General features: G+C 70.7%; 54 protein-coding genes and 1 riboswitch (1 of these 55 running past the window's edge). Of the genes, 34 read left to right on the top strand and 20 right to left on the bottom strand.

The genetic code is table 11. From position 1 onward, the window contains the following. The 11 genes from ACIRP2_RS33005 to gcvT all read right to left on the bottom strand — a co-directional run. Positions 1-365: DUF6507 family protein (locus tag ACIRP2_RS33005; protein WP_404256815.1), on the bottom strand; the 365-nt coding region annotated here is incomplete at its 3' end. A 92-nt stretch (positions 366-457) separates the two neighbouring features. Continuing rightward, entirely contained in the window at positions 458-769 is a 312-nt protein-coding gene (locus tag ACIRP2_RS33010; RefSeq protein WP_376222002.1) for a pore-forming ESAT-6 family protein, read from the bottom strand. Between the two features lie 21 nt (positions 770-790). Beyond that, positions 791-1,123: a hypothetical protein gene (locus tag ACIRP2_RS33015; protein WP_404256817.1), complete on the bottom strand. Its 333-nt coding sequence runs from the start codon at positions 1,121-1,123 to the stop codon at positions 791-793. Between the two features lie 48 nt (positions 1,124-1,171). Then, on the bottom strand, positions 1,172-1,651 hold the full coding sequence (locus ACIRP2_RS33020) for a helix-turn-helix domain-containing protein (protein WP_404256819.1): 480 nt from the start codon (positions 1,649-1,651) through the stop codon (positions 1,172-1,174). Between the two features lie 714 nt (positions 1,652-2,365). Next, the gene (locus ACIRP2_RS33025) at positions 2,366-2,593 is read right to left on the bottom strand and encodes an SUKH-3 domain-containing protein (RefSeq protein ID WP_404256821.1); all 228 of its coding nucleotides are present in this window, start codon (positions 2,591-2,593) and stop codon (positions 2,366-2,368) included. Positions 2,594-2,689: 96 nt separating this feature from the next. Then, entirely contained in the window at positions 2,690-2,926 is a 237-nt protein-coding gene (locus ACIRP2_RS33030; protein WP_404256823.1) for a hypothetical protein, read from the bottom strand. 173 nt (positions 2,927-3,099) lie between these two features. Further along, on the bottom strand, positions 3,100-3,636 hold the full coding sequence (locus ACIRP2_RS33035; protein ID WP_404256825.1) for a hypothetical protein: 537 nt from the start codon (positions 3,634-3,636) through the stop codon (positions 3,100-3,102). Positions 3,637-4,037: 401 nt separating this feature from the next. Next, the gene (locus tag ACIRP2_RS33040) at positions 4,038-5,420 is read right to left on the bottom strand and encodes an L-serine ammonia-lyase (protein WP_404256827.1); all 1,383 of its coding nucleotides are present in this window, start codon (positions 5,418-5,420) and stop codon (positions 4,038-4,040) included. Between the two features lie 183 nt (positions 5,421-5,603). Then, positions 5,604-6,863: a serine hydroxymethyltransferase gene (gene glyA / locus ACIRP2_RS33045; RefSeq protein ID WP_404256829.1), complete on the bottom strand. Its 1,260-nt coding sequence runs from the start codon at positions 6,861-6,863 to the stop codon at positions 5,604-5,606. Positions 6,864-6,883: 20 nt separating this feature from the next. Then, on the bottom strand, positions 6,884-7,261 hold the full coding sequence (gene gcvH, locus ACIRP2_RS33050) for a glycine cleavage system protein GcvH (protein ID WP_266748730.1): 378 nt from the start codon (positions 7,259-7,261) through the stop codon (positions 6,884-6,886). A 91-nt stretch (positions 7,262-7,352) separates the two neighbouring features. Further along, positions 7,353-8,468 carry a glycine cleavage system aminomethyltransferase GcvT gene (gene gcvT, locus ACIRP2_RS33055; RefSeq protein ID WP_404256832.1) on the bottom strand — a complete coding sequence of 372 codons (1,116 nt, stop codon included), beginning with the start codon at positions 8,466-8,468 and terminating at the stop codon, positions 7,353-7,355. A gap of 139 nt (positions 8,469-8,607) precedes the next feature. Then, a riboswitch (glycine riboswitch) is annotated at positions 8,608-8,705 on the bottom strand. A 160-nt stretch (positions 8,706-8,865) separates the two neighbouring features. Here gcvT and ACIRP2_RS33060 point away from each other — a divergent pair. The 11 genes from ACIRP2_RS33060 to ACIRP2_RS33110 all read left to right on the top strand — a co-directional run bounded on the left by ACIRP2_RS33060 (position 8,866) and on the right by ACIRP2_RS33110 (position 21,170). Beyond that, the gene (locus tag ACIRP2_RS33060) at positions 8,866-9,567 is read left to right on the top strand and encodes an AAA family ATPase (protein WP_404256834.1); all 702 of its coding nucleotides are present in this window, start codon (positions 8,866-8,868) and stop codon (positions 9,565-9,567) included. A gap of 36 nt (positions 9,568-9,603) precedes the next feature. Beyond that, positions 9,604-10,374: an enhanced serine sensitivity protein SseB gene (locus ACIRP2_RS33065; protein ID WP_404256836.1), complete on the top strand. Its 771-nt coding sequence runs from the start codon at positions 9,604-9,606 to the stop codon at positions 10,372-10,374. Positions 10,375-10,540: 166 nt separating this feature from the next. Beyond that, positions 10,541-11,323: an enhanced serine sensitivity protein SseB C-terminal domain-containing protein gene (locus ACIRP2_RS33070; RefSeq protein ID WP_404256838.1), complete on the top strand. Its 783-nt coding sequence runs from the start codon at positions 10,541-10,543 to the stop codon at positions 11,321-11,323. Positions 11,324-11,985: 662 nt separating this feature from the next. Beyond that, entirely contained in the window at positions 11,986-12,990 is a 1,005-nt protein-coding gene (locus tag ACIRP2_RS33075) for an ABC transporter permease (protein WP_404256840.1), read from the top strand. Between the two features lie 95 nt (positions 12,991-13,085). Further along, entirely contained in the window at positions 13,086-14,861 is a 1,776-nt protein-coding gene (locus ACIRP2_RS33080) for an ABC transporter substrate-binding protein (RefSeq protein WP_404256842.1), read from the top strand. Positions 14,862-15,005: 144 nt separating this feature from the next. Next, positions 15,006-16,007, top strand: a complete 1,002-nt coding sequence (locus ACIRP2_RS33085) for an ABC transporter permease (RefSeq protein WP_404257215.1) — start codon at positions 15,006-15,008, stop codon at positions 16,005-16,007. Next, entirely contained in the window at positions 16,004-17,104 is a 1,101-nt protein-coding gene (locus tag ACIRP2_RS33090) for an ABC transporter ATP-binding protein (RefSeq protein WP_404256844.1), read from the top strand. Before ACIRP2_RS33085 ends, ACIRP2_RS33090 begins: the two co-directional genes overlap by 4 nt. A gap of 35 nt (positions 17,105-17,139) precedes the next feature. Beyond that, the gene (locus tag ACIRP2_RS33095) at positions 17,140-18,390 is read left to right on the top strand and encodes an ABC transporter ATP-binding protein (RefSeq protein ID WP_404257217.1); all 1,251 of its coding nucleotides are present in this window, start codon (positions 17,140-17,142) and stop codon (positions 18,388-18,390) included. Positions 18,391-18,408: 18 nt separating this feature from the next. Beyond that, the gene (locus ACIRP2_RS33100) at positions 18,409-19,080 is read left to right on the top strand and encodes a trimeric intracellular cation channel family protein (protein WP_404256846.1); all 672 of its coding nucleotides are present in this window, start codon (positions 18,409-18,411) and stop codon (positions 19,078-19,080) included. A gap of 100 nt (positions 19,081-19,180) precedes the next feature. Further along, complete coding sequence (locus tag ACIRP2_RS33105; RefSeq protein ID WP_404256848.1) at positions 19,181-20,047, top strand: thioesterase family protein; 867 nt, start codon at positions 19,181-19,183, stop codon at positions 20,045-20,047. A gap of 127 nt (positions 20,048-20,174) precedes the next feature. Further along, positions 20,175-21,170, top strand: coding sequence for a helix-turn-helix transcriptional regulator (locus ACIRP2_RS33110; protein WP_404256850.1), 996 nt, complete (start codon positions 20,175-20,177; stop codon positions 21,168-21,170). Between the two features lie 85 nt (positions 21,171-21,255). On the opposite strand, the gene ACIRP2_RS33115 is transcribed toward ACIRP2_RS33110, so the two are convergent. The 3 genes from ACIRP2_RS33115 to ACIRP2_RS33125 form a co-directional block, all read right to left on the bottom strand. Further along, the gene (locus ACIRP2_RS33115) at positions 21,256-21,672 is read right to left on the bottom strand and encodes an SRPBCC domain-containing protein (RefSeq protein ID WP_404256852.1); all 417 of its coding nucleotides are present in this window, start codon (positions 21,670-21,672) and stop codon (positions 21,256-21,258) included. Then, positions 21,669-21,983, bottom strand: a complete 315-nt coding sequence (locus ACIRP2_RS33120) for an ArsR/SmtB family transcription factor (protein WP_404256854.1) — start codon at positions 21,981-21,983, stop codon at positions 21,669-21,671. The genes ACIRP2_RS33115 and ACIRP2_RS33120 overlap by 4 nt, the downstream gene beginning before the upstream one ends. Positions 21,984-22,110: 127 nt before the next feature. Beyond that, a complete protein-coding gene (locus tag ACIRP2_RS33125; RefSeq protein ID WP_404256856.1) occupies positions 22,111-22,737 on the bottom strand; it encodes a TetR family transcriptional regulator in 627 nt (208 codons plus the stop codon). 116 nt (positions 22,738-22,853) lie between these two features. Here ACIRP2_RS33125 and ACIRP2_RS33130 point away from each other — a divergent pair, with 116 nt between their 5' ends. The 3 genes from ACIRP2_RS33130 to ACIRP2_RS33140 all read left to right on the top strand — a co-directional run bounded on the left by ACIRP2_RS33130 (position 22,854) and on the right by ACIRP2_RS33140 (position 24,869). Beyond that, positions 22,854-23,015 (top strand): hypothetical protein, encoded by a 162-nt coding sequence (locus ACIRP2_RS33130; protein ID WP_404256858.1) that lies wholly within the window; start codon positions 22,854-22,856, stop codon positions 23,013-23,015. Between the two features lie 81 nt (positions 23,016-23,096). Then, positions 23,097-23,465, top strand: coding sequence for a DUF4190 domain-containing protein (locus ACIRP2_RS33135; protein WP_404256860.1), 369 nt, complete (start codon positions 23,097-23,099; stop codon positions 23,463-23,465). Positions 23,466-23,699: 234 nt separating this feature from the next. Beyond that, on the top strand, positions 23,700-24,869 hold the full coding sequence (locus tag ACIRP2_RS33140) for a cysteine desulfurase family protein (protein WP_404256862.1): 1,170 nt from the start codon (positions 23,700-23,702) through the stop codon (positions 24,867-24,869). Positions 24,870-24,899: 30 nt separating this feature from the next. On the opposite strand, the gene ACIRP2_RS33145 is transcribed toward ACIRP2_RS33140, so the two are convergent. Beyond that, positions 24,900-25,592, bottom strand: a complete 693-nt coding sequence (locus tag ACIRP2_RS33145) for an N-acetylmuramoyl-L-alanine amidase (RefSeq protein ID WP_404256864.1) — start codon at positions 25,590-25,592, stop codon at positions 24,900-24,902. Between the two features lie 61 nt (positions 25,593-25,653). Between ACIRP2_RS33145 and mnmA the strand changes: the two genes are divergently transcribed. Next, positions 25,654-26,781, top strand: a complete 1,128-nt coding sequence (mnmA, locus tag ACIRP2_RS33150) for a tRNA 2-thiouridine(34) synthase MnmA (RefSeq protein WP_404256866.1) — start codon at positions 25,654-25,656, stop codon at positions 26,779-26,781. 273 nt (positions 26,782-27,054) lie between these two features. Here mnmA and ACIRP2_RS33155 read toward each other — a convergent pair whose 3' ends face one another. Next, positions 27,055-27,855, bottom strand: a complete 801-nt coding sequence (locus ACIRP2_RS33155; protein ID WP_404256868.1) for an alpha/beta fold hydrolase — start codon at positions 27,853-27,855, stop codon at positions 27,055-27,057. A gap of 95 nt (positions 27,856-27,950) precedes the next feature. Then, entirely contained in the window at positions 27,951-28,286 is a 336-nt protein-coding gene (locus ACIRP2_RS33160; RefSeq protein WP_404256870.1) for a DUF427 domain-containing protein, read from the bottom strand. A gap of 128 nt (positions 28,287-28,414) precedes the next feature. Here ACIRP2_RS33160 and ACIRP2_RS33165 point away from each other — a divergent pair, with 128 nt between their 5' ends. From ACIRP2_RS33165 to ACIRP2_RS33245, 17 genes are all read left to right on the top strand, one after another. Beyond that, the gene (locus ACIRP2_RS33165) at positions 28,415-28,954 is read left to right on the top strand and encodes a TIGR00730 family Rossman fold protein (RefSeq protein ID WP_404256872.1); all 540 of its coding nucleotides are present in this window, start codon (positions 28,415-28,417) and stop codon (positions 28,952-28,954) included. A 27-nt stretch (positions 28,955-28,981) separates the two neighbouring features. After that, positions 28,982-29,671: an SDR family oxidoreductase gene (locus tag ACIRP2_RS33170; RefSeq protein WP_404256874.1), complete on the top strand. Its 690-nt coding sequence runs from the start codon at positions 28,982-28,984 to the stop codon at positions 29,669-29,671. A gap of 147 nt (positions 29,672-29,818) precedes the next feature. Beyond that, on the top strand, positions 29,819-30,844 hold the full coding sequence (locus ACIRP2_RS33175) for a methionine synthase (protein ID WP_404256876.1): 1,026 nt from the start codon (positions 29,819-29,821) through the stop codon (positions 30,842-30,844). A 30-nt stretch (positions 30,845-30,874) separates the two neighbouring features. Beyond that, positions 30,875-33,067, top strand: coding sequence for an NAD-dependent DNA ligase LigA (gene ligA, locus ACIRP2_RS33180; RefSeq protein ID WP_404256878.1), 2,193 nt, complete (start codon positions 30,875-30,877; stop codon positions 33,065-33,067). Between the two features lie 391 nt (positions 33,068-33,458). Next, positions 33,459-35,624, top strand: coding sequence for a putative bifunctional diguanylate cyclase/phosphodiesterase (locus ACIRP2_RS33185; protein WP_404256880.1), 2,166 nt, complete (start codon positions 33,459-33,461; stop codon positions 35,622-35,624). A 301-nt stretch (positions 35,625-35,925) separates the two neighbouring features. Continuing rightward, positions 35,926-36,222 carry an Asp-tRNA(Asn)/Glu-tRNA(Gln) amidotransferase subunit GatC gene (gene gatC / locus ACIRP2_RS33190; RefSeq protein WP_015036350.1) on the top strand — a complete coding sequence of 99 codons (297 nt, stop codon included), beginning with the start codon at positions 35,926-35,928 and terminating at the stop codon, positions 36,220-36,222. A 5-nt stretch (positions 36,223-36,227) separates the two neighbouring features. Continuing rightward, positions 36,228-37,730 carry an Asp-tRNA(Asn)/Glu-tRNA(Gln) amidotransferase subunit GatA gene (gatA, locus tag ACIRP2_RS33195; protein ID WP_404256882.1) on the top strand — a complete coding sequence of 501 codons (1,503 nt, stop codon included), beginning with the start codon at positions 36,228-36,230 and terminating at the stop codon, positions 37,728-37,730. Beyond that, positions 37,727-37,966 carry a hypothetical protein gene (locus ACIRP2_RS33200; protein WP_404256884.1) on the top strand — a complete coding sequence of 80 codons (240 nt, stop codon included), beginning with the start codon at positions 37,727-37,729 and terminating at the stop codon, positions 37,964-37,966. The genes gatA and ACIRP2_RS33200 overlap by 4 nt, the downstream gene beginning before the upstream one ends. A 15-nt stretch (positions 37,967-37,981) precedes the next feature. After that, positions 37,982-39,490 (top strand): Asp-tRNA(Asn)/Glu-tRNA(Gln) amidotransferase subunit GatB, encoded by a 1,509-nt coding sequence (gene gatB, locus ACIRP2_RS33205; protein WP_404256886.1) that lies wholly within the window; start codon positions 37,982-37,984, stop codon positions 39,488-39,490. A 101-nt stretch (positions 39,491-39,591) separates the two neighbouring features. Then, the gene (locus ACIRP2_RS33210) at positions 39,592-40,851 is read left to right on the top strand and encodes an SLC13 family permease (RefSeq protein WP_404257219.1); all 1,260 of its coding nucleotides are present in this window, start codon (positions 39,592-39,594) and stop codon (positions 40,849-40,851) included. A gap of 132 nt (positions 40,852-40,983) precedes the next feature. Next, complete coding sequence (locus tag ACIRP2_RS33215) at positions 40,984-43,110, top strand: phosphocholine-specific phospholipase C (RefSeq protein WP_404256888.1); 2,127 nt, start codon at positions 40,984-40,986, stop codon at positions 43,108-43,110. Positions 43,111-43,260: 150 nt separating this feature from the next. Then, on the top strand, positions 43,261-44,724 hold the full coding sequence (locus tag ACIRP2_RS33220; protein WP_404256890.1) for a hypothetical protein: 1,464 nt from the start codon (positions 43,261-43,263) through the stop codon (positions 44,722-44,724). A 309-nt stretch (positions 44,725-45,033) separates the two neighbouring features. Beyond that, positions 45,034-47,280 carry an MMPL family transporter gene (locus ACIRP2_RS33225; RefSeq protein ID WP_404256892.1) on the top strand — a complete coding sequence of 749 codons (2,247 nt, stop codon included), beginning with the start codon at positions 45,034-45,036 and terminating at the stop codon, positions 47,278-47,280. Continuing rightward, positions 47,280-47,834 carry a GNAT family N-acetyltransferase gene (locus ACIRP2_RS33230; protein WP_404256894.1) on the top strand — a complete coding sequence of 185 codons (555 nt, stop codon included), beginning with the start codon at positions 47,280-47,282 and terminating at the stop codon, positions 47,832-47,834. Before ACIRP2_RS33225 ends, ACIRP2_RS33230 begins: the two co-directional genes overlap by 1 nt. A gap of 87 nt (positions 47,835-47,921) precedes the next feature. Beyond that, positions 47,922-48,695, top strand: a complete 774-nt coding sequence (locus tag ACIRP2_RS33235; protein ID WP_404256896.1) for a hypothetical protein — start codon at positions 47,922-47,924, stop codon at positions 48,693-48,695. Positions 48,696-49,064: 369 nt separating this feature from the next. Beyond that, positions 49,065-49,250, top strand: a complete 186-nt coding sequence (locus ACIRP2_RS33240) for a hypothetical protein (RefSeq protein ID WP_404256898.1) — start codon at positions 49,065-49,067, stop codon at positions 49,248-49,250. A gap of 68 nt (positions 49,251-49,318) precedes the next feature. After that, entirely contained in the window at positions 49,319-52,477 is a 3,159-nt protein-coding gene (locus tag ACIRP2_RS33245) for an AAA family ATPase (RefSeq protein WP_404257221.1), read from the top strand. A 140-nt stretch (positions 52,478-52,617) separates the two neighbouring features. On the opposite strand, the gene ACIRP2_RS33250 is transcribed toward ACIRP2_RS33245, so the two are convergent. The 3 genes from ACIRP2_RS33250 to ACIRP2_RS33260 form a co-directional block, all read right to left on the bottom strand. Further along, positions 52,618-53,013, bottom strand: coding sequence for a DUF6191 domain-containing protein (locus tag ACIRP2_RS33250; RefSeq protein ID WP_404256900.1), 396 nt, complete (start codon positions 53,011-53,013; stop codon positions 52,618-52,620). A gap of 22 nt (positions 53,014-53,035) precedes the next feature. Continuing rightward, complete coding sequence (locus ACIRP2_RS33255) at positions 53,036-54,208, bottom strand: PQQ-dependent sugar dehydrogenase (RefSeq protein WP_404256902.1); 1,173 nt, start codon at positions 54,206-54,208, stop codon at positions 53,036-53,038. A 199-nt stretch (positions 54,209-54,407) separates the two neighbouring features. Further along, positions 54,408-55,400, bottom strand: coding sequence for an aldo/keto reductase (locus ACIRP2_RS33260; RefSeq protein ID WP_404256904.1), 993 nt, complete (start codon positions 55,398-55,400; stop codon positions 54,408-54,410). 111 nt (positions 55,401-55,511) lie between these two features. On the opposite strand from ACIRP2_RS33260, the gene ACIRP2_RS33265 reads away from it, so the two are divergent. Further along, complete coding sequence (locus ACIRP2_RS33265; RefSeq protein WP_404256906.1) at positions 55,512-56,462, top strand: 2-hydroxyacid dehydrogenase; 951 nt, start codon at positions 55,512-55,514, stop codon at positions 56,460-56,462. A gap of 410 nt (positions 56,463-56,872) precedes the next feature. Continuing rightward, positions 56,873-57,065, top strand: the start of a protein-coding gene (locus ACIRP2_RS33270) for a putative bifunctional diguanylate cyclase/phosphodiesterase (protein ID WP_404256908.1). The gene runs 2,642 nt beyond the window's last position; 193 of the gene's 2,835 nt are visible here — the first part of the coding sequence; it begins with the start codon at positions 56,873-56,875; its stop codon lies beyond the right edge, outside the window.

Genomic DNA, 57,065 nt, shown 5'->3' on the forward strand with positions numbered 1-57,065 from the left:
TGCACCCCGGGCTTCTTCGGGTCCAGGTCCACCGCGCCGAGCGCCTTGCGCTGTGCTTCGGCGGCCATGTCGAGATCACCGTTCAGATACGCGGTGGTCGCGTCGACCGCGCCCTGCAACGACTTGCCCGCCCGCGCCGCGACGAACTTCAGATCCGGGGTCGTGTGCTCCGCGAACTGCGACAGGGCCAGCGCGACCAGACCGCCCACGGCCTGCTCACCGTCCTTGCCACCACCACCGCCACCACCGCCGCCGCCCTCGGCGCTGATCGTGCCCGCACTCGACGCCGCCGACGACATGTGATCCCCGTACGACGTCGCATACGTCTGCAACTTCGACGCGACCTCACCCGTCGTCTTCAGCACACCCGAAATACCCTGCGGCTTCAGATCCCACCCAGTCACCAGTACACCCCCGTGAACCGCCTGCCGAACCCATCAAACCAACCGAAACGGCCTCAGCCGATGTTGTCGACCGCGGCCTTCGCGCGCGTGATCGTGTGCTGCGCCGTGCCGTCGTTCTTCTCCAGCGTCGTCTTCAACAGCTGGATGATGTTCTTGACTTCCTGCGACGAACGGTTCCACCGCAGTTCCTTGCCGTGGTACTCATCCGCCACACCATCCGCCGCGAAGTCCGCCATCGCGGCCTTCACCTGCGCGTCACGCGCCGCGATCACTTCCTCCAGACGCGCGATCACCACCTGGATGTTGCCCTGCGCATCAGCCGAGGCACCCGTGTCGTACGCACGACGGTCACCGTCACCAGCCATCAGAAACCCAACCCCCCGTGATCAACGGCCGCCGAAGCGCGCCGCATCGAAATTCGCCGCCGACATCTGCTGCCGCGCGTTGTCACCCTGCTCCTGATCACCCGAACCGAACGCCTGCTCCATCCCCGACTGACCACCGAGGAGAGCCGAGAGCGAACCGTTCAACGCGGCCGTGATCTCGTCCGAGCGGCTCTTGAACGAATCGAACGCCACACGCCCCGCACCGTGGAACTTCCCCTCCAACGGCGCCGCCGCCTGCACCAACTGACGAATCAACGTCCCCAGATCAGTACTCGACCCACGCGACTTCGACGACAGAGTCGTCAGAACCTGGGCCCCCATGTCGAACTTCATCCAGTCCCCCTGCCGAACCCGAGCAAACAAATGTGCCCCCCATCCCTATCAACTCCACTGTGCTGAAGCAATCGAGAACCTCATGGCTGTGGACAGGCTGTGACACAGCCGTTGAAGAACCGGCGCGGGCAAATGAGGGGCAATGAGGTCCGAACATGAAGCACTTGTCGCCGGTCGCGAAGGACGGGAGACCTGCCCGGCGCGACGGGGCTCGCGAGGATCTCCGGTCGGTCTTCGCGCCGGGCACGACCAGCGTGACAGCGGGGTACCGGTCCCGGCGGGCAACTGGCAGGCCGGCGCCTCGACCTCGGCGACCTGCAGCGCAGTGAAGGAGACCGGCCGACCGGACCGCTCGCGGTCGGCCAGGGCGGGCAGGCCGCCGGCGGAGAACCGGCCCCGCCAGGTGTGTGCCGTGTCCACATGCATCCGCGTCTGCGCGGCCATTCGGTCGTTGGAGCGCCCGCGGCCGGCGAGTGCACGATCGTCGCCCGCTGCCGGCTCTGGTGGGGCTTTGTGGCCGTAGGCCATCTTCTTCAGCCATGGCGCCAGGAGGCGGTCGGCATGACGGGCATCGCGGTGCAGACAGGCACATGGGCAGAATGCCTCGGTCTGCGACCCCGGTCCGTCGCGATCGCCTGAGCCACCCCACGAACCGCCGTGGGAATCTGTGCCGTCGGCCCGGGATGTTTACCGGCGAACGAACGGTCAATTCCGTCGCGGTTTTCCTGACTGGCTACTTCGTCGGTGTGTCTCATGCAGATCCCGAGGGTCCTGACCTCGCGTTGTACGGGGAGTGGCGGGAGTGGATCGAGGTGCGCTACGACGTTTTCAACCCTGCTTGGTCCTGGACTCGGATATTGCTGCACCACCATGTCAATGACCAGGGGGTTTTCGAGGTTCTTCCGTCCCTGTTCCGCCAGTTCCTGGCGGAGCGGGACGCACGCGGTGTTGAAGAACTCAAAACGCGTCATAGGAAACAGTTCAGCGATCGGTGGCCGACGCCCGAGCACACGCACACTGTGGACCCTTGCTGAGCGTGCCTGGAACAGGACGCTGTGCCCCACCCATGTCGACTTCCGGGTCGTCGATGTCGATTCGGGGAGGTGCCATCGAGGGGCAAGTTCTCCGGTCCAGGCTGGTTCCCCGCATCGCCGCGCGTCGCATGTGCTCGCGCATCAGGCGCGCGAGTGGCCGTGGGTGAACGTCGGCCCGGGGTCGCCCCGGACGATGCTCCGTCGCCGCTCAAGAGCGGTGAGCTGTCGGACGTGGCGTTGTCACGTCAGGACTGCTCAGGCAAAGAATGGCGTGCACCGCAGCGGGTACCGGAGTCAGGGCGAATCCTTGTCGCCGGGCGTCCTGTACTCGCACTTGAATGAGCTCGTCTGTGCGCTCTGCGATGTCGCGGCCCGGGGACCAGCCGTTTGTGATGAGCCATGCGCGTACTTCGGGAGCCAACTGGTCGCAGCTCATTATCCGTGCCGTTCCATGATCCGGCGCATCGCGAGTGCACAGGACCACTCCGGACCGCTTCGGACTGTCCGGAGCCGCCGGGGGTCGTTCGGGCGGCTACGGGCGGAGGTGCTTCTCCGCCTCGGCCTGTTCGATCAGTTCCGCGTAGGAGTCGTCCTCCCCGGGTTGCCCCGACACGTGGTGAAGGGACGCCGACCACGGAATCGGGCACGGCGGTGCGTGATCCGGTTCCGGGCACAGCAGCCTGACGATGCGTTCCTTGACCTCTTCGGCCTGCTCCTGGGTGGCGTAGATGCCGAGCCGCACTTCCCAGATGTTCGGGTTTTCAGACATCGCTCACGTCCCGGGTCGACAGAGAGAAAGAGGGAGGGGGAGGCGCAAAGGCGAAAGGCGCAGAGAAAAACAAAAAGGGGCGAAATCAATCGCCCTCTTGCTGAGGCTATCAGGTGCGCTCGGCGTCGCAGCAGTGGCACTCCTTCGCCGCGTGAGCCCAGGGCCGGGGCCGGTCAGCGACCCCGGCCCCGGCCCTGGGGGAACTGTCCGAGATGAACCGCGCGATGGACCACCGTGGCCAGCTCCCGCATGTCCTCGGTGAAGGCGTCCACGCGAATCCGGCGTCCACTGCGCAGCCGTATCTCGCACGTGGAGCCCATACCGCGAGCGTCGGCGAGCGCACGGCCGTCGCCACCGGAAGCGCTCACCAGCGCCACGTCCTCCCAGGGGATGACGGTGGCGTCGCCCGCCACGCGGTGGGTGAATCCCCGCTCATGGATGTCGAAGGACTGTTCCCGGGTACGGAACGCCTGCACCAGGCGCCAGATCCCCAGCCCCCACCCCACCAGGCCGACCCCGAGCAGCAGCCCCGCCAGCTTCGGCGCCCCGTGGACGGTATCCACCGACGCGATCGCCACCGGCAGCCCGACGGCTGTGCCCGCCGCTCCGATCACCAGCCAGATGCCCGCCTGCAGCAGGCGCTTCCCGCCGTCGGTGCGGTGCTCCCGTACGAAACCGCCCAGCTGTCTGGCTACTTCCGTGCGCCTCATCGGGCCCCCTCCCGGATCGTGGACATCTCCAACGGTGCCCGCTGACGGATGATCCACCCCACCCGCGGACCGCGAACCTCGTGCGGACCGGTTCGCGGGTCCGTCAGACTGCGCCGGAACCGTCATGCCGGGGTGTCAATCACCTTGTCCCAGACGTAAGTTGGGTGCCGCCGGTACGGCGGCTACGACTGTCGCGGCCACGACGCTGATCAAGCTCATGGCCGGACCGTGCCACACCCCGGCCCGGCACGCGCCCCTTCGCCGACAGAGTCCCGGACGGATTACGGGACAGGCCTCGGCCATGTAGGCGAACCGGCCCGGCCTCCCGGTGACACACGAGGTGGAAGGGAGGGCCCTGACAGCGCTGAAAGGGACGAAAGCGCCGGTCAGGGCCTATTGCCTCAGCACTCGATGATGTTCACCGCGAGACCGCCGCGCGCGGTCTCCTTGTACTTCACGCTCATGTCCGCGCCCGTCTCCTTCATGGTCTTGATGACCTTGTCCAGGGAGACCTTGTGGCTGCCGTCGCCGCGCAGCGCCATCTTCGCCGCCGTGACGGCCTTGACCGCGGCCATGCCGTTGCGCTCGATGCACGGGATCTGGACGAGACCGCCGACCGGGTCGCAGGTCAGGCCGAGATTGTGTTCCATGCCGATCTCGGCGGCGTTCTCGACCTGCTCGGGGGTGCCGCCGAGGACCTCGGCGAGGGCGCCCGCGGCCATGGAGCAGGCGGAGCCGACCTCGCCCTGGCAGCCGACCTCGGCACCGGAGATGGAGGCGTTCTCCTTGAAGAGCATGCCGATGGCTCCGGCGGCCAGGAGGAAGCGGACGACGCCGTCCTCCTTCTCCGCCTCGGTGGCGCCGCCCGCCGCGAAGTTCATGTAGTAGTGCAGCACGGCCGGGATGATGCCCGCGGCGCCGTTGGTGGGTGCGGTGACGACGCGTCCGCCCGCCGCGTTCTCCTCGTTGACCGCCATCGCGTAGAGGGTGATCCACTCCATCGCGTGGGTCTGCGGATCGCCCTCGGCACGCAGCTGACGTGCGGTGGTCGCGGCACGGCGGCGGACCTTGAGACCGCCGGGCAGGATGCCCTCGCGGGACATGCCGCGCGCGACGCAGGCCTGCATGACGTGCCAGATGTCCAGCAGACCCGAGCGGATCTCGTTCTCGGTGCGCCAGGCCTTCTCGTTCTCCAGCATCAGCGAGGAGATGGACAGACCGGTGTCCTTCGAGAGCCGCAGCAGTTCGTCGCCGGTGCGGAAGGGGTGCTTGAGGACGGTGTCGTCGAGAACGATCCGGTCCTCTCCCACCGCGTCCTCGTCCACGACGAAGCCGCCGCCGACGGAGTAGTACGTCTTCTCCAGGAGAAGGGCGCCCTCGTGGTCGAAGGCGAAGATCGTCATTCCGTTGGCGTGGTAGGGCAGGGCCTTGCGGCGGTGCAGGACCAGCTGCTCGTCGGCGTCGAAGTCGATCTCGTGCATGCCGAGCAGATTGATCCGGCCGGTGGTGCGGATCCGCTCCACCCGGTCGTCGGCGGACTCCACGTCGACCGTGCGGGGCGATTCGCCCTCCAGGCCGAGCAGGACGGCCTTGGGGGTGCCGTGGCCGTGACCGGTCGCGCCGAGGGAGCCGTACAGCTCGGCCCGTATCGAGACGGTGTGGGCGATCAGGCCCTCGTTCTTCAGCCGGCGCGCGAACATGCGGGCGGCGCGCATCGGGCCGACCGTATGGGAGCTGGACGGGCCGATGCCGATCGAGAACAGGTCGAAGACCGAGATGGCCACGGGTGACTCCTAAGGGGTTGGTAGACGCCGTTGTCTGCCGGGTGGTGCGGTACGGACCGGTCGGCCCGAAGAGCAGCGGGGACAAGGGATGGGGCACCGCGCTCACTGACCAGTGTGCGTGGTGCCCCGCCCGAAAGGTGACGAACTGTGTCCCGTATTACTCGGGACGAGCCGTGTTCCGGACTACTTCAGACCGGGGTACAGCGGGAACTTCTCGGCCAGCGCGACGACGCGGGCCTTCAGGCTGTCCGCGTCGTAGGACGGCTTGAGCGCGGAAGCGATGATCTCCGCGACCTCGGTGAAGTCCTCGGTCTGGAAACCGCGGGTGGCCAGGGCCGGTGTACCGATCCGCAGACCCGAGGTGACCATCGGCGGACGCGGGTCGTTCGGGATGGCGTTCCGGTTGACCGTGATGCCCAGCTCGTGCAGCCGGTCCTCGGCCTGCTGGCCGTCCAGCTCGGAGTTGCGCAGGTCGACGAGGACCAGGTGGACGTCCGTGCCGCCGGACAGCACGGAGACGCCGACCTCGGTGACGTCCGGCTGGACCAGCCGCTCGGCGAGGATGCGGGCGCCGTCCAGGGTGCGCTGCTGGCGCTCCTTGAACTCCTCGGTCGCCGCGACCTTGAACGAGACCGCCTTGGCCGCGATCACGTGCTCCAGCGGACCGCCCTGCTGGCCCGGGAAGACCGCCGAGTTGATCTTCTTGGCGAGCTCCTGCGTCGACAGGATGACGCCACCGCGCGGACCGCCGAGGGTCTTGTGCGTGGTGGTCGTGACGACGTGGGCGTGCGGCACCGGGTTGGGGTGCAGACCCGCGGCCACCAGGCCGGCGAAGTGCGCCATGTCGACCATCAGGTACGCGCCGACCTCGTCCGCGATGCGGCGGAAGGCGGCGAAGTCCAGCTGACGGGGGTACGCGGACCAGCCGGCGACGATCAGCTTCGGCTTGGACTCCTTGGCCAGACGCTCGACCTCGGCCATGTCCACGACACCGGTCTCGTCGACGTGGTACGGGACCACGTTGTAGAGCTTGCCGGAGAAGTTGATCTTCATGCCGTGCGTCAGGTGACCGCCGTGGGCCAGGTTCAGGCCCATGATCGTGTCGCCCGGCTTCAGCAGCGCGAACATCGCGGCGGCGTTGGCCTGCGCACCGGAGTGCGGCTGGACGTTAGCGGCCTCGGCGCCGAACAGCGCCTTGATGCGGTCGATGGCGATCTGCTCGACGACGTCGACGTGCTCACAGCCGCCGTAGTAGCGGCGGCCGGGGTAGCCCTCGGCGTACTTGTTGGTGAGGACGGAGCCCTGGGCCTCCATGACCGCGACCGGAGCGAAGTTCTCCGAGGCGATCATCTCGAGGGTGGACTGCTGACGGTGGAGCTCGGCGTCGACGGCGGCGGCGACGTCCGGGTCCAGCTCGTGGAGGGAGGAGTTGAGAAGCGACATCAGGTGGTCCCTTGGGGTCTTTAGTTGCCGGAGAACTCGGTGTACTCGTCGGCGGAGAGCAGGTCCTTCGGCTCCTCCGCCACACGTACCTTGAACAGCCAGCCGCCTTCGAACGGAGCGGAGTTCACCAGCGACGGGTCGTCCACGACGTCCTGGTTCGCGGCGGTGACCTCACCGGTCACCGGCGAGTACAGGTCGCTCACCGACTTGGTCGACTCCAGCTCGCCGCAGGTCTCGCCCGCGGTCACCGTGTCACCGACCTCGGGGAGCTGGGCGTAGACGACGTCGCCGAGGGCATTGGCGGCGAACTCCGTGATGCCGATCGTCGCCACACCGTCCTCGACGGCCGACAGCCACTCGTGCTCCTTGCTGTAACGCAGCTGCTGGGGGTTGCTCATGACCTGAATTCTCCTGTACGCGTGGGAGTGCTGATGAACGGTGGTCTTACGGTGTGAGACGGGAATGCGTCACTTCTGAGGTGCGCGGACGTCACTTCTGACGCTTGTAGAACGGCAGCGCCACGACTTCGTACGGCTCGTGGCTGCCCCGGATGTCCACCCCGACGCCCGTGGTGCCGGGCGTGGCGTGCGCGGCGTCCACGTACGCGATGGCGATCGGCTTGCCCAGGGTGGGCGACGGGGCGCCCGAGGTGACCTCGCCGATGATCTCGCCCCCGGCGACCACGGAGAAACCGGCGCGCGGCACCCGGCGGCCCTCGGCGACCAGCCCGACCAGCTTGCGGGGCGGGGCGGTCTCGGCGCGCTCGGCGGCGGCCTTCAGGGCCTCGCGGCCGACGAAGTCGCCCTCCTTCTCGAACTTCACGACCCGGCCGAGGCCGGCGTCGAAGGGGGTCAGCTCGGTGGTCAGCTCGTGCCCGTAGAGCGGCATGCCCGCCTCCAGGCGCAGCGTGTCGCGGCAGGAGAGCCCGCACGGGATCAGGCCGTGGGGGGCGCCGGCCTCGGTGAGGGCCTTCCACAGCTGCTCGGCGTGCTCGGGGGCGACGAACAGCTCGAAGCCGTCCTCGCCGGTGTAGCCGGTGCGGGCGATCAGCGCGGGCACACCGGCGACCGTGCCGGGCAGACCGGCGTAGTACTTCAGGCCGTCCAGGTCGGCGTCGGTGACCGAGGCCAGGATGGCGGGGGACTCCGGACCCTGGACGGCGAGCAGCGCGTACGCGTCGCGGTCGTCGCGCACCGCGGCCTCGAAGCCGTCCGCCCGCGCGGTCAGCGCGTCCAGCACGATCTGCGCGTTCCCGGCGTTGGCGACGACCATGTACTCGTCGTCACCGAGGCGGTAGACGATCAGGTCGTCCAGGATGCCGCCGTCCTCGGCGCAGATCATGGTGTAGCGGGCGCGGCCCACGGCGACGGTGCCGATGTTGCCGACCAGCGCGAAGTTCAGGAAGGCCGCGGCCTCGGGGCCGGTGACGGTGATCTCGCCCATGTGGGACAGGTCGAAGAGACCGGCCCCGGTACGCACCGCGTTGTGCTCGTCGCGCTCGCTGGCGTACCGCAGGGGCATGTCCCAGCCCGCGAAGTCGGTCATGGTCGCGCCCAGCGAACGGTGCAGGGCATCGAGGGCGGTGAGACGGGGGGCGGTGCTCATGGATGTGACTCCCGGGGCATGACGACGAGGACAATCCCTCCCCATCTGTCATCGGAACCTGAGAGGTTCGCCGAGAGCCCCTGAGGGGTTCGGCTTGCACCTTGGGTGGAGCCGCGAGCGGCCCGCTTTTCAGATCTGCCTCATCCACGCGGTACGGGGCCTGAGAGATTCAAGGGAGGAACTTGCTCCTTCGGCGCCCGGCACATGCAGTGACCGGAACTCTCCCGCGCGGATTCAAGCGGCCTTTATGCAGTTGGCCGGGTCATCATCGCACGCATTCCGCCGGAGTGGGGCCCCGGTCCCCCCTCGGAATCGACGGCGTGGACAGTTGTATCGCATTACCTTTTCTTTACACTTCAGGGGCATACGTGGGTGACCCGACAGCAGGGGGAGGGCGATGACGTTGCAGCGGTACGCGACAACCGAGGGAGTCGGGCACGATGCGATGCCCGCACAGCCGGGGGCCCCGGCCGGGGAGACGCTCGGCCCGCGCACGCCCGTCGTGCGGGACCTGCGGGCGCGGGCCGGGAGCGGCCCGCGCAGCCTGCTCTTCGCGGCGGGCGACGTGGTGGTGGTCTCCGGGCTGCCCGGCAGCGGCAAATCGACGCTCATCCGGCGGACGGTGACGACGGCCCGCGCCATCGACTCCCAGGACACCCGGGACCGCTGGGCCCGGCTGATGCCCCGCTCACTGCCTTACGTGCTCTACCGTCCGCTGGTCCGCGTCGCCCACTACCGGGGACTGTGGCGGGCGCTGCGCTCCGGCGAGTCCGTCGTCGTCCACGACTGCGGGACCCAGGCGTGGGTGCGCGGCTGGCTGGCCCGTGACGCCCGGCGCCGGGGCCGCGTCCTCCATCTCGTCCTGCTCGACGTCACACCGCAGACGGCGAAGGAGGGCCAGCGGGAGCGGGGGCGGGGTGTCTCCGGATACGCGTTCGCCCGGCATCGCAGGGCGGTGGGGAAGCTGCTGCGGGGCACCGAGACCGGCCTGCTGCCGCCCGGCTGCGCCTCGGCGGTGCTGCTGGATCGCGAGGCGGCGGGGGCGCTGGGCCGGATCACGTTCGCCACGACACCGAAGGGGCGGACCGTCGGACGTTAATCTTCTGCCGGAAGGCTCGGGCAAGAAGGGGAAGCAGTGGACATTCCGGCGCAGGTCCAGTCCCATCCGCAGGGCGGATGGCCGGCCAATGAGCTCGAAGAGGTACTGATGGCCTCGGTGGGCAGTCCGGAGGCGGGCGGACGGCTCGTCGAGGTGCTCGGGCGCAGCCAGGTCTGGGTGCCCCTGCCCAACGGCGGCGGACCCGACTCCCCGGACCTGGACCTGCCGACGCTGGAGATCGACGGCGCCGCGTACGTTCCCGTGTTCAGTTCCGAACAGCAGTTCCTCTCCTGCGTCGGCACGCACATGTCCTTCACCGTCGCGCCCGCCCGTGACTTCGCCCGCGGCCTGCCCCCGCAGCTCGGCATCGCGGTGAATCCGGGCGGCGCCGTCGGGATGCCGCTGCCGCCGCCCGCCGTGGCCGAGCTCTGCCGCGCCGGACGCACCCCGCTGGACGGGCCGGCCGGCGGCGGCCGGGTCCGGCTGTACGAACCGTCCTGGCAGGAGGAGCCCATCGACTTCCTCGCCGCGGCGGCCGGCGAATTCGAGGAGAGCGGCGTCGTGCTCACCGCGCGCCGGACGCTGGCCAGCATCGAGGGCGGCGAGCCCGTCCTCTTCATAGGGGTCGAGTTCTCCACCTGGGACGGCGCCGGACGCAACGCCCCGATGGACGCCCTCGGCCGTGCGCTGGGCCGCGTCGAGGTGCCCTGGCCGGTCAACCTGGTCCTGCTCGACGTGGCACAGGACCCGGTCGGCGACTGGATGCGGGAGAAGGTCCGGCCGTTCTACCAGCGCGAGACCCCGTAGCACGCCGACGGCTCCTGAGCCGATCGCCACGTCGGCCCATGGCGTCAAGTCGGTGTCAGGACCGACGCATAAGCTGGTTTGATGGCTGGAGCCTCGGCATCATGCCGCACCCGTGTGCCCCGGGAGCGGCGGGCCGACACAGTGGATCGAAGAGGGGCGGGACCAGGTGAGTGCGTCAGGCACCGCGGCGGCCGGGCAGGTCGAGCACATGCTGCGCCAAGTGACGCCGGGACGCTACGACGCGTACGAGGCGCTGCTGCAGGCCCTCGTGAACGGCCGGATCTGGATGCTCCTCTGGCACGGCCAGGCGGGCTCGCCCGACGCCCAGTACGGAAACATGGAGATCGACGGCCTCGGCTACGCCCCCTGCGTGACCTCCGCCCAGGAGCTCTCGGCCAGTGGCTGGAACCGGGCCCATGAACTGGTCGGCGGGCGCGACATCGCCCGTGCCCTCTTCCCCGACCGCTGGGGCATCTGGCTCAACCCGCACGCCCCGGGCGGCGGCGTCGGCATCCCCTGGCTGGATCTGCGCCGGATCGCCACCGGCCTCGACCGGATGCCCGCGGGCCCGCTCCGGCTCACCGAGCCCGCCATCGAGATCCCGCAGTTCTACGCCCTGCTCGCGCAGAACGCCCACCACACCCCCGCGATCCGCTCGCTGCGCCGCGCCTGGGTGCAGCCCGCGCTCGGCGTCCCCTATCTCGCCGTCGGCCTCGACCTCTACGACACGAGCCAGACCTCGGTCGACGCCGTGCGCGCGATGATGCAGCAGTCGATCGGCGCGGTCCCGGACGGATTGCCCGTCTCCACCGTCGCGATGTCCGACGAGTACGACCCGGTCGCGATGTGGCTGCGCGCCAACGCCCGTCCGTTCTACGACCGCGAGGCCCATGCCCCGGCGGCCCCGGTGCCGGGGTACGGCTACTCGCCGCCGCAGGGCGCGTACTGAGCGCGCGCCGTCGGAGCCGTGCGTACCGGTAGGGGTGCGCGGTCGGCCGTGATCGGTGTCCATGACCCTCCGGCTGTTCCCGGTGCCGGTGCTCGTCGGCGCACCGTGCGTTCCGGGCGTCCGTAGGCGCCCCGGCCGTTCCCGGTGTCCGCGGACGCGGACCGGGGTCCCGGGCGCTCGGAAGTTCCAGGCCCCTGTGGGTGCGCCCGAAGGCGCCGAGCGCCCGTGACGCGACCGCGTGAGCCCGGTGTGCCCGGAATGCAGGTGTACGTTCCTGATTCCCGGGACATACCCATAGAGGGCCAACTCCCGAAATGTGGGCGCGCGTTCGCGGCTTCCCGGTGCATCTCGCCCTCCATGTCCGGGATTTACGCGCTGCGGGCGTCTGGTGGTGAAAGTGTCACGAATCTGTGCGCGTGCCCCCCTTCCACCTCAACTGGCCTGTGTTCGAGGGGCGTTCACATCCGTCCGGATAACGGAACACCCCTGACCGCATCACGGTTAGGCATCCATTCGCCTGTCGCTATGGCTACCTGTCGCGACGGCAATGAAGACTCCCGCAGCAAGGGCGTCTTGCCGCCTCTGCGTACGACTGACTGATCGCGCCGCCACAGCGGCCAGTTCGGCCCGGCCACCGCCGGTTGAGAGGGGTCCTTGCCACGATGACGGCACCACTGCACGAGCCGACCACGGAAGCGGATCCGATCGCGACCGGCGGTCCCGCAGTCGACTCCGGGACGAAGAAGGTCGAGGGGCGCTCCCTCAAGCAGATCGCCTGGAACCGCCTCAAGCAGGACAAGGTCGCTCTGACGGGTGGCATCGTTGTCCTCGCCCTGGTCGTGGTGGCCGTCCTGGCGCCGCTGATCGTGGGCCTGCTCGGTCATCCGCCGAACGACTTCCACCAGGAGAAGCTCGACCCGCTGACCAACCTCCCCCAGGGGAGCCTCGGTGGCGTCAGCGGCGACTTCCTCTTCGGCGTCGAGCCGAACAAGGGGCGCGACATCTTCAGCCGGATCGTCTACGGCGCCCGGATCTCGCTCCTCGTGGCGTTCCTGGCGGCCCTGGTCGCGGTGGCCCTCGGCACGCTCTTCGGGATCGTCGCCGGCTACTTCGGCGGCTGGATCGACGCGGTGATCAGCCGGATCATGGACGTGCTGCTCTCCTTCCCGCAGCTCCTCTTCATCATCTCCCTCGTCTCCGTCCTCCCCGACGACCTGCTCGGCCTCACCGGCAGCGGGGTGCGCATCGCCGTACTCGTCGCCGTCATCGGCTTCTTCGGCTGGCCATACGTGGGACGCATCGTCCGGGGGCAGACGCTTTCGCTCCGCGAGCGCGAGTACGTGGAGGCGGCACGCAGTCTCGGCGGCGGACGCGGCCACATCCTCTTCCGCGAGCTGCTGCCGAACCTGGTGGCGCCCATCACCGTCTACGCGACGCTCATGATCCCCACCAACATCCTCACCGAAGCGGCCCTCAGCTTCCTCGGTGCCGGTGTGCGGCCGCCCACGGCCTCCTGGGGCGGAATGCTGCGGGACGCCCTGGAGACGTACGAGCACGACCCGATGTTCATGGTCTTTCCCGGCGTGACGATCTTCATCACCGTACTGGCCTTCAACCTCTTCGGGGACGGGCTGCGCGACGCCCTGGATCCCAAGGGGACCCGATAGCCCACGACTTGCCCCTGCCGCACTGTCAGGTGGCTCTTCCCATGGTTCTCCGGCAAGCAATGGCCTGGGACCGCGATCTCGGAGGTTGCGAGAAAATGTCCACAGTTACCTCGAAACGACGGCTCACCGCTGGTGCGGCCCTCGTGGTCGCGGCGCTGATGACCACCACGGCGTGCGGCGGTGGCGACGACGGCGGCAGCGGCGACAGCAAGGCGAAGGGCGCCGGCTTCAACGCGGCGTTCAACAAGGTCGCCAACGCGTCCACCAAGAAGGGTGGAACGCTGAAGATGGTCGGCAAGCAGGACCTCGACTCCGCCGACCCCCAGCGTGCCTACTACGGCATGGCGTGGGACTTCATGCGCTTCTACACCCGCCAGCTGGTCACGTACGACACCAAGCCCGGTGCCGCGTCCACCAAGCTGGTCGGAGACCTCGCCACCGGCCCCGGTGAGATCACGGACGGCGGCAAGACCTACACGTACAAGCTGCGTCCCGGCATCACCTGGGAGGACGGCTCCAAGCTGACCTCCAAGGACGTCAAGTACGGCATCGAGCGCATCTGGGCGACGGACACCATCACCGGTGGCCCGCAGTACCTGAAGCAGACGCTGGACCCCAAGGGCGAGTACAAGGGCCCCTACAAGGACTCGTCCCCGGACAAGCTCGGCCTGAAGGCGATCGAGACGCCCGACGACAGCACCATCGTCTTCAAGCTGCCCAAGCCCAACGGTGACTTCGAGCAGTTCCTCGCCATGCCGTCCGGCACGCCCGTGAAGGCGTCGAAGGACACCAAGGCGAAGTACACCCAGCGGCCGTTCTCCTCGGGCCCGTACAAGTTCGAGACGTACAAGCCGGGCAAGAGCATCGTCCTCGTGCGCAACGACAAGTGGGACAAGGCCTCGGACCCGATCCGTGCCGCGCTCCCGGACAAGGTCACCGTCACGATCTCCGCCAACCTGGAGGAGAACGACAAGAAGCTGATGGAGGGCGACTACGACGTCGACCTCAACGGCACCGGCATGACCCAGTCCGGCCGCGTCACCGCCGTCCAGGACCACAAGGACAGCGTCGACAACATGCAGACGTCCTTCGTCCGCTACGTCGCGCTCGTCCACACGGCGAAGCCGCTGGACGACGTCCACTGCCGCAAGGCCGTCTTTTACGCCACGGACTTCGCGGCCCTGCAGCAGACCCGCGGTGGCGAGATCGCCGGTGGCGCGATCGCCAACAGCACCCTGCCGGCCTCCATCAAGGGCCACAGCGACTACGACCCGTACGGTGTCCTCGCCCGCAAGGGCAAGCCGGACGAGGCCAAGGCCAAGGACGAGCTGAAGCAGTGCGGCCAGCCGAACGGCTTCTCCACCAAGCTCACCGCCCGTAACAACAACCCGGGCGAGGTCGACGTCGCCGAGGCGCTGCAGGCGCAGCTCGGCAAGGTCGGCATCAAGATCGAGGTCGACCCGATCGACGGCGCCGAGGCCTCCAGCATCACCGGCTCGCCGTCCGTCGTGAAGAAGCGCGGCTACGGCATGACGATGAGCGGCTGGGGCCCGGACTTCCCGTCCGGCCAGGGCTTCGGTCAGCCGCTGTGGGACAGCCGGTTCCTGTCGGAGACCGGTAACTACAACGAGTCGCAGATCAAGGACCCGCAGATCGACAAGCTCTTCGACAACGCGATCGCGGAGACCGACGCGGACAAGGCCGGCGAGATCTACAAGGAGCTCGACAAGCGGATCCTCGACCAGGCCGACTGGATGCCCTTCATCTACGAGAAGAACATCACCTGGCGCGGCAAGCGGCTGACCAACGCCTACATGTCCGACGCCTACAACGGCCGTTACGACTACGTCTCGCTCGGCGTCGTCAAGTAGCCGCTGTAGTCAACAGCATTCGCAGTCGACCCCGTTGACTGCTCCACCGCCGCCGAAACCCGCCAGTCCGAAGGGCAGGTGATGGCCGGGGCGGTGGCCAGGAGCCCCCACAAGGGGTTCCCGGCCACCGCCGGGCCGCGCACAGTGCTTGCTTATCTCATCCGGCGCCTGTTCGCCGTAGTCATCATGGTGCTCGTCGTACTGCTCGCGACCTTCACCATCTTCTTCATGCTGCCCAAGTGGGCGGGTCAGGACGTCGCAGTCCTCTTCGCCGGCAAGGCTTCCGGTGCCGAGCAGCTCGCGGGCATCCGGGTCAAACTGGGTCTCGACGACCCCCTTCTCGTCCAGTTCTGGGACTTCGTCAAGGGCATCCCGCTGGGGCGCGACTACGCCAACGGTGACGACGTCACCCACTGCGCCGCACCCTGCTTCGGATACTCCTTCCGCACCGAGGTACCGGTCTGGACCACCCTCAAGGACGCCCTGCCCGTCACCGGCGCGCTCGCCGCCGGCGCCTGCGTCCTGTGGCTCCTCGGCGGGGTCGCCACCGGTGTCGTGTCCGCGCTCAAGCGCGGCAGCATCTGGGACCGTGCCGCGATGACCACCGCCCTCGGCGGCGTCTCCCTGCCGATCTTCTTCACCGGTATGGTCGCGATGGGCCTGTTCGTGCACAACCTCGGCTGGGTGCACATCGCCGACAACCTCTCCACGGACGACGGCATCGGCACCTGGTTCCAGACACTGGTCCTGCCGTGGATCGTGCTCGCCTTCCTGAACGCCGCGATGTATGCCCGGCTCACCAGAGCCACCATGCTCGAAGTGCTCGGCGAGGACTACATCCGTACCGCCCGCGCCAAGGGTCTGGGCGAGGGCACCGTCATCACCCGGCACGCCCTGCGTTCGGCGATGACCCCGATCCTCACCGTCTTCGGCCTCGACATCGGCGTGCTCCTCGGTGGCGCCGTCCTCACCGAGTCCACGTTCAACCTGCCGGGGCTCGGGCTCGCGGCGGTCCAGGCCATCAGCAACAAGGACCTGCCGGTGATTCTCGGCGTCACCCTGTTCGCGGCTCTCGCGATCGCCGTCGCCAACCTCGTCGTCGACATTCTGTACGCCGTCATCGACCCGCGAGTGAGGCTGGGATGACCGAACTGCACAAGAGTGGTGCCGCGCTGGGCGAACCCGCCCCGGCCGGCTCGCCCGCTCCCACCGCCTTCCTCGAAGTGCGCGACCTCAAGGTGCACTTCCCGACCGACGACGGCCTGGTCAAGTCCGTCGACGGACTCAACTTCCAGCTGGAGAAGGGCAAGACCCTCGGCATCGTCGGCGAGTCCGGCTCCGGCAAGTCCGTCACGTCGCTGGGCATCATGGGCCTGCACACCGCGGGTCAGTACGGAAAGCGCAAGGCGCAGGTCTCCGGCGAGATCTGGCTGGACGGCAAGGAACTGCTGTCCGCGGACCCGGACGAGGTGCGCAAGCTGCGCGGCCGGGACATGGCGATGATCTTCCAGGACCCGCTCTCCGCGCTGCACCCGTACTACACGATCGGCAAGCAGATCGTGGAGGCGTACCGGGTCCACCACGACGTGGACAAGAAGACCGCCCGCAAGCGTGCGATCGAGATGCTCGACCGGGTCGGCATCCCGCAGCCCGACAAACGTGTCGACAGCTACCCGCACGAGTTCTCCGGCGGGATGCGCCAGCGCGCGATGATCGCCATGTCGCTGGTCAACAACCCCGAGCTGCTGATCGCCGACGAACCGACGACCGCGCTGGACGTGACCGTCCAGGCGCAGATCCTCGACCTGATCAGGGATCTGCAGAAGGAGTTCGGCTCCGCGGTCATCATCATCACCCACGACCTGGGCGTCGTGGCCGAGCTCGCCGACGACCTCCTGGTGATGTACGGCGGGCGCTGCGTGGAGCGCGGACCGGCCGAGAAGGTGTTCTACGAGCCCCGGCACCCCTACACCTGGGGTCTGCTGGGCTCGATGCCGCGCCTCGACCGCGACCAGACCGACCGGCTCATCCCGGTCAAGGGGTCCCCGCCGTCGCTCATCAACATCCCCTCGGGCTGCGCCTTCAACCCGCGCTGTCCGTACGCGGATGTGCCCAAGGACGACGTGACCCGCACCGTTCGGCCCGAGCTGCAGGAGGTCGGCAGCCGGCACTGGGCGGCCTGCCACATGTCGCAGGAGCAGCGGGAGCGTATCTGGACCGAAGAGATTGCGCCCAAGCTGTGAGCGAGGACAAGGCCGTGACGAGCGAGGACAAGGGCGTGGACGTTCCGGCGCAGAGGTCTGCCGGGAGCGGCGCGCCGGCCGAGGACGCCGCCTCCCGCGAGGTGCTGCTCAAGGTGACCGGGCTGCAGAAGCACTTCCCCCTCAAGAAGGGGATGCTGCAGCGCAACGCCGGTGCCGTGAAGGCCGTCGACGGGATCGACTTCGAGGTGCGCTCGGGCGAGACCCTGGGCGTGGTCGGGGAGTCCGGCTGCGGAAAGTCGACGATGGGCCGGCTGATCACCCGGCTGCTCGAACCCACCGCGGGGAAGATCGAGTTCGAGGGGAGGGACATCACGCACCTCGGCGTCGGTGCCATGCGCCCGATGCGCCGCGACATGCAGATGATCTTCCAGGACCCGTACTCCTCGCTGAACCCCCGGCACACGATCGGCACGATCGTGGGGGCCCCCTTCAAGCTGCAGGGCGTCACGCCCGAGGGCGGCGTCAAGAAGGAGGTGCAGCGGCTGCTGGAGGTCGTGGGCCTCAACCCCGAGCACTACAACCGCTATCCGCACGAGTTCTCCGGCGGCCAGCGCCAGCGCATCGGGATCGCCCGCGCGCTCGCGCTCAACCCCAAGCTGGTCGTGGCGGACGAGCCGGTGTCGGCGCTGGACGTCTCCATCCAGGCCCAGGTGGTGAACCTGCTCGACGACCTCCAGACCGAGCTGGGTCTCACGTACGTGATCATCGCCCATGACCTGTCGGTCGTCCGGCACGTCTCGGACCGGATCGCGGTGATGTACCTCGGCAAGATCGTGGAGCTGGCCGACCGCGAGTCGCTCTACAAGGCGCCGATGCACCCGTACACCAAGGCGCTGCTCTCGGCGGTTCCGATTCCGGACCCGAAGCGCCGTTCCGCCAAGAGCGAGCGCATCCTGCTGAAGGGCGACGTGCCGTCGCCGATCTCGCCGCCCAGCGGCTGTCGCTTCCACACCCGGTGCTGGAAGGCCACGGAGGTCTGCAAGACGCAGGAGCCGCCGTTGGTCGCGCTGAAGACCGGACATCAGGTGGCCTGCCACCACCCGGAGAACGCGCCCGACCAGGTGCCCGGCGAGACGGTGACGGCGGCGGCGCGCGAGGCCATCGAGATCGTCACGACGGGGCGGCCGGAGTCGGCCACGGCGGAGGAGCCGGAGTCCGCCGCGGTGCGGAAGTCCGAGGCCGAGGAGGCCGAGGAGGCCGAGGAAGCCGCCCCGGACGGCGGCACCGGATCGTCCGATACGTCGGAGGGCGGCCCGAAGGAGTAGTACCGGCACAATTGCCCGGTGCTCAATGAACTGTTCACACCCTCCGTCCAGCACGCGCTCGACATCGCCGGGATCTTCGTCTTCGCGATCTCCGGCGCACTGCTCGCCGTACGCAAGAACTTCGATGTCTTCGGCATCGCGGTGCTCGCCGAGGTGACCGCGCTGGGCGGAGGGCTGTTCCGTGACATCGTCATCGGTGCGGTCCCGCCCGCGGCCTTCACGGACCTCGGCTACTTCACCACCCCTCTCCTCGCCGCCGGCCTGGTGTTCTTCATGCATCCGCACGTCGAACGGATCCAGGTCGGCGTCAATGTCTTCGACGCGGCCGGCCTCGGGCTGTTCTGCGTCACGGGCACGGTCAAGGCGTACGCCTACGGTCTCGGCCTCACCGCGTCGGCGGCCCTGGGGCTGGCCACCGCGGTCGGCGGCGGTGTGCTGCGCGACGTGCTGGCCAACGAGGTGCCCTCGCTGCTGCGCTGGGACCGCGACCTGTACGCGGTGCCCGCGATCGTCGGCGCCACGATGATCGTGCTGTGCATCCGCTTCGGCGTGCTCAACGCCTTCACCAGCGGCACCGCGGTGATCCTGGCGTTCCTGCTGCGGCTGCTCGCGATGCGCTTCCACTGGCGGGCCCCGCGTGCCTACAACCGGCGGTCGGCGACGGCCGAGGAGGGCCCCGCGGCCACCTGACACGACTCTCGCGGGCCGGTCGACGACGCGTGTGCCGCCGACATCTTCCGGCCACAAAAAAGCTACCGCTCAGTAATAATATCGGTGTACGGTGCCTCGCATGGCACACGCAGCAGAGCAGGCCGCGCGGACCGCGCAGGCGACCATCGGCGACAGCGAGTTCGACCGCGACACCGCCGTCACCCTCCGAGAAGAAGGCGTCTACGACGCCGAGCTCTCCGCCGGATGGACGATCATCCACGCGGTCAACGGCGGCTACCTGCTCGCCATGCTCGGCCGCGCGCTGGGCGAGGCCCTGCCGCACCCGGACCCCTTCTCGGTCTCCGCGCACTACCTCACCGCCTCCGTCCCGGGCCCCGCGGTGATCCGCACCCAGACGGTCCGCACCGGCCGCACCCTCTCCACCGGCCAGGCCTCCCTCTTCCAGTACGCGCAGGACGGCACCGAGGTCGAGCGCATCCGGGTGATCGCCACCTACGGCGATCTGGGCGCGCTGTCCGACGAGGTGCGCACCTCGGCGAAGCCGCCGGCCATTCCGCCGCTGGAGCACTGCCTCGGCCCGGCCGACGGGCCGGCCCCGATCCCCGGCAGCTCCGCCATCACCGAGCGGCTCGACATCAAGCTCGACCCGGCGACGGTCGGCTGGGCCGTCGGCGCCCCCTCCGGCAAGGGTGAGATGCGCGGCTGGTTCGGTCTCGCGGACGGCCGCGACGCCGACCCGCTCTCGCTGCTGCTGACCGTCGACGCACTGCCCCCCACCTCGTTCGAGCTGGGCCTCAAGGGCTGGACGCCGACCGTCGAACTCACCGCCCACATCCGCTGCCGCCCCGCCCCCGGCCCGCTGCGCGTCTCCATCACCACCCGCAACCTGGCGGGCGGATACCTGGAGGAGGACGCGGACGTCTGGGACAGCGCGGACCGGCTGGTGGCCCAGTCCCGCCAACTGGCGCGGGCGCCCCGCGCGTAGGTCCTCTCGTCCGGACCGGCCCGGATCGGTGGGGTGCGGCGCCGGGCCTGCGAGCCCGGCGTGATCCGGGCGGCAGACCCTGGCCGTACGGGCGCGGGCGAGCGGAGCCGCGGGGGAAGCTGGTGGCGTGAAATCCGACCGGCTGCTCTCGATCCTCCTCCTGCTCCAGACCCGTGGCCGCGTGCCCGCCGGTGAGCTCGCCGAGCGCCTCGAAGTCTCCGTGCGCACCATCTACCGCGACATCGAGGCGCTCTCGATCGCCGGTGTCCCCGTCTACGCCGAGCGGGGGCGGCACGGCGGCATCGCGCTGCTGCCGGGGTTCCGTACGGACGTCACCGGGCTCACCGCCGACGAGGCGCGCGCCCTCTTCGTCCTCGCCGCGCAGGGCGCCCATGCCGCGCTCGGTCTCGACGCCGCGCTCGGATCCGCGCTGCGCAAGGTGATGGCCGCCCTGCCCGCACCTCACCGGCCCGCCGCCGAACTGACCAGCAGACGCATCCTGGTCGATCCGGTGCGCTGGATGAGCGGCCCGCGCCCGGTCGTGGACGTCGCAGAACTGCACGAAGCCGTGTTCGCCGACCGACGGCTGCGGCTGGACTACCGGCACAGCGGTACGCGGACCCCGCGCGTCTACACCGTGGATCCGTACGGCCTCGTCGTGAAGGCGGGTGTCTGGTACCTGGTCGCGGACCGCGACGGGGTGCCGCAGCTCTTCAGGGCGGACCGGGTGCGACGGGCCGCCCTCACCGACGACGCGGTCGTGCGTCGGTCCGGGGTGGAGCTCGCGGAACTGTGGGACACGCTGCGCAAGCAGGTCGAGGAGCGGCCCGGGGGCGTACGGCTGCGGGTGCGCGTGCACCGTTCCCGGCTCGATCTGTTCGTACGCCTGCACGCCGGGGCGCTGATCGGGGAGCCGCGGCCGGAGGGGGAAGGGGAGGAGGGGGAGTGGGCGCGGGCCGAGTTGGCCGTCGACTCGGTGGAGTGGGCCCGCTCCCTGCTCTCCTTCGGCCCGAACCTCGAAGTGCTCTCCCCGCCGGAGGCGCGGACCGTGCTCGCCCGTCACGCGGCGGCGGTCGTGGCGCTGTACGGAGAAACCGGTGGGGCTTCGGGGCCGACGCCATGACCGGGACGCCGATGCGGGTGGCGGTGAGGCGCGGCCCAGGGGTGATCGGTCGGCCGGTCGAGGTCCCCGTACGCAGGCCCGCCGTTCAGGGCCGGGCGACCTCGCCCAGGACGGTGTCGAGGCGGCCGAGCACATGGGGCCAGCCCTCGCCCATGCCGTCGTACGCCTGCCGGCCCATCGGGGAGTCCAGGTCGAAGCCCGCGTGAGTCAGGACGAGACGGGTGCCCCCGCCTTCCGGCCGCAGCTCCCAGGTGATGGTGGTGTCGAGTGTGCCCTCGGCGAACCGGTAGGCCAGCAGACGCTGCTCGTCCACCTCGGTCACCTCGCAGGGCCGGCTGCCGAAGCCGCCCATGTCGAGGGTGAATCGGTGCCCGACGACGGGCGCGACGTCGCCGGCGGCCCACCAACGGGCGTGGAGGGCGGGGTCGGTCAGGGCCTTCCACACCGCTGCCGGAGGGTGGGGCAGGAACTTCTCGCAGATGATCGTGTCGCTCCGGGTCATGTCTCGTTGTCCTCGTCCAGGAGATCGGACAGCGCCTCCAGGCGCTGCTTCCAGTAGTGCTCGAACGGATGCAGCCACTCGCTCACCTCGGCCAGCCGGGCCGGTTCGAGGTGGTGGAAGCGGTGTCGGCCACGCTGCTCCTCGCGTACCAGCCCGGCGGTACGGAGCACCGCCAGGTGCTCGGAGACCGCGGGCCTCCCGAGCTCGAACATCCCGGCCAGCTCGCCGGTGGAGCGGGGCCCCGCACGCAGGCTTTCGAGCAGTCTGCGACGCACCGGGCTGGCCAGCACGCTGAACACGTCGGTAGGCATGACGCCACTATGCGTCGGGAAAATCCGACGCGTCAAATATTTCCGACGCGTCCATGCGGGCTCGGCTCGTGACCTGCCGGGTGTCGCGGCGGGATCCTCGTCGGCGCGGGTGATGAGCCGAAGGACCTCAGGTCGCGTCGTCCAGCCAGTGCAGCCGGCCGAGCGTGACGAGTCTCAGCCGGCGGCGGGCCACCTCCGCCACCCGCTGCTCGCCGCCCGGCCCCGCGTCCAGCAGGGCCGAGGCCGTGAGCACCATGTGGTCGACGTACAGGCCGCCCAGCATCAGCAGGTCCTCGTCGCTCCAGCCCCGGGACTGCGGCTCCTCGGCGAGTGCCGCGGCCACCTCCTCGGCGAAGCCTCGCAGTTGGGCCGCTATGGCCTCGCGGACGGGGCCCACGCCGCCGTGCTGCTCGCGGGCGATGAAGCGGAAGTGGGCCGGCTGTTCACGTACATGACGTGTGATCAGCTCCACGCTGCGCTCCAGCCGCTCCTCGCTGTCGCCGGTCTCGGTGAGTGTCGCGCCGATCATCCCGTGCAGGCTGCCCAGGGTCTCCTCGACGAGTGCCACGCCGAGTCGGGCGGTGTCGTCGAAGTGCCGGTAGAAGGCGGTGGGCGTGAGTCCCGCGGCCCGGGTCACCTCGCGCAGCCCCAGGCTGCTGAGGCTCTGGTGCTCCAGGAGTCCGAGAGCGGCGTCCAGGAGTGCCTGGCGGGTCCTCAGCTTCTGGGTCCGGCGGATGCCGACGGTGTGACTCATGCCATTCAGTAAACAACTGTTCTCCGGAGCGGGAAAGGGGAGCGCGGTCTAGACTGAGCAGTCAGTGAACAGTCGTACTCTCAAATGCTCGTGGAGAGCCCGCAGAAAGGCTGAACATGGTCGTTCTCGTCGCCGCCCTGCTTCTGCTCGGAGTCGTACTCGGAGCGGTGGTCCAGATTCCGCTCCCGCTCACCTTCGCGCTCGCCGCCATGATCGGCTGCTGGCTGCTGATCTTCGCCGTACGGGAGTGGCGGGGCGCGCAGCGCGGATCCCGGTGACCGCCCGTCCGTATCGCCTCCGCACTCCCGTCCGGCTGCCGATCGCCGATCGTCCGATCACCGATTGAAGGAGCTCGCACCATGACACTCACCGCATCCGTCCGCCGCCCCGCCAAGAAGCCCGCCGACGGCACCGATACCGACACCGGCATCGGCGTCAGCACCGGCGCCGAGGTCGGTACCGGGACCCCGCCCGACGGGTGCACGGAGCGTGCCCGGGACGCCGACGGGCTGGCCGTCGCCTCCTTCGTGCTCGGTCTCGTCGGCCTGCTGGTGATGAACATCCTGCTCGGCCCGGCGGCCATCGTCATGGCGGCCGTCGCCCTCGCCCGTTCCACCTCCCGGCGGGGTCGTGCCTTCCTCGGGCTCGCCCTCGGCATCGCCGACCTCGTGGTGCTGGCGTTGCTGGTCACCGGCAACGGAACCGTCTCCTGGAACTTCGCCGGCTGACCGGGGCCGACCGGAACGGCCGACACGTACGGCGCGGACGCGCGGCCGCGACCGCGGCCCGCACCGGGCGACCAGCACCGACGGCCCGCACCGACGGCCTCCGTCGACGCCGTCCCTGACCGGATCGGGCTCCGGATCGGGGCGGGCGATCGAGTGCCCTGCCCGGTGCGCGGGCACCGGGCTGCGATGCGCCCGGCATACGCCCCACCGAGGGCTCGTAGAATCGAGCCCACCATGGCCTACCTCGACCACGCCGCGACCACGCCGATGCTTCCGGAGGCGATCGCGGCGATGACCGCCCAGCTCGCCGTCACCGGTAACGCGTCCTCACTGCACGCCGCCGGGCGCCGGGCCCGCCGTACCGTCGAGGAGTCGAGAGAGACCCTCGCCGACGCCCTCGGCGCACGCCCCAGCGAGGTGGTCTTCACCTCCGGCGGCACCGAGGCCGACAACCTCGCGGTGAAGGGCCTGTACTGGGCCCGCCGCGCCGCCGACCCCCGTCGCACCCGGGTGCTGGCCAGCCCGGTCGAGCACCACGCGGTGCTGGACGCCGTGGACTGGCTCGCCGAACACGAGGGCGCGAACGTCGAATACCTCCCCGTCGATCAGCATGGACGCGTCCACCCCGACGTACTGCGCGAGGCGATCCGCCGCAACCCCGACGACGTCGCGATGGTCACGGTGATGTGGGCCAACAACGAGATCGGCACCCTCATGCCGGTACGTGAACTGGCCTCCGTGGCCCGTGAGTTCGACGTGCCGATGCATGCCGACGCGGTCCAGGCGTTCGGGCAGCTGGAAGTCGACTTCGCCCGGTCCGGGCTGGCCGCGATGACGGTCAGCGCGCACAAGATCGGCGGACCGTTCGGCATCGGCGCGCTGCTGCTCGGCCGCGCGTACACCCCCGTACCCGTGCTCCACGGCGGTGGCCAGGAACGGCACGTCCGCTCCGGCACGCTCGACGTGCCCGCCATCGCCGCCTTCGCCCTCGCGGGGCGTCTGGCCGCCGACGGACGCGAGGACTTCGCCCGGGAGATCGGCGGCCTTCGCGACGATCTGGTCGCGGCCGTGCTGGCGGCCGTGCCGGACGCCGTCCTCGGCGGCGACCCGGCCCCGGGCGGTCGACTCCCCGCCAACGCCCACTTCAGCTTCCCCGGCTGCGAGGGCGACTCCCTGCTCCTGCTGCTGGACGCCCAGGGCATCGAATGCTCCACCGGCTCCGCGTGCACCGCCGGAATCGCGCAGCCGAGCCATGTCCTGCTGGCCACCGGCAGCGACCCGGACCTGGCCCGGGGCACCCTGCGCTTCTCGCTCGGCCACACGTCCACCAAGCAGGACGTCGACGAGGTGGCCCGCGCGATCGGACCGGCGGTGGAGCGGGCACGGACGGCGGGACTCAGCTGAGACCGGGCCCGTTCCCCGGCCGCACCCTCCTCAGGTGCCGGACGGTTTCGGACGTGCCGCCCGGACCAGCTTCAGATAGCGGTCCCAGTCCCAGTGCTTCCCCGGATCGGTGTGATCCGTGCCCGGCACTTCCACGTGCCCGATGATGTGCTCGCGGTCCACCGGCATCCCGTACCGCTCGCATATCGCCGCCGCCAGCCGCGCCGACGCCCCGTACATCGCCGCCGTGAAGTCCTGCGGACGGTCCACGAAGCCCTCGTGCTCGATGCCGACGCTGCGTTCGTTGTACGACCTGTTCCCCGCGTGGAACGCCACATCGAGCTCACGGATCATCTGCGTCACATGGCCGTCCTTGCGCACCAGGTAGTGCGCCGCCGCCCCGTGCCCCGGGTCCTGGAAGGCCCTCACCGCGCCCCGGTAGCCGCCCTGGGTGACATGGACGACTATCCGGTCGACCGGATAGTCCGCGGGACGGTCGGCCCGCCGCCAGTTCGCCGGGGACGCCGATATCCATTCGGCCCGCGCGTAGTCCACCTCGCCGGGCGTCCGGGGCTTGTCCACTCCGGGCAGCCGCCACCAGGCGTGCTCCAGCTTCTCCCGCGCCAGCGCAGCCGTGCCCACGGCCGTGACGGCGGCGCCGATCAGCAGCCCGCGCCGGCTGACGCCGTGCCGCGCCCCCGCCCGCCCGGACCGGTCGGCGCCCGATGTCCCCTTGGTCCCCATGTGATCCACAACGCATATCCGCGAGCGTTCGGTTCCCGGAGCCCCGTACTCTGGTGGAGCTATGACTGAGACTTCCCAGCGCCCCCTCCGTGTGCTCGCCGCCATGTCCGGCGGTGTCGACTCCGCCGTCGCCGCGGCCCGCGCCGCAGAGGCGGGTCACGACGTGACCGGTGTGCACCTCGCCCTCTCCGCGAACCCGCAGTCCTTCCGTACCGGGGCGCGCGGCTGTTGCACGATCGAGGACTCCCGCGACGCGCGCCGCGCCGCGGATGTCATCGGTATCCCGTTCTACGTCTGGGACCTGGCGGAACGCTTCCGCGAGGACGTCGTGGACGACTTCATCGCCGAGTACGAGGCGGGGCGCACCCCCAACCCGTGTCTGCGCTGCAACGAGAAGATCAAGTTCGCCGCGCTGCTCGACAAGGCCCTCGCTCTGGGCTTCGACGCCGTGTGCACCGGCCACTACGCCACGGTCGTACTGCGCGAGGACGGCGGCCGCGAACTGCACCGTGCCTCCGACATGGCCAAGGACCAGTCGTACGTCCTCGGTGTCCTGGACGAGAAGCAGCTCGCCCACGCGATGTTCCCGCTCGGCGACACCCTCACCACCAAGGACGAGATCCGCGCGGAGGCCGAACGCCGGGGCCTCGCCGTCGCCAAGAAGCCCGACAGCCACGACATCTGCTTCATCGCCGACGGCGACACCCAGGGCTTCCTGGCAAGCAGGCTCGGCACCGCCGAGGGCGACATCGTCGACGAGTCCGGTACGAAGGTCGGCACCCACGAGGGCGCCTTCGGCTTCACCATCGGCCAGCGCAAGGGGCTGCGCATCGGCCACCCCGCCCCGGACGGCAAGCCGCGCTACGTCCTGGACATCTCCCCGGTGAACAACACCGTGACGGTCGGCCCGGTCGAGTCCCTCGACGTCACCGCGCTCACCGCCATCAGGCCCCGCTGGTGCGGCGACGCCCCGGTCGGCCCCGGCACCTACACCGCCCAGCTCCGCGCCCACGGTGGCGAGACCGAGGTCACGGCCGAACTCGTCGACGGCACCCTGAACGTCACCTTCACCGAGCCGGTACGCGGCGTGGCCCCCGGCCAGGCGGTCGTGCTCTACGACGGCACCCGCGTGGTCGGCTCGGCGACGATCGCGACGACGGTGCGGCGGGAGACCGCGGCGGCCGGCTGACGGGCCCCGCCCCGGCCCCGGCCGACCGCCGGGACCGGGACCGCCGGCGGATCAGCGCGGGATCCTGGTCCATTTCTCGTCCTGCGCGCCGTTGCAGGCCCACTGGATCTCTTGATCCCCTGTTGGTTCCCACCGGCTGACGCTACTGCCCGCGCAGCGTGGCCGAGCAGCGACGATCCGTGTCCCCGGCCGACGGCCCGCAGGAACGGGGACGCCCCGCGCGGTCACGTCCGACCCCTGTACGGGCGTGGCCGAGCGGGGTGGATTGTGGGCTCAGGACGCCTGGCGCGCGTACATGTCGCGGGTGAAGAACTCGGTCAGGACGGGGGCGATCGCCTGGGGCGCCAACTCGCGTGTCTGGCCCGTCAGGGTGCGGTGGCGGGCGCGCGGGAGGGCGTCCGCGAGGGCGCGGGACGACAGCAGCGCCCGGGTGGGGCTGAAGCCGCCGCACACCACCAGGGTGTGCGCCGTGACGGACGCGAACCGATCGGCCGGGATCGCGCCGTCGCCGAGCAGCGCGTCGTCGTACGCGAGTGTGTGCGCCATCGACATCAGGTCCCGCCACAGCGGCGCGCGCCGCATCCGGGCGATCATGTCGGCCGGGACGCCCGTCACGGACAGGAAGAGTTCCACGGCCCCGGCGCGGTCCCCGGCGGTCAGCAGCCGGTGCAGCCGGGCCGTGCAGCAGGCCTTGAACCGCTCTCCCGAGGCGCCGGGGGTGTAGGGCGGCTCGTACACCGCCAGCAGGTCGACGGGGAGCCCGGCGGCCTGTGCCTCCAGGGCCAGTGCCCCGCCGGCCCCCGTGCCGAACAGCGAGGCCCGACCGCCGGCCGCCGCGACGAGCGCGGCCAGGTCCTCGATCTCGCGCTCCACCCGGTACGGCCCGCTGTCGCCGCTGGAGCCGCGGCCGCGTCTGTCGTACGTGATGACGCCGAGGCGCGGCGCGAGGAGCCGTGCCAGGGGAGCCTCGGTCGCGGCTGTGCTCAGGGCCCCGCCGACCAGGATCACCGGTGGCCCTTCACCCCGGCGCCGATACGCGATCGAGGTGCCGTCGCGGGAGAGAGTCTTGTCCATGAGGGAGTGGACTGCGGCGCCCGCGAGAACTCATCGCTGTCGCCGAGGTTTTTTTGAGACTTCTCCCTCATCCGGGTCCGAAGCGTGGTCGACGGTCATTCTTCGACGATCTCGGTGTCGTAGAAGCAGAAGTGGTCCTTGATCGCGAAGACTTCGGGCTTCGGATCGGGGTAGGCCCAGACGAGATCGGCCGCGTCCGGCAGCGACCAGTAGGAGGCATCACCCTTGAACGGGCAGTGGGTGTGGGTGTCCGAGGACGTCAGCAGTTCCGTGCGGACGTCCTCGGGCGGCAGGTAGTAGCGGGCCGGACAACCCGTCTCGCGCAGTACGAGCGGGCGCCGGCTCTCGGCGAGCACCTGCCCGTCGCGCACCACACGTACATGCTCGGTGCCGGGTTCGACCGTGATGTGGTGTCCTGCTGTGGCAGTCATGCCGGCTTCAGCGGTGCCGCGCGCCGATTTCTTCCCCGGCGGCTTTCTTTCCCGGCGGTTTCCTTCCCCGAAGGCCTGTTCTCCCCCCGTCCGCCGGGACTGTCGGCGGCGGCCTTTACGGTTGCTGCATGAATATCTGTGTCTTCCTCTCCGCCGCCGACCTCGACGACCGCTACACCCAGCCCGCCCGCGAATTCGCCGAACTGCTCGGCCGGGGCGGACACACACTGGTCTGGGGCGGGTCGGAGAGCGGCCTGATGAAGGTCGTCGCCGACGGGGTCCAGGAAGCGGGCGGACGGCTGGTCGGGGTCTCGGTCGATTTCCTGGCCGCGAAGGCGCGCACCAACGCCGACGAGATGGTGATCGCGCGCGATCTCGCCGAGCGCAAGGCGCTGCTCCTGGAGAAGGCGGACGCAGTCGTGATCATGGTGGGCGGTACCGGGACGCTCGACGAGGCGACCGAGATCCTGGAGCTGAAGAAGCACGGCAAGCACGACAAGCCGGTCGTCCTGCTCAACACGGCGGGCTTCTACGACGGGCTCCGCCAGCAGTTCCAGCGGATGGAGGACGAGGGCTTCCTGCCCCTCCCGCTGACCGACCTGGTGTTCTTCGCGAAGGACGGCGTGGGCGCCCTGGCCTACCTGGAGGAGTGGTCCGGCCTGCGGTGACGCGATGACGGGTGAGATCATGGCGGGATGTCCACTCATGTCATCACCGGCGCCGGCTCAGGCATCGGCGCAGCCGTCACCCGTCGTCTGATGGAACGCGGCGACGAGACCGTGCTGTTGGCCCGCGACGCCGGCCGTGCGAAGGAGCTGGCCGCGCTCCACCCCGGCGCCCGTACGCTCGTGGGTGACCTCGCCAACCCGGACCGGCTCTCCTGGGCGTTCGCCCAGCAGGCGATGCCGGAGCGGGTCGACTCGCTGTTGCACGTCGCGGGCGTCGTCGAGCTCGGCGCGGTCGGTGACCTCACGACCAAGGCGTGGCACTTCCAGCTCAACACCAACCTGGTCGCACCCGCCGAGCTGACCAGGCTCTTCCTGCCACAGCTGCGCGTCGCCCAGGGGCATGTGCTCTTCGTGAACTCGGGTGCCGGCCTCGCCGCGCACGCCGAGTGGAGCGCGTACGCCGCGAGCAAGCACGGCCTGAAGGCGCTCGCCGACTCGCTGCGCCAGGAGGAGCACGCCAACGGCGTCCGGGTGACCTCCGTCTACCCGGGGCGCACCGCCGGCCCCATGCAGGCCAAGGTCCACCAGCAGGAGGGCAAGGAGTACGACGCCTCCCGCTGGATCGACCCGGAGTCGATCGCCACGACCGTCCTGATGGCCATCGACCTCCCGCGCGACGCGGAGGTCAACGACCTCACGGTGCGCCCCGGGCGCTGAGCCCTCGGCCCCGGCGGGGCCGTTTTGAGGGCGTCGCGCTGGATGCCGTCCCCGGGAGGCCCGCCAACTCGTGGGGGCCGGCTGCCCTCGCCCGGGACGGGGGCCGCCCCGCGACGGGCGCGTGCGCTCGGACCGTAGGCTTCCCACGTGAACGAGAAGAGCAAGTTCAGCGGGTGCCCGGCCACCGGAATCGGTTCCATGCCCGGGGGAGACGCACGGGAGGCGGCGAAGACCGTCACCGGGTCCTTCGGGGACGGCGAGGGCCTGCCGCATCTGGCGGAACTGCCGGCCCGCGGGCCCGGTGCGGACATGATCGGGCGGACCGTCGGGCTCCTCGTCGACCTGTACGGGCATGTCGAGCCCAGCGGCTGGCGGATCAGCGACCGGCCCGGACGCGACACCCGCCGGGCGAGGTCCTGGCTCGGCGAGGACCTCGACGCGCTGGAGGAGTTCACCCAGGGCTACGAGGGGCCGCTCAAGGTCCAGGCCGTCGGGCCCTGGACCCTGGCCGCCGCCCTGGAACGACGGGGCGGCGAGGCCGCGCTCGGGGATCCCGGGGCCTGCCGGGACCTGGCGGGATCACTGGCCGAGGGGCTCCGCGACCACCTCCGCGAGGTACGGCGCAGGGTGCCCGGCGCCGAGGTGATCCTCCAGCTCGACGAACCGTCACTGACCGCCGTACTGCGCGGACGGATCAGGACGGCGAGCGGGTACCGCACCCACCGGGCCGTCGACCGCCAGGTCGTGGAGGGCACCCTGCGCGATGTCCTGGCCGCCGGCGGGGACGGGGCGACGGTCGTACACACCTGCGCGCCCGAGGTGCCGTTCGGGCTCTTGCGCCGGGCGGGGGTCGACGGCATCTCCTTCGACTTCTCGTTGCTCACCGAGCGTGAGGAGGACGCGATCGGGGAAGCGGTCGAGGGCGGTACCCAGCTCTTCCTCGGGGTGGTGCCGGGCACCGACCCGGCCTCGGGCTCATTGTCCGACCCGGGAGGTAGCGTCATGGGTGTCAGGACGCTGTGGCGCAGGCTGGGGCTGAATCCGGGGACTCTGACGGAGTCCGTGGTGATCACCCCTTCGTGCGGGCTCGCGGGTGCCTCGCCCGCGTACGCGCGCGCCGCGCTCGCCCACTGCGTCCGGGCCGCGAGATCGCTCGCAGACAACCCTGAGTAACGGGGCAACGGGTAACGGGAGGACGAGCCGATGGCCGGCGAACAGCAGATGGCAGTGCCCGCACAGGCCCGGGAGCAGCACGCGCTCCTGGCCGAGCAGATCGAGGAGCACCGCTTCCGGTACTACGTGAACGACCAGCCGGTCGTGAGCGATGCCGAGTTCGACCGGCTGATGCGTGAGCTGGAGGCCCTGGAGGAGGCATATCCGCAGCTGCGCACGCCGGATTCGCCGACGCAGAAGGTCGCGGGGCCGTACCAGACGCAGTTCACCTCCGTCGAGCACCGCGAGCGGATGCTCTCACTGGACAACGCCTTCAGCGATGTCGAGTTGGCGTCCTGGGGCGAACGGATCGCCAAGGACGTCGGCACCACCGACTACCACTTCCTGTGCGAGCTGAAGGTCGACGGTCTCGCGGTCAACCTCACCTACGAGCACGGGCGGCTGACCCGGGCGGCGACCCGCGGCGACGGTCGCACCGGAGAGGACATCACCCCCAACGTCCGCACGATCGCCGAGATCCCGCACCGGCTGAAGGGCGAGCGTGTGCCGGAACTGGTCGAGATCCGCGGCGAGGTCTTCTTCCCGATGGAGGCCTTCGAGGAGCTCAACGCCCGGCTGGTCGAGGCCGAGGACAAGCCCTTCGCCAACCCGCGCAACGCGGCGGCCGGTTCGCTGCGCCAGAAGGACCCGAAGGTCACCGCCACCCGCCCGCTGCACATGGTGGTGCACGGCATCGGCGCCCGTGAGGGCTTCGACATCGACTGCCTCTCGCACGCCTACGAGCTGCTCCACGAGTGGGGTCTGCCCACCGCCAGGCACAACAAGGTGGTGGCCTCCCTGGACGAGGTACGGGAGTTCATCGCGCACTTCGGCGAGAACCGGCACTCCGTGGAGCACGAGATCGACGGCGTCGTCGTCAAGCTGGACGAGATCCCGCTCCAGGGCCGACTGGGCTCCACCTCGCGCGCGCCGCGCTGGGCGATCGCGTGGAAGTACCCGCCGGAGGAGGTCAACACCAAGCTGGTCAACATCCGGGTCGGCGTCGGACGCACCGGGAGGGTCACGCCGTACGCGCAGGTCGAGCCGGTCGAGGTGGCGGGTTCCGAGGTCGAGTTCGCCACCCTGCACAACCAGAACGTGGTGAAGGCGAAGGGTGTCCTCATCGGGGACACGGTGGTGCTCCGCAAGGCCGGCGACGTGATCCCGGAGATCCTCGGCCCGGTCGTCGATCTGCGCGACGGCACCGAGCGGGCGTTCGTGATGCCGACGCACTGCCCCGAGTGCGGCACGGAGCTGCGGCCCATGAAGGAGGCCGACATCGACGTCCGCTGCCCCAACGCGCGTTCCTGCCCCGCGCAGTTGCGCGAGCGCCTCGCCTATCTCGCGGGCCGTAAGAGCCTCGACATCGACCACTTCGGCTATGTCGCGGCAGCGGCCCTGACGAAGCCCTTGGAGCCCGCCGAGCCGCCGCTGCGCGACGAGGGCGATCTCTTCGGTCTGACCGTCGAGCAGTTGCTGCCGATCCGGGCCTATGTCCTGGACCAGGACAGCGGGTTGCCCAAACGCGACCCGAAGACCGGCGAGGAGAAGACCGCGTGGGTCTTCGCCAACCAGCAGGGGGAGCCGAAGAAGAACGCCCTCGCCATGCTCGACGCCGTGGCCGCGGCCAAGGAAGCCCCGCTGGCCCGGATTCTCACGGGCCTCTCCATCCGTCACGTGGGCCCGATCGCGGCCGAGGAACTGGCCCGTCAGTTCCGCTCCATCGATCGGATCGACGAGGCGTCCGAGCAAGAACTGGCCGAGGCGGACGGGGTCGGTCCCATCATCGCCGCCTCCGTGAAGCAGTGGTTCGCGGAGGACTGGCACCGGGAGATCCTGCGCAAGTGGCGTCAGGCCGGAGTCCGGATGGAGGACGAGGGGGCGGGGGAGGACGTGGGCCCGCGCCCGCTCGAAGGCCTCACCGTCGTCGTCACCGGCACGCTGTCCGGACACACCAGGGACGGCGCGAAAGACGCGCTCCAGAGCCGGGGGGCGAAGGTGACGGGATCGGTCTCGAAGAAGACCTCCTTCGTGGTCGTCGGTGACAACCCCGGTTCGAAGTACGACAAGGCGGTGCAACTGAAGGTGCCCGTGCTGGACGAGGGCGGCTTCGCCGTGCTGCTCGCGGAGGGGCCGGACGCGGCGCGCGCCGCGGCCGTGACTGTCGGGGAACCTGCGGAATAGGACAGATCCCTGACCGAAAACAGACGGAATATGGCGGGATCTTCGCGGAAGAATTAACACAAGGGAATAGATCCCCGTCGGAGAACCTCGCATCGGATCGATCGATGGGCGAACAGTGAACAAGGGTGCACAGAAGGGGTGTAGGGGGACGGACGGGACAGAGGTCGCCGCCGGTGGGCCGGGGTCACCCGATCGGCGCATAGCAGATGTTGACGGACGGTTGGTTCGCATTCGGGCAAGAGCTGTAGAGCGCTGCCCGTAGAAGCCTTCTGCGGCCTACTGTTGGGAGATGCACCTGCCGTGCCCGGCCCAGGGGTGGGAAATCGGGTCGTGGTGGCATGGAGCTGAACCATCGGGCGACATCGGCACCGCCGGCTGTGAGAGGGACGGAATGAAACCGACCGAGAGCGCCGCACCGGTGTCGCGGCTGCAAGGTTTCGTCGGCCTCACGCCCAAAGTGGGTGCTGTCGTCGTGGTGATCGCTGTTGTTCAGCTCGCGACCGGTTTCTATCGGACCGTGAGCGAAGGGCGCGCGCTTTTTCCCGACGGCAGGGTCGGGTGGTCCCTGGCCGTCCTCACCGGAATCGTCGTCGGTCATCTGGTCGCGCTCGGACGCGACCGATGGTGGGGCGGCACCGGTTCCGGGGCCGCCCTCACTCTCGCCGTGCTGCTCCTCTACGGCTGGGTGCCCGCCGGTCTGGTCAGCCTGGTCGTCGTGGTCCTCGTCGGCGCGGCCCGCAGGCACCGCTGGTGGCAGGGGCTGCTGCACGGCGCCGTGGACATCCTGGGGATAGGCGCGGCGGCCCTGGTGCTCGCCGCGTTCGGCGACGTCCAGACCGTCGAATCGCCCTGGCGGCCACTCGACTGGGGCATCGCCGCCGTCCCCGAGGTCCTCCTGGCCGCCTCCACCTATCTTCTGGTCACCCGGGTCCTGCTCTGGTACGTACGGGCGCCCCAGGGCGGCGGACTGCCCACCGTCGCCCGCACCGCGCTGCTGCGCCAGGGGCTCGTCGCGGTCGCACTCCTCGGCATCGCACCGCTGATCTGCGTGGTGGCGATGACCACGCCCGTGCTCCTGCCGCTCTTCGCGGTCCCCCTGATCGCCCTGGACTCCACCCTCTGGATAGCCCGCGCGCGGGCCGAGGAGCAGTTGCGCGACCCGCTGACCGGACTGCCCAACCGGCAGTGGCTGCTGGAGCGCACCTGGACGGCCCTGGAGGACGCCGAGTCGGTCGGCGCCAGATCCGCTCTCGTCCTGATCGACCTCGACCGGTTCCGTGCGGTCAACGACACCCTCGGGCATCTGGCGGGGGACCGGCTGCTGCTGCAGATAGCGGAACGTCTGCGACTCGCGCTCCCACGGGGAGCGGAGGCCGCGCGGCTCGGCGGTGACGAATTCGCGGTGCTCCTGCCGACCGCGGACTCCACCACCAGCGCCCAGCGGGTCGCCCGCCACCTCGTCGCCGAACTGTCCTCCCCGCTGGACCTCGACGGCCTCACGCTGGTGCTGGAGGCCAGCGCCGGGGTCGCGGTCCACCCGGACCACGCGCTGGACGCCGAAGGGCTGCTCAGACGGGCGGACGTGGCGATGTACCAGGCCAAGCGCGACCGCACGGGTGTCGAGGTGTACGAGTCGAAGCGGGACAGCAACACCCCGGACCGGCTCGGGCTGCTCGGTGATCTGCGGCGCGCGCTGGACGCCGGCGAGGTGGAGCTCCACTACCAGCCGAAGGTCCGCTTCGACGGACAGGTGGCCGGCCTCGAAGCGCTGGTCCGGTGGGTCCATCCGGAGCGCGGGCGGGTCCCTCCGGACGAGTTCATCGCCATCGCGGAGTCGTCCGGTCTGATGCCGCACCTGACGGAGTACGTCCTGGAGACGGCGCTGGCCCAGGTCGCCCGGTGGCGGGCGCAGGGACTGTTCGTCCCGGTCGCGGTCAACGTCTCCCCTCGCGACGTGCACACTCCCGGATTCGCGGGCGGTGTGGCGGCCCGGCTCGCGAGGCACGGCGTCCCGGCCGGGGCACTGCAGCTGGAAATAACGGAGCACGTGCTGCTGGAGGACCCGCAGCGCGCCGCCGACACCCTCGCCGGGCTGACCGGGCACGGCGTGAAGATGTCCCTCGACGACTTCGGTACGGGGTACTCCTCGCTGGTCCATCTGCGCCGGCTGCCGGTCAGCGAGCTGAAGATCGACCGGTCGTTCGTGGCCCGTCTGGCCGTGGACAACGAGGACGCGGAGATCGTCCGCTGCACCATCGACCTGGCCCACTCGCTCGGTCTGCTGGTCGTCGCGGAGGGGGTCGAGGACGACGAGACCTGGGAGCGGCTGCGGGACCTGCGGTGCGATGCGGTGCAGGGGTGGCTGGTCGCCGCGGCCATGCCGCCGCAGGAGACCACGGCCTGGCTGCGGGCGCGGGGCGAGCACGGCTGGCGTCGGCCGGCGGAGCTGGCCGCGGCTGCCGCGGCGGCCGCCGCCGCGGCAGCCGCGGGCGCGAAGCCCGAACTGGAGCAGCGGGCGTCCGGGCGGGCGGTCCAGTCGAGGCCCGCGGCGACGTGAGCGCGGGGCGCCGGCCCGGTACGGAACCACTCGCCGGGTGCGACGCGGCGACGTGAGCGCGGGGCACCGGTCCGCGTCGAACCCCACGTCGGCTGCGGCGCGGCGACCGTGCGAGCGCGGGGGGACGGGGTGCGCGATCCGGGGACGCGTGCCGAGGTGTCCGGCGGCCGTCGTGCCACCCGACCCGGGGCGGACCCGAATCCGGCGTCCGACCAGGGCGTTCGCCCGGGTGGCGGGAGCGGCCGCGGCCGACACCATAGGATTGGGCCAAAACCACACACCAACCCCTGAGGATCGCTGCATGCCTGGCATCACGCGCGAGGAGGTCGCCCACCTCGCCCGGCTGGCGCGTCTGGAGCTGAAGGGCGAAGAGCTCGATCACTTCGCCGGTCAGCTCGACGACATCATCGGCGCGGTCGCCCGCGTCTCCGAGGTCGCCGACCAAGACGTACCGCCGACCTCCCACCCGCTGCCGCTGACCAATGTCATGCGCGCGGACGAGGTCCGTCCGTCGCTCACCCCCGAGCAGGCGCTCTCCGGCGCCCCGGCCCAGGAGCAGCAGCGTTTCAAGGTGCCGCAGATCCTGGGGGAGGACTAACAGCCATGACGGACAACAGCACCATCATCAAGCTCACCGCGGCCGAGATCGCCGAGAAGATCGCGTCCGGCGAGCTCACGGCCGTCCAGGTCACCGAGGCCCATCTGGCCCGGATCGACGCGGTCGACGAGAAGGTCCACGCCTTCCTGCACATCGACCGCGAGGGCGCGCTCGCGCAGGCCCGTGCCGTCGACGCGAAGAGGGCCGCCGGCGAGAAGCTGGGCCCGCTGGCCGGTGTCCCGCTCGCGCTGAAGGACATCTTCACCACGGAGGGCATGCCGACCACCGTCGGTTCCAAGATCCTCGAAGGCTGGATCCCGCCGTACGACGCGACCCTCACCAAGAGGCTGAAGGACGCCGACGTCGTCATCCTCGGCAAGACCAACATGGACGAGTTCGCCATGGGGTCCTCCACCGAGAACAGTGCCTACGGCCCGACCGGCAACCCGTGGGACCTCACCCGCATCCCGGGCGGTTCCGGCGGCGGCTCCTCGGCCGCGCTCGCGTCGTACGAGGCCCCGCTCGCCATCGGCACGGACACCGGCGGTTCCATCCGTCAGCCCGCCGCCGTCACCGGCACCGTGGGCGTCAAGCCCACCTACGGCGGCGTCTCCCGCTACGGCATGGTGGCGTTCTCCAGCTCCCTGGACCAGGGCGGCCCCTGCGCCCGTACCGTCCTGGACGCGGCCCTGCTGCACGAGGTGATCGCCGGGCACGACCCGATGGACTCGACGTCCATCGACGCCCCGGTCCCGCCGGTCGTCGAGGCCGCCCGCAACGGCAGCGTCGAGGGCATGCGCGTCGGAGTCGTCAAGCAGTTCGCCGGTGAGGGCTACCAGGCAGGTGTCGTCCAGCGCTTCAACGAGTCGGTCGAACTGCTGAAGTCGCTCGGCGCCACGATCGTCGAGCTGGACTGTCCCTCCTTCGACCTCGCGCTGTCGGCGTACTATCTGATCGCGCCGTCCGAGTGCTCCTCCAACCTGGCCCGCTTCGACGCCATGCGTTACGGCCTGCGCGTCGGCGACGACGGCACGAGGTCCGCAGAGGACGTCACCGCGCTCACGCGTGAGGCCGGCTTCGGCGACGAGGTCAAGCGCCGCGTCATCCTCGGTACGTACGCGCTCAGCTCCGGCTACTACGACGCGTACTACGGCTCGGCGCAGAAGGTCCGCACCCTCATCACGCAGGACTTCGAGAGGGCCTTCGAGCAGGTCGACGTGATCGTCTCCCCGACGACGCCCACCACCGCCTTCCCGATCGGCGAGCGCGCCGACGACCCGATGGCGATGTATCTCGCGGACCTGTGCACCATTCCGACCAACCTCGCCGGGAACTCCGCCATGTCGCTGCCCTGCGGCCTGGCTCCGGAGGACGGCCTGCCGGTCGGACTGCAGATCATCGCCCCCGCCATGAAGGACGACCGTCTCTACAAGGTCGGAGCCGCGGTCGAGGCCGCCTTCGTGGAAAAGTGGGGACACCCGCTGCTGGAGGAGGCTCCGTCACTGTGAGCGCACTGACCAAGGCCAAGGGCTTCAAGAAGTCCAAGACCGGTACGTACCTGTCCATCGGCACCACCGCCTTCGGAGCGCTGGGCGTCATCAAGCAGGCCAGGAAGGCCCGCGTCGAGCACGACACGCTCCAACTGATCGACGCCGTTGTCTCCGCCGCCGCCATCGCCACCGGTCTCGCCCTGCTGCTGCGCGAACTCAAGCGCCTCGGCGATGACGACGTACTGCTGGGCTGAGAGGGAAGTTTCACCGTGACTGTCACCGACCTGGTGTCGTACGAGGACGCGCTCGCGTCCTACGACCCCGTCATGGGCCTGGAGGTCCATGTCGAGCTCGGCACCAAGACCAAGATGTTCTGCGGCTGCTCGACCGAGCTCAAGCAGGACGCCAACTCCCAGACCTGCCCGGTCTGCCTCGGCCTGCCCGGCGCGCTGCCGGTCGTCAACGAGATCGGCGTCGAGTCCGCCATCAAGATCGGTCTCGCGCTGAACTGCGAGATCGCCGAGTGGTGCCGCTTCGCCCGGAAGAACTACTTCTATCCGGACATGCCGAAGAACTTCCAGACCTCCCAGTACGACGAGCCGATCGCCTACGACGGCTATCTGGACGTCCAGCTGGAGGACGGGGAGATCTTCCGGGTGCAGATCGAGCGTGCCCACATGGAGGAGGACACCGGCAAGTCGACCCACGTCGGCGGTGCCACCGGCCGTATCCAGGGCGCGTCCCACTCCCTGCTCGACTACAACCGCGCGGGCATCCCGCTCATCGAGATCGTCACCAAGCCGATCGAGGGAGCGGGCGCACGAGCCCCCGAGGTCGCCAAGGCGTACGTCGCGGAGCTCCGCGAGCTCATCAAGGCGCTCGGCGTCTCCGAGGCCCGGATGGAAATGGGCCAGATGCGCTGCGACGTCAACCTGTCGCTGCGCCCCAACGGCACCGAGACGTTCGGCACGCGCTCCGAGACGAAGAACGTGAACTCGCTGCGTTCCGTCGAGCGCGCCGCCCGCTTCGAGATCCAGCGCCACGCCGCGGTGCTGAACTCGGGCGGCACGGTCGTGCAGGAGACCCGGCACTTCCACGAGGAGGACGGCTCCACCACGGCCGGCCGCATCAAGGACAACGCCGAGGACTACCGCTACTTCCCCGAGCCCGACCTGGTGCCGGTCGCCCCGGCCCGTGAGTGGGTCGAGGCGCTCCGCAAGGCACTCCCCGAGATGCCGCGGGTGCGCCGCAACCGGCTGAAGGAGGAGTGGGGCGTCTCCGAGCACGACATGCAGTCCATCCTCAACGCGGGCGCGGTCGACCTGATCGTCGCCACGACCGACGCGGGCGCCCCCTCGGACCAGGCCCGCAAGTGGTGGATGGGCGAGCTGGCCCGCAACGCCAACGAGACCGGCCGCGGCCTCGACGAGCTGCCGATCACCCCGGTGCAGGTCGCCAGGGTGGCCGAGCTCGTCACCTCGGGCGATCTCAACGACAAGCTGGCACGCCAGGTGATCGAGGGCGTCCTCGCGGGTGAGGGCGACCCGGACGCCGTCGTCGAGAAGCGCGGCCTGAAGGTCGTCTCCGACGAGGGCGCGCTGGGTACTGCCGTGGACGAGGCCATCGCCGCCAACGCGGCCATCGCGGACAAGATCCGCGGCGGCAAGGTCGCGGCCGCGGGCGCGCTCGTCGGCGCGGTCATGAAGGCCACCCGCGGCCAGGCCGACGCGGCCCGGGTGCGTGAGCTGATCCTGGAGAAGCTCGGCGTCGAGGGCTGATCCCGGCCCCCGCGCGGGCGGTTTCCGCACGTCCTGAAGGGGCGGTGCATCCGTGGGACGGGTGCACCGCCCCTTCACCCGTCCAGAGAGTCCCCGGTCCGCTGAACACCGTCACTGCCGAGATCGTCTCCGTCGTGCTCCTGCTCGGCGTACTGGCCGTCGCCGTCGTACGCCCCCGGGGGCTGCCGGAGGCGACCGTCGCCGTACCCGCGGCCGTGCTGGTGACCGTGGCCGGTGCGGTCCCCTGGTCCCGGGCCCGTGATCAGGTGGACAGCCTGCTGCCGGTCGTCGGTTTCCTCGCGGCGATCCTGGTGCTGGCCCAGCTCTGCGCGGACGAGGGGCTGTTCACGGCCGCCGGTGACCTGGTCGCACGGGCCTGCGGCGGCCGGACCGGCCCGCTGCTCGGCGGCGTCTTCGTCGTCGCCTCGGTGATCACCGCCGTGCTCAGCCTGGACGCGACGGTGGTCCTGCTGACCCCCGTCGCCCTCGCCACCGCCGCCCGCGTCGGTGCCCGGCCCCGCCCTTACGTCTACGCCTGTGCGCACCTGGCCAACTCGGCGTCCCTGCTGCTGCCCGTCTCCAATCTCACCAACCTCCTGGCGTTCGCCGCGAGCGGCCTCTCCTTCACCCGCTTCGCCGCGCTCATGGCCCTTCCGTGGCTGGCCGCCATCGCCGTCGAGTACGTCGTCTTCCGCCGGGTCTTCGCCGCCGACCTGGCAGCCGGCGCGTATCCGCCGAAGCCGGAGGAGGAGCGTCCCGGCGCCCCCGTCTTCACCCTCGTCGTCCTCGCCCTGACCCTGGGCGGCTTCGTCGTCACCTCGTTCGCGGGCGTGGAGCCGCTGTGGGCGGCGCTGGCCGGTGCCGGGGTGCTGGCGGTCCGCGCGCTGGTGCGGCGCGAGACCACGGTGAAGGGCCTCGTCCGCTCCGCCAACCCGCTGTTCTGCCTGTTCGTGCTCGCGCTCGGCGTCGTGGTCGAGGCCGTGGTCGACAACGGCCTCGGTCGAGGCATCGAAACCTTGCTGCCGGACGGCTCGTCACTTCCCGCCCTGCTGGCGGTGGCCGCGGTGGCGGCGTTGCTCGCCAACCTGATCAACAACCTGCCCGCGACCCTCGCCCTGCTCCCGGTCGTCGCGGCGGCCGGTCCCGGACCGGTCCTCGCCGCCCTGATCGGGGTGAACCTCGGCCCGAACCTCACCTACGTCGGCTCGCTCGCCACCCTGCTCTGGCGCCGCATCCTGCACAGCCACGGTGCCGCGCCCGACCTCGGCCACTTCACCCGGCTCGGGCTGCTGACCGTGCCGGCGACACTGGGCGTGTCGACCCTCGCGCTGTGGGGTGCGCTGCGGTTGATCGGGGTGTGATCCCTCCCGCACCGCGGTTGGACTTTCCCGGCAGACCTGTTGGACGTTCACCACGGGGCCGTACGAAATCCTTCCCGGCGCCACCTGGCTTGATTAGCTTCCGGGCTGTACGACCGGACTCGGGAGGCTCACTTGACCACGGACATTTCACGGCGGCGGCTCTTCGCGCTCGGCGGCGGTGCGCTCGGCGTCGCGGCGGCGGGGTCCCTGCTGCCGCCGTCGCTGCAGGCCGCGATGGCCGCGCAGCCGGCGCACTCGGCGGGGTCCGGTGGGGGCGACGGCCTCGGGGCCATCAAGCACGTGGTGATCCTGATGCAGGAGAATCGTTCCTTCGATCATTACTTCGGGATGCTCCGGGGCGTACGCGGCTTCGGCGACCGCAACGCCGTCGAGCTTCCCTCCGGCAAGCCGGTCTTCGAGCAGCCCGCCGCGGCGGGCACCTCCGTGCTGCCGTTCCCGGTGCGCGACGCCGCCGAGACGCAGAAGAAGGAACTCCAGTACATCGGCGCGCTCGACCACTCCTGGAGCGGCGGCGGCAGGGCATGGGCCGGGGGGTGGATGAACGGCTGGGTGACCGCGAAGACGGCCGCCACCATGGCGTACTACGACCGTCGTGACATCCCGCTGCACTACGAACTGGCCGACACCTTCACGGTCTGCGACGCCTACCACTCCTCCATCCACACCTCGACCAGCCCCAACCGCAACCACCTGTGGAGCGGGAAGACCGGAAACGAGGCGAACGGCAAGCGGGCCGTCGGGAACGACGCGTACGACGAGGGCACGCACCCCGGCTACGGGTGGGGCACGTACGCGGAACGGCTGGAGAAGGCCGGGCGCAGCTGGCGTACGTACACCGAGTGGGAGAACTTCACCGACAACCAGATCGAGTTCTTCGCCACCTTCAAGGCGATCGCCCGCAAGGCACTCGCGAAGACCGGCGGCCATACGTACATGGAGTCGTTCTACTCGGCGATACGGGACGCCGGTGCCGCGGAGCGGGAGCGGCTGTTCGGTCTGCTCGAAGAGGGTGTCGCCACCCTGGACAAGGCCGAACGCAGCCTCTTCGAGCGGGCGTTGCGCCGGGTGGAGACCGGGACGCTGGCCGACGAGTTCGCCAAGGACGTGGCGGCGGGGACGCTGCCCGAGGTCTCCTATCTGGTGCCGTCGGCCGTCGACTCCGAGCACCCGAGCGTCTCCTCGCCGATCCACAGCGCGACGATCGTCTACAAGGTCCTGGACGCGCTGGGCAAGCACCCCGACGTGTGGCGTCACACGGCCGTCCTCATCAACTACGACGAGAACGACGGCTTCTTCGACCACGTGCCGCCGCCGGTCGCACCGCCCGAGGTCACCGAGGAGCAGTGGGAGGGCAAGCCCACCGGTCTCGGGATGCGGGTGCCGCTGCTCGTGGTGTCGCCGTGGACCGTCGGCGGCTACGTCTGTTCCGAGGTCTTCGACCACACCTCCGTGATCCGCTTCCTGGAGCGCTGGACCGGGGTGAAGGAGCCGAACATCAGCGACTGGCGGCGCACCGTCACCGGTGATCTGACCTCCGCCTTCGACTTCACGCGCGGACGGCGCCGGCCGGAGGTGGAACAGCCGGGCGCCATCCCGCCGTTCAGCGGACGCTGGGCGCCGAAGCCGCCGCTCGTGCAGCAGATGCCCGTACAGGAGCCCGGGGCGCGCCCGGCCCGTGCGCTGCCGTACCAGCCGGACGCCCAGGCGAAGCTGGTGGACGGGGCGGTGCGGGTGGCCCTCAGCAACACGGGGCGCTCGTCCGCACACTTCGCGCTGTACCCGTACGCGGGTGAGTTCCCCGTTCCGCAGCACCGGGACGTGACGGGCACCGCGCAATGGACGGTGCCGGTCAACGGTGCGGCGTACCGGTTCACGGTGACGGGACCGAACGGCTTCCGGCGCGAGTTCGCCGGGCCCGGGAAGGACGGCGTCTCCGTCGGGGCCGAGGTCGCCTCGCGGATCGACGCGCACGAGCGGGACCTGCACCTCACCCTGCGCAACACGGGGCGGACCACGCTCACCTTCACCGTACGGCCGCTCGGATACGTCGACGAGGCGGATCTGCGGGACTGGACCAGGACGGTCAAGGTCAAGCCCGGGCGCAGCCGTACGGTGGTGCACTCGGCGGCGGACGCGCACGGCTGGTACGACCTGGCCGTCACCGTCGACGGGGACGACACCTTCCGGCGCAGGCTGATGGGGCACATCGAGAACGGCCGGGCGAGCGTCTCCGGCTGACGGCTGACGGCTGACGGCTGACGGCTGACGGTAGACGGGTAGACGGGTAGACGGGCAGGCGGGCCGGCAGGTCCGGTCGGTGGACCCTTGTGCGTACGGGAGTTCGATGTTCGACGGAACCGCCGGAGCGTGGGCCGCGTTTCCTCGATCATGAGTGAACTGATCGAGAAATGGGCCGGGGTCGCGCCGGGCGCCGCTCCCGAGGAGGCGGACCCCGTCGTCCTGGAGTGCGCCCGTCTGCTCGCCGTCGAACCGGGCGGTGAGCAGGCGGTCCTGCTCACCCTCGGTCTGGTGGACATGGCGCCGTACGTCCTCGGACGGCGCGGCGCCCCCGTCGAGCGGGCCGTGGTGGACGCGCTCGCCGCCGCGGCGAAGGCCCTGGACGCGCGGTTCCCGGAGGCCGACGGCTGCGGGCACACGGCTCACCCGTACACCGGGACCCTGGAGAGGTGGGACACGGACGCGAGCGCGCTGCACGACGCGCCGGACGTCCGGGTTCCGCTCGCCCCGGGCGGGGCCGAGGCCTGCCCCCGCAACGCCGCAGGCTGGGCGCGGACAGTCGCCGATGTGATCCTGCCGGGCAGTGTGGAGGGCATTCCCGACATCGTCCCCGAGGACCACCAAAGCAGCATCAGCAGCCTGGGGAGCGTGCTCAACGACTATCCGAACGGCGATCCGTTCTGGGACCTGGACGTCCATGCCGTGCCGCCGGGCACCCTCACCCGGGCCGCTCTCGCCGGCTATGTCGTCGTCGCCCATGCCAACTGCTGGTACGTGGCGTCGGGCCGGATCAGGCAGCGGTCGCTGTTCGACGACATGATCGAGGGCCTGGAGTCCGTACTGCCGCTGCTGCCGGACGCGCCCTGCGCGCACGGCGACGGCGAGCACCCGGCGCTGAACTCCGGCAGCGACCAGCAGGCCACCGAGGGCATCCACCTGCAGAGCCCGGGCGGCCGGGCGCTCCTGCGCCAGGAGCACGAGGACGGATACGGCGCCTCGCTGGAGGCATGGACCTGCACCACCTTCCTGCGCGCCCTCGCCGTCGAGGCCCGTGACCATCTGCGCGGTGCGGTCGACGCGCTCTTCGGTACTCGGGAGACGGCCCATCTGGACGCGGTGTACCTGCGCCCGGACGGCCGCCTCGACATCGGACCGCTGAGTGAGCGTCATGTCCCGTTCAAAGACGAGCATGCCTCCGCGGAAGCGGCGCTCTGGGCGGCCAGGCGGTACGAGGAGCTCGGCCCCGACGGACCCGCGCCGGACCGGTCCGTCCTGCTGCTCCTGATGGGAACGGCGGCCGAGTCCCTGGAACTGCCGTACGGGACGGCCCGGGAGATCCTGGACGTCCTGCGTACGGCTGCCGCCACCCCGGCCGGTGGGGCGTGCGCCCACGAGGACGGCCACGCGCCCCGGCGTGAGCGCACCGCCGACCGCATGGCCCGCGTCGCGCACCTCTACGCCCCCGACCTCTGCCCCGCTCCCGACCCGGTCTCCGGCGGCGGGCCGCTGACCTGCCCCGTCCACCTGGCGGAGGTCGTGGCGAAGGGCATCGCGGAGATCGAGGAGCAGTTCGAGGCGGAACTGGAGGCGGAGGAGGAGCGGCTGACCGGCTGAGGCGGCAGGCGGGCGGGTGAGCCGGCCGCAGGAGCGGGGGCCGATGCGGCGGTGCGGGACGAGGTCGTGGCGGGTCCCGAGGAAGTCGTGGGTCCGGAGGCCACGGTCCACGAAGGTCGCCGTGCGTCCGAGGGCCACCGCGGGCCGGGAATCCGCGGTGTGTCCCGGAACCATTGTGAGTATGACCACGAAAGGGACAAACGATCACCATCGGCTGCCAGAGTGGCAGCTCTCAGGACATGTGTTCTTTACGGGTAATTCATGTTTTGTCCCGCTGAAGAGCCACGAACCTCTCAGGGAGCACGTCCGTTGGCCGCCATTGCCCGCTGGTGCATCAGGCACCGCCTCGTCGCCGTTCTCATCTGGCTCCTCGCCCTCGGCGGTGCGGCCACCGCGGCGGGCTTCGCGGGTTCCGCGTACTCCAACGACTACGAGGTGCCCGGTACGGAGTCCGGCCGGGCCGCCGAACTCCTCAAGAACGGCTTCACGGACCTCGGCGGTGACACCGACACCATCGTCTGGCACACCACCGACTCCACCGTGCGGGCGGCCGATGTCCGCCAGACGATGACCCGGACCCTGCATGCGGTCGAGGCACTGCCCGGCGTCGGAGCCGTCACCGGGCCGTACGGTGAGGCCGGCGCCGGGCAGATCAGCGAGGACGGACACACCGCCTACGCCACGGTCACCTTCGACCAGCAGTCCGAAGACATCCCGGTGCAGCAGGCGCAGGCCGTCGTCGACACCGCGAAGGCGGCCGCGGGCGACCATCTCCAGGTGGAACTGGGCGGCTCGGCCGTGGCCCTCACCGAGGCGCCGTCCGTCCACTTCAGCGAGGCCATCGGGGTCGTCGTCGCGGCGGTCGTGCTGTTCCTGGCCTTCGGCTCGCTCGCCGCCAGCATCCTTCCCATCGCCACCGCCCTCGTCTCCGTCGGAACGGCGTACGCGGGCATCGTGCTGCTCGGCCATGTCATGACCGTCGCCGACTTCGCACCCATGCTGGGCATGCTGATAGGGCTCGGTGTCGGTATCGACTACGCGCTGTTCATCGTCACCCGGCACCGCACCGGGCTGCGCAGAGGCATGACGGTCACCGAGGCGGCGCGGAACGCCGTCGCGACGACCGGGCGGGCCGTCGTCTTCGCCGGAGCCACCGTCTGCATCGCGCTGCTCGGCATGCTGATCCTGCGGCTCGGCTTCCTCAACGGTGTGGCAGTGGCCGCGTCGCTCACCGTCGTCCTGACCGTGGCCGCCTCCGTGACCCTGCTGCCCGCCCTGCTGTCCTTCATCGGCATGCGGGCGTTGAGCCGGCGTGAGCGCAGACAGCTCGCCGAACGCGGGCCGCAGCCCGAACCGCCCACCGGCTTCGCCGCCCGCTGGTCGGCCTTCGTCGAACGCCGTCCCAAGCTGCTCGGGGCGTTCGCCGCCGTGGTGATGCTGATCCTGGCGCTGCCCACGTTCTCCCTGCATCTGGGCACCTCCGACCAGGGCAACAACCCCTCGTCGTCGACCACCCGGCAGGCGTACGACCTGCTGGCCGAAGGATTCGGTCCCGGGGTCAACGGCCCGTTGACGATCGCCGCGAAGCTCGACGGCGCGGACGACCGGCTCGCCATGGACGGCCTGCCGGCCACGCTGCGGGCCACCGCCGGGGTGGCGTCGGTCGGCCCGGTCACGTACAACGGCGACGGCAGTACGGCCTTCGTCACCGTCGTACCGAAGTCGGCCCCGCAGTCGCAGGAGACCAGCGCGCTCGTCGACCGGCTGCGTACGGACGTCCTCCCGCGGGCCGAGGCGAACACCTCGCTCCGGGCCCATGTGGGCGGGGTGACGGCCAGCTACGACGACTTCGCCCGGATCATCATCGGGAAACTCCCGCTCTTCGTCGGTGTCGTCATAGGGTTCGGCTGTCTGCTCCTGCTGCTGGCCTTCCGGTCGATCGGTATCCCGCTGAAGGCCGCCGCGATGAACGTGGCCGCCGTCGCCTCCTCGTTCGGAGTCGTCGTCGCGATCTTCCAGTGGGGGTGGGGGAGCGAGCTTCTGGGGCTGGGCAGTTCCGGTCCCATCGAGCCGTTCCTTCCGGTGATCATGGTGTCCGTGCTCTTCGGGCTCTCCATGGACTACCAGGTGTTCCTGGTGGGGCGGATGTACGAGGAGTGGCTGGAGACCGGCGACAACAGACGGGCGGTCCGGGTCGGCCTCGCCGAGACCGGCCGCGTGATCAACTCCGCCGCAGTGATCATGATTTCGGTCTTCCTCGCGTTCGTCCTCAGCGGGGACCGGGTCATCGCCATGTTCGGCATCGCGCTGGCCGCGGCCGTGGCGCTCGACGCCTTCGTGCTCCGTACCCTGCTGGTCCCCGCGCTCATGCATCTGCTGGGCGGTGCGAACTGGTGGCTGCCGGGCTGGCTGGACCGGCGGCTGCCGCGGATCAGCATCGAATCCCCCGAGTGCCGTGCACCGCGTGCGAAGATCCCGCGGACAGCACAACCGGTGGATCCGGTGGACGCGGCGCAGCCGGCGCACGCGGTGGAAACGGTTCGAGAAGGAGCATGATGTTCGCGATATCCCTGGGCGACGACGGAGCCGAACTGCGTCCGTTGGAGGTCTGGCAGGCGGAGGAGTTCCTCGCCCACATGGACCGGGCCCGCGAGCTCGTCGACCCCTGGATCCCCCTCGCCTCCAACGCCGCCGACCTGGACTCGGCGCGTGCCCTGCTCCGGCAGTACGCGCAGAAGCAGGCGACCGACACGGGGCGGCTCTACGGCATCTGGCTGGACGGCACCCTCGTCGGAGGGGTCCTGTTCCGGATCTTCGACGCGGAGTCCGGGAACTGCGAGGTCGGCTGCTGGCTGGAACCGGCGGCCCAGGGACGCGGGCTGATCACCCGGGCGGCAGGGAAGCTGATCGACTGGGCGGTGTTCGAACGCGGCATGCACCGCGTGGAGTGGGCCGCGTCCGCCGCGAACACCCGCAGCATCGCCGTGGCCGAGCGGCTCGGCATGAAGCGGGACGGCGTCATGCGCGAGAGCTACCTGTACCGCGGCGAGCGGCACGACTCGGAGATCTGGTCCGTGCTGGCACCGGAGTGGCGGGCGCGGAACGCCTGAGGGCGGCCAAAGGGATCGCGACGGGCCGAGGGCGGCCGGGGGCGGGCGTTAAGAGGGTTCTCATCCGGGCCGCCTAGCGTGCGGGACATGAACCCCAGCACTCCCACCAACCCCACCGACCTCACCACCCCCACCGGCCCCGCCGCTTCCGACGCCCGGAAGACGGGTGCCGAGCAGACCGCCGCCGAGGACACGGCGCACCGCCTCGACGAGGGAGCGGCCGAAGCCGGGGGAGCGCGCGAGGTGGCCGCCGGAGACACAGGGGCGGGCGCCGCCCCGGAGCCCGCTCAGGATCTCGGCCCGGGCGCCGAATCCGGGGAGTCCGGCCCCGCGGACGTCGACCGAAAGGCCCCGGGCCTCAGGGACTCCGAGTCCGAGAACTCCGAGCCCGAGAAATCCGAGTTCACGGACTCCGAGATCGAGGGCTTCGAGTTCGAGGACTCCGACAAGGGGCCGTCCGGTCTCGGCCCGGCCGCCGCGGCCGTGGCCGCAGCCGGTCTCGGCATCGTCGCGCTCAGCGGGTCCTGGACCGGCAGGATCGCCGCCGAGCGCGAGACCCTCATCGGGCAGATCAAGACCTCGACCGGCAGCTCCGCGGCCCAGCAGATCTCCGAGATCTACGGCGACGCCTGGCACTCCACGGCGCTGGTCAACGGCCTCTTCGCACTGCTCGCCGTGCTGGTCGGCGTCTTCGCCCTGGTACGCCCGGCCTTCGGCGCACCTTCCCGGCAGCCGCAGCCCGGCTGGGTGCGGGCGGTCGCGACCGCCGGCACAGCGCTCGGCGTCCTCGGCGTGGTGCTCTCCATCGGTATGTACTTCGACCTCATCGTGTCCCTGCCGACCGCGGGCATCAGCAGGTGAGTACGGACCGCCCCGGACCCCGAGGTCTCCTGTTCGGATCGGGCCGGGCCCGGGTGGCCGCTCGCCGATCCGGTTCGATCCGGACGAAGGACCCTTCGGTCCCGGTCGGCACCCCGGACGATCCGGCCGACGACGGCCGCGCTCTGTTCCGGGTACCGCACCACCGCCGCCCGGCTCACTAAGGCATCGATCCGGTCCGCCCCGGGCCGTATGCGGCGGTGTCCGCACCCGGCTAAGGACCCCCGGCCCCGGAAGATGCGGAACTCGCCCGATGCGGCGACGCCCCCTGGGGGACGAGAGTGGGAGCACGGCAGACGCACTGCCGCCCACCCCAGGCCCGAACGGGCCGTCGTCCTCAGGGAGATGCACATGTACGCGCTCGAAATGCACCAGGTGAAAGCGGCCGAACTGCTGCGCCGGGCCGAGCAGGAGCGACTCGTCGCGGAGGCCCGCCGCGTTCGCCGGGCCGCTCGCCGTGGCGCCCGTGATGCCGTGCACAAGGAGGCGGAGGGGCCGGTGAGTACGGACAGGGACCGGTTCGTCCACGCCGCGTAGTGGCCGCGCGACGACCGGTCATGTCGGACGAACCGATTCCGTTGCCCGGACTGTCGGACCCGTGTGCGATGCTCGGCGACGTGGAGACCAGGTCCGTCAGTCCCGTGTTCGTCGGCCGCGCGGGGGAATTCGCCTCGCTCGTCGACGCGCTCACCCGCGTCGGCGCCGAGGACACCGGCCGGGCCGACCACCCCGGCGGCGAGCCGCAGGCCCTGCTCGTCGGGGGCGAGGCGGGGGTCGGGAAGACCCGGCTGGTCGAGGAGTTCCTCGCGGCGGCGGTGCGCCGCGAGGCCGTCGTCGCCGTCGGCGGCTGTGTCGAGATCGGCGCCGACGGCCTGCCCTACGCCCCGTTCTCCACGGCCCTGCGCACCCTGCGCCACACCCTGCCCGACGAGATGGCCGCGGCCTGCGCCGGGCAGGAGGGCGAGCTCGCCCGACTGCTCCCCGAACTCGGCGAGGCCGACCGGGACGCGACCGACGAGCACAGCACCGCCCGACTCTTCGAACTCACCGCCAGGCTCCTGGAGCGCATCTCCGCACAGCGCGCGGTCGTCCTCGTCCTGGAGGACCTGCACTGGGCCGACGCCTCCACCCGGCATCTCCTGGCCTATCTCTTCCGCACCGTGCGCAGCGGTCGCCTCGTCGTGATCGGCACCTACCGCTCCGACGACATCCACCGCCGCCACCCCTTGCGCCCCCTCATCGCCGAACTGGACCGGCTCCGTACCGTCCGCCGGATCGAACTCGCCCGTTTCAACCGCGCCGAGGTCTGCCGCCAGCTCACCGGCATCCTCGCCGCCACCCCCGAGGCCGCCCTCGTCGACGAGATCTTCGAACGCTCCGACGGCAATGCCTTCTTCGTCGAGGAACTCGCCTGCAGCCTGGAGAGCGGCGACCGCTCCCGGCTCTCCGACTCACTGCGCGACCTCCTGCTCGTCCGCGTCGAGGCGCTCCCCGAGGACGCGCAGAGGGTCGCCCGGATCGTGGCCGAGGGCGGTTCCGCCGTCGAGTACGAACTGCTGGCCGCGGTCGCGGGTCTGGGGGAGGACGAGCTCATCGGGGCGCTGCGGGCGGCCGTCGGCGCCAACCTGCTGCTCACCACCCCGGAGGGCAACGGCTACCGCTTCCGGCACTCCCTGGTCCGCGAGGCCGTCAGTGACGATCTGCTGCCCGGCGAGCGCTCCCGGCTCAACCGGCGGTACGCGGAGGCCCTGGAGATCGACCCCACCCTGGTCCGCGCCGGTGAACGCGCCACCCGGCTCGCCAGCTACTGGTACGGCGCGCACGACGCGGCCAAGGCCCTGCCCGCGGTACTGAAGGCCTCGGTCGAGGCCCGCCGCCGCTACGCCTTTTCCGAGCAACTCGGCCTGCTCGAAAGGGCGATGGAGCTGTGGGACGACGCCCCCGACGGCGTGCGCCGCACCCTGCGCCCCATCGACTACGCCGAGAGCTACCCGGCCTGCGGCTGCGACCCCGAGGCCACCCCGCTGCGCTACCTCGACCTGATGGCCGAGGCCACCGTCGCCGCCCGGTTCGGCGGCGAACGCGAACGCGCCCTGGCCATCGCCAAGAAGGCCATGCGCGTTCTCGACGACGAGGACGACCCGCTGCGCGCGGCCTGGTTCTGGGTGCAGCGCTCCCGGCTGATGCAGGACCTCACCCGCGGCGACGGATGGCAGGAGCTGGCCCATGCCCAGGAGCTGGTGCGGGGCCTGCCCCCGTCCGTCGTCCACGCCGACGTCCTGATGAGCGTGGCGGGCTGGGGCGCCCTGCACCGGCCGGGCGCCGAGACGCTGCTCGCCGTCGACCGTGCCGTGGAGTACGCCCGACTCGTCGGCGACGAGTACACCGAACTGCACGCCAGGCTGACCCGTGGCTGGCTCACCGCCGACGCCGGAGGTGTCGACGAGGGCATCGCCGAGATGTACGCCGTCCGCGACCGCGCCGACGAACTGCATCTGGTCGGCATCATGAGCCGGGCCGGCATCAACCTTCCCGCCACCCTCGAAGCCATGGGGCGCTCCCTGGAAGCCGCGGCGGCCGCCGACCACGGCATCGAGATCAGCCGCAGCCACGGCATCGTCGACATGGAGGCATGGGTCCGCTGCAACCAGGCGACCTCGCTCTTCTCCCTCGGCCACTGGGACGAGAGCCGGGCCACCACCGACGCGGCGGCCCGTGCCGCCCAGTCCAGCAAGGCACAGGGGCTCGTCGCCGCGCGCCGTACCGAACTGGCCCTGGCCAGGGGCGACCTGGCCGAGGCCGAGATCCAACTCGCCCTGACCCGGCGTCATTTCGGATCACGTGACCCGCAGCCCCAGCTCCTCATCCCACCCGTGCGCCATGCCATGGCCCTCGCCGTGCAGCAGGGCAGGCTCTCCGAGGCACGGGCCGCGTTCGAGGCCCGGGCGAAGGAGGGCTTCCCGCCCGGCACCCAGCGGTACGCGCTGCCGCTGCTCCATGTCGCCGCCGCCGCCGAGGCCGACGCCCGGGGTCTGCCCGCCGCCGAACCCGGCCGTCCCGCGGTCCTCGCGCGCATCCGGGCCCACCTGAAGCGGCTGCCGATGCTCATCCCCATCTGGGCCGCCTACGGTCTCCTGGTCGACGCCGAACTGGCCAGGGCCGAGGGCCTCGACACCCCCGACCACTGGTCCCGGGCCGCCGCCGCCTTCGCCCCTCTGCAACGCCCGTACGAGCTGGCCCAGATCCGCCACCGCTGGGCCGAGGCCCTCCTCGTCGCCTCCGGCGACCGGTCCGCGGTCACCGCGCTGCTGCGCGACGCCCACAGCACCGCCCGGCGGCTCGACGCACGCCCGCTGACCGAGGCCATCGAGCTGCTGGCCGGCCGGGCCCGCGTCACGCTCACCCCGCCCGACCGGACCCCGGCTCCCGGCGCGGCCCAGGAGATGCCCGCCGCCGTCACCGTCCCCGCCCGGGACGGCGGCTCCGACGCGGCCGTGGACCGCGAGCAGGCCGAGGACCACCTGCGCGAGGCGGCCGCGGCGGCGGTGGAGTCCTTCGGGCTGACACGACGCGAGCAGGATGTGCACCGTCTGGTGGCCGACGGTCACACCAACCGCAGGATCGCCGAGGAGCTCTACATATCGCCCAAGACCGCCAGCGTGCACGTTTCGAACATCCTCGCCAAGCTGGGCGTCGCCAGCCGTGGCGAGGCGGCCGCGCTCGCCCACCGGCTGCGCCTGTACCCGACGGGGAACGCCTCCTGACCCCTGGAACGCCTCCTGACCCCTGGAGCGCCTCCCGGTCCCGGAACGGACCCTGGCCGCCCGGCCCGATTCCGCGGTCGGGGAGCCGCGCCCCGGCCGCCCGGACCGCCCTCCTGCAGCGATGCGCCCGGACCGGCCCCCTACGACCGCGTGTCCGGGCCGTCCGGGGCATCCGGCCCGGACGGCCCGTCCGGATCGTCGGTGGCCCGGTCCTGGCCGGACGGCGCCCCACGACCGGCCTCGGGACCGTTGTCGGTGCCGGGGCCCCCGTCCGTGCCCGCGCCGCCACCGGCCGCGGGGCCCTCGCCCCCGGTGGAGGTGCCGTCCGCGACGTCGCCGCCGCTGTCGGAGCCTCCGCCGGCACCGGTACCGGCGGCTCTGACGATCACCTTTCCGGAGGCCAGGTCTATCGGCCCGCGCCCCGGGTCGCCGACCCCGAGGTCCACCCGGGTCAGCTCCAGGCGCTTCTGCTCCTCGGCGGCATGCCTGCGGCCCGGCGCGAAGAGTTCCTCGAAGAAGTTGAACACCGGTCGCACGCCCTTTCACCTGCTGTCGCCGCTACCGCACCTCCAGCACCAGGATCCTGTCGTCTCCCGGCTTCGGGGTGCCACGGGTGTCCGTATTGCTCGTGACGAGCCAGAGCCTGTCGCCGCCCGCGGCGAGCACGGTGCGCAGACGGCCGTACTTCCCCTTCAGGAACGCCTGCGGGGCCGCCAGGGGTTCCCCGTTCCCCTTGCCGGACAACGGAATCCGCCAGAGCCGCTCACCGCGCAGGGCCGCCATCCAGATCGAGCCCCCGGCGAACGCGATCCCGCTCGGAGACGCCTCGGACGTCTTCCACTGTGCCACGGGATCGATGAAGCCCTTCTTCCCCGCCTTGCCCTCGACCTCTGGCCAACCGTAGTTCCCACCCGGCACGATCCGGTTCAGCTCGTCCCAGGTGTCCTGCCCGAATTCGGACGCCCACAGCTGCTTGTGCCCGTCCCAGGCCAGCCCCTCCACATTGCGGTGTCCGTACGAATACACCACGGAGTCGGCCTCCGGATTGCCGTGCAGCGGCAGACCGTCGGGGGTCATCCGCAGGATCTTGCCGGCCAGTGACTTCCTGTCCTGTGCGAGCCCGCCGTCCCCCGTGTCCCCGGTACTCGCGTACAGCATGTGGTCCGGGCCGAAGGCGATCCGCCCGCCGTTGTGGATCGAGCCCTTCGGAACGCCCCGGAGGATCGTGTCCGGGGCACCCAGCAGCCGGCCCGGCGTGGTGCCGTTCTCGTCGTACTGCAGGCGTGCGATGCGGTTGTCGGACGCGGTCGTGAAGTACGCGTACACCAGATGGTCCGAGCCGTACGTGGGGGAGACCGCGATGCCCAGCAGCCCGCCCTCACCGCCGGGCGAGACCCCGGGGACGGCGCCCAGCAGGGTCTTCTTCCCGTTCTTCGTGTCGATCCGGGTGATCGTGCCCTTGTCGCGCGAGGAGACCAGCAGATCGCCGCCGGGCAGCTCGGCCAGCCCCCACGGCGAGTCGAGACCCTCGGTGAGCGTGGAGACCACCTTCACCGAGCCCTTCGCGGGCGGCAGGTCGGCGGACGGGGACGGGTCGGCCGACGCGCCCGAGGCGGTCGGCGAGGGGCGGGACGCCGACGGCATGCCTTCGCCGCCCGCCGGACCGCCCGCGCCGCCGCCGGGGGAGCACCCCGCGGCCAGCACCAGCGTGCCCGCAGCCAACGCGGCCACCGCCCCCCGGCGCCCGCCCCGGCGACGCCCGCGACGCCCGCGACGCCCCACGGGGCCTCGTGCAGATCCGAACAGAACACCGCGCACAGCATCGATCCCTTCGACGGCCAGCCGACTACTGTTCTTACACCGCGGCCCCGCCCCGGGTTCCCGTGCGCGCCGAGTTTCTCCATGGGTGATCACGGAGACGGTCCGGTGATCAGTCCCACGACCCCCGTGCCGCGGGCAGCCGGGCGATCTCCACCAGATCCTGCGCGGTCAGTGTCAGCCCGGCCGCCCCCGCGTTCTCCACAGCCCAGTGCTCCCGCTTGGTCCCGGGCACCGGCACCACGTGCGATCCCTGCCGCAGCACCCAGGCCAGTGCCACCTGCGCGGCAGTCGCCCCGTGCCGCTCGGCGATCCGCCGCAGACCGACCACCACCGGCTGGTTCGCCGCCATCATCTCGGCCGTGAACCGCGGATGCCTGGCCCGCAGGTCCTCCGGCTCGAAGCCCTGTCCAGGGGTCAGTGTCCCCGTCAGATAGCCGTTCCCCAACGGCATCGCCGCCAGCAGCCCCACGCCTCGCGCCGAGCACCACGGAAGCAGCGACTCCAGCGCCTCCGGGGACCAGACCGAGAGCTCGGCCTGCACGGCGCTCACCGGGAAGACCTGCTGCACCCGATCCAGCTGACGGATCGTTTCGTCGTACATGCGGGCACCCGGCCGACGTGAGGCCCGCGCCCCGACGGCACAGAGCCCGAGCGCCCGCACCTTGCCGGCGGTCACCAGGTCCGCCATCGCGCCCCAGGTCTCCTCCACCGGCACCTCGGGATCGGCCCGGTGCAGCTGGTACAGATCGATCACATCGGTCTGGAGCCGCCGCAGCGAGGCGTCGCAGGCCCGCCGCACATAGCCGGGGCGGCCGTTGGCGACGATGTGCTGATCGCCCACCAGCAGCCCGCACTTGGTGGAGACGAAGGCCTCGGACCTGCGGCCCTTCAACGCCCGGCCCACCAGCAGCTCATTGGTGAAGGGGCCGTACATGTCGGCCGTGTCGAGCAGTTGCACCCCCGCGTCGAGCGCGGCGTGCACCGCTCGCAACGCACGGTCACCGCGCTGCTGCGAGGCGCTGTACGCCCAGCTCATCGGCATACAGCCAAGACCGACCGCACCCACGGCGAGCGCCGCCGCCCCGAGACTCCTGCGCTCCAACTCCCCGAACCTTTCCTAGGTCCCGCCGTCGCGGGACCACAACGCACCCCCAACGTAGCCTCTGCCGACCACGACCCCGCGCGCAGCCTCCCGGCGATTAGCCTCCTGACCATGACTTCGAAGAAGATTCCCGACGTATGGCTGCCTCTTCCCGCCGATGAGATCGAAGGACTCCCCGACGGTTTCGACTACCGGTTCTGGGACGGCGGGCGGGACTACCCCGCCGACCCGGCCGACTGCGCGTTCTACGTGGTGCCGTACATGAAGGGTTCCGAGATCGCGGTCCGTCCGCTCGCCGACATGACACGGGTCCGGGTCGTGCAGACGCTCACCGCGGGCATCGACCATGTCGAGCCGGGCCTCGGCCTGCTGCCGGCCGGGGTGCGGCTGTGCAATGCCAAGGGGGTCCACGAGGCGTCGACCGCGGAGCTCGCGCTCGCCCTGATCCTCGCCTCGCTGCGCGGCTTCCCCGGGTTCGTCCGCGGCCAGGACAAGGAGGAGTGGCGGGCCGGCTTCTACCCCGCCCTCGCCGACAAGTCCGTACTGATCGTGGGCTACGGATCGATCGGCGCCGCCATCGAGGACAGGCTCGAACCCTTCGAGTGTGCGCGGGTGGCGCGCGTCGCGCGCTCCGCACGGGCGACAGCACGCGGACCCGTACACGCACTCGACGCCCTGCCCGCACTCCTGCCCGAGGCCGACGTCGTCGTGCTGTCCACCCCGTTGAACCCGTCCACACAAGGGCTGGTGGGCGCGGAGTTCCTCGCCGCGATGCCGGACGGTGCGCTGCTCGTGAACGTCGCACGGGGCGGCGTCGTCGACACCGATTCGCTGCTTCTCGCACTCGAATCCGGACGACTGCGCGCCGCCCTCGACGTCACCGACCCCGAACCCCTGCCCGCCGGTCACCCCCTCTGGCACGCTCCGAACGTCCTGATCACTCCGCACGTGGGCGGCAGCACCTCGGCATTCCTGCCGCGCGCCAAGCGTCTGGTGGCCGGACAGCTGAATCGATTCGCCTCGGGCGAGCCGATGCGGAACGTCGTACGCACCACGGACTGACCACGCAGTGATTCCGTACGGCTGCGTACAGTACCGACATTCCCCCTTGTCGTCACTGAGCGTAGGTGACCTATGTCCCTGCGTGACTGGTCTGGTGTATCGTCCCGAAAGGGGCGCTGCGCCGAGGAGGGGACGGCGCCGGGGAGGACGCAACACACGAGGGGGGTACGGGCGATGAACGGCCGATGGGCGAACGATCCGGTACCACGGAGTGGTCGACGGCGACCGGGGTGCGCTCCGGTTCTCCCGCCGTCCGCCCGCGCGGTGGGTGTCACGGCGTCCCGCGGGGCGACGGGTCGTCCGCGTGCCGCGGGCGCCCGGACGGGAGCGGTGGCGCGGCGAGCGCGGGTGCCGGGTGCCGTGACATGGGCGGCGGATGCGGAGCGGGCCCCGGCGTGGGGTGCGCCCCGATGAGCGCGCCGGCCGGAGCGCTCGGGGCTCTGCTCTCCCGGCGGTCGACCGTCGGCGGCTCGTCCGCACTGGTTCCGCAGGTCCTGCTCGGCCTCGTCTGCGGCGGGTACGCGGTGGGGGCCGCCATCGGCTGGGGTTCCTCGGAGCTGGCACTCTTCATGGGGGACTTCGGACTCAGCGTCGCCGCGCTGA

Origin of the sequence: Streptomyces sp. NPDC101194 (assembly GCF_044767885.1) — a bacterium.
Lineage (GTDB): Bacteria > Actinomycetota > Actinomycetes > Streptomycetales > Streptomycetaceae > Streptomyces.

Excerpts from the sequence above, each read along its gene's own strand:
- ACIRP2_RS33185 (WP_404256880.1), top strand. The coding sequence starts at position 33,459 with ATGAAACCGACCGAGAGCGCCGCACCGGTGTCGCGGCTGCAAGGTTTC.
- ACIRP2_RS33030 (WP_404256823.1), bottom strand. The coding sequence starts at position 2,926 with ATGTCTGAAAACCCGAACATCTGGGAAGTGCGGCTCGGCATCTACGCC.
- ACIRP2_RS33020 (WP_404256819.1), bottom strand. The coding sequence starts at position 1,651 with ATGGCCTACGGCCACAAAGCCCCACCAGAGCCGGCAGCGGGCGACGAT.
- ACIRP2_RS33025 (WP_404256821.1), bottom strand. The coding sequence starts at position 2,593 with ATGAGCTGCGACCAGTTGGCTCCCGAAGTACGCGCATGGCTCATCACA.
- ACIRP2_RS33105 (WP_404256848.1), top strand. The coding sequence starts at position 19,181 with ATGGCACACGCAGCAGAGCAGGCCGCGCGGACCGCGCAGGCGACCATC.
- ACIRP2_RS33145 (WP_404256864.1), bottom strand. The coding sequence starts at position 25,592 with ATGGGGACCAAGGGGACATCGGGCGCCGACCGGTCCGGGCGGGCGGGG.
- ACIRP2_RS33130 (WP_404256858.1), top strand. The coding sequence starts at position 22,854 with ATGGTCGTTCTCGTCGCCGCCCTGCTTCTGCTCGGAGTCGTACTCGGA.
- ACIRP2_RS33160 (WP_404256870.1), bottom strand. The coding sequence starts at position 28,286 with ATGACTGCCACAGCAGGACACCACATCACGGTCGAACCCGGCACCGAG.
- ACIRP2_RS33240 (WP_404256898.1), top strand. The coding sequence starts at position 49,065 with ATGTACGCGCTCGAAATGCACCAGGTGAAAGCGGCCGAACTGCTGCGC.
- ACIRP2_RS33230 (WP_404256894.1), top strand. The coding sequence starts at position 47,280 with ATGTTCGCGATATCCCTGGGCGACGACGGAGCCGAACTGCGTCCGTTG.
- ACIRP2_RS33140 (WP_404256862.1), top strand. The coding sequence starts at position 23,700 with ATGGCCTACCTCGACCACGCCGCGACCACGCCGATGCTTCCGGAGGCG.
- ACIRP2_RS33060 (WP_404256834.1), top strand. The coding sequence starts at position 8,866 with ATGACGTTGCAGCGGTACGCGACAACCGAGGGAGTCGGGCACGATGCG.
- gcvT (WP_404256832.1), bottom strand. The coding sequence starts at position 8,468 with ATGAGCACCGCCCCCCGTCTCACCGCCCTCGATGCCCTGCACCGTTCG.
- ACIRP2_RS33080 (WP_404256842.1), top strand. The coding sequence starts at position 13,086 with ATGTCCACAGTTACCTCGAAACGACGGCTCACCGCTGGTGCGGCCCTC.
- ACIRP2_RS33235 (WP_404256896.1), top strand. The coding sequence starts at position 47,922 with ATGAACCCCAGCACTCCCACCAACCCCACCGACCTCACCACCCCCACC.
- ACIRP2_RS33125 (WP_404256856.1), bottom strand. The coding sequence starts at position 22,737 with ATGAGTCACACCGTCGGCATCCGCCGGACCCAGAAGCTGAGGACCCGC.
- gatA (WP_404256882.1), top strand. The coding sequence starts at position 36,228 with ATGACGGACAACAGCACCATCATCAAGCTCACCGCGGCCGAGATCGCC.
- ACIRP2_RS33090 (WP_404256844.1), top strand. The coding sequence starts at position 16,004 with ATGACCGAACTGCACAAGAGTGGTGCCGCGCTGGGCGAACCCGCCCCG.
- ACIRP2_RS33165 (WP_404256872.1), top strand. The coding sequence starts at position 28,415 with ATGAATATCTGTGTCTTCCTCTCCGCCGCCGACCTCGACGACCGCTAC.
- ACIRP2_RS33265 (WP_404256906.1), top strand. The coding sequence starts at position 55,512 with ATGACTTCGAAGAAGATTCCCGACGTATGGCTGCCTCTTCCCGCCGAT.
- ACIRP2_RS33245 (WP_404257221.1), top strand. The coding sequence starts at position 49,319 with ATGCTCGGCGACGTGGAGACCAGGTCCGTCAGTCCCGTGTTCGTCGGC.
- ACIRP2_RS33220 (WP_404256890.1), top strand. The coding sequence starts at position 43,261 with ATGAGTGAACTGATCGAGAAATGGGCCGGGGTCGCGCCGGGCGCCGCT.
- ACIRP2_RS33155 (WP_404256868.1), bottom strand. The coding sequence starts at position 27,855 with ATGGACAAGACTCTCTCCCGCGACGGCACCTCGATCGCGTATCGGCGC.
- ligA (WP_404256878.1), top strand. The coding sequence starts at position 30,875 with ATGGCCGGCGAACAGCAGATGGCAGTGCCCGCACAGGCCCGGGAGCAG.
- ACIRP2_RS33010 (WP_376222002.1), bottom strand. The coding sequence starts at position 769 with ATGGCTGGTGACGGTGACCGTCGTGCGTACGACACGGGTGCCTCGGCT.
- glyA (WP_404256829.1), bottom strand. The coding sequence starts at position 6,863 with ATGTCGCTTCTCAACTCCTCCCTCCACGAGCTGGACCCGGACGTCGCC.
- ACIRP2_RS33035 (WP_404256825.1), bottom strand. The coding sequence starts at position 3,636 with ATGAGGCGCACGGAAGTAGCCAGACAGCTGGGCGGTTTCGTACGGGAG.
- ACIRP2_RS33135 (WP_404256860.1), top strand. The coding sequence starts at position 23,097 with ATGACACTCACCGCATCCGTCCGCCGCCCCGCCAAGAAGCCCGCCGAC.
- mnmA (WP_404256866.1), top strand. The coding sequence starts at position 25,654 with ATGACTGAGACTTCCCAGCGCCCCCTCCGTGTGCTCGCCGCCATGTCC.
- ACIRP2_RS33075 (WP_404256840.1), top strand. The coding sequence starts at position 11,986 with ATGACGGCACCACTGCACGAGCCGACCACGGAAGCGGATCCGATCGCG.
- gatC (WP_015036350.1), top strand. The coding sequence starts at position 35,926 with ATGCCTGGCATCACGCGCGAGGAGGTCGCCCACCTCGCCCGGCTGGCG.
- ACIRP2_RS33015 (WP_404256817.1), bottom strand. The coding sequence starts at position 1,123 with ATGAAGTTCGACATGGGGGCCCAGGTTCTGACGACTCTGTCGTCGAAG.
- gcvH (WP_266748730.1), bottom strand. The coding sequence starts at position 7,261 with ATGAGCAACCCCCAGCAGCTGCGTTACAGCAAGGAGCACGAGTGGCTG.
- ACIRP2_RS33115 (WP_404256852.1), bottom strand. The coding sequence starts at position 21,672 with ATGACCCGGAGCGACACGATCATCTGCGAGAAGTTCCTGCCCCACCCT.
- ACIRP2_RS33170 (WP_404256874.1), top strand. The coding sequence starts at position 28,982 with ATGTCCACTCATGTCATCACCGGCGCCGGCTCAGGCATCGGCGCAGCC.
- ACIRP2_RS33120 (WP_404256854.1), bottom strand. The coding sequence starts at position 21,983 with ATGCCTACCGACGTGTTCAGCGTGCTGGCCAGCCCGGTGCGTCGCAGA.